The organism is uncultured Tateyamaria sp. (genome assembly GCF_947496075.1).
GTDB lineage: Bacteria > Pseudomonadota > Alphaproteobacteria > Rhodobacterales > Rhodobacteraceae > Tateyamaria.
This window is the reverse complement of record NZ_CANMBJ010000003.1, coordinates 1-57,671: the sequence shown is the minus strand read 5'-3', so window position 1 is coordinate 57,671 and position 57,671 is coordinate 1. Positions and strand designations below refer to the sequence as shown.

Annotated in this window: 51 protein-coding genes (1 of these 51 running past the window's edge); 15 read left to right on the top strand and 36 right to left on the bottom strand. The window is 57.7% G+C overall.

Annotated elements, in window-relative coordinates:
• The 4 genes in view from Q1A51_RS11210 to Q1A51_RS11195 are tightly spaced (each overlapping or abutting the next) and all read right to left on the bottom strand, a layout consistent with a single transcriptional unit that may run on beyond the window.
• On the bottom strand, positions 1–846 hold the start of the coding sequence (locus Q1A51_RS11210) for an ABC transporter permease (protein ID WP_299605182.1). The gene continues 1,356 nt to the left of window position 1, outside the view; 846 of the gene's 2,202 nt are visible here — the first part of the coding sequence; the start codon lies at positions 844–846; its stop codon lies beyond the left edge, outside the window.
• A complete protein-coding gene (locus Q1A51_RS11205) occupies positions 839–1,636 on the bottom strand; it encodes an ABC transporter ATP-binding protein (RefSeq protein WP_299605184.1) in 798 nt (265 codons plus the stop codon). The genes Q1A51_RS11210 and Q1A51_RS11205 overlap by 8 nt, the downstream gene beginning before the upstream one ends.
• On the bottom strand, positions 1,633–2,682 hold the full coding sequence (locus tag Q1A51_RS11200) for a branched-chain amino acid ABC transporter permease (RefSeq protein ID WP_299605187.1): 1,050 nt from the start codon (positions 2,680–2,682) through the stop codon (positions 1,633–1,635). Before Q1A51_RS11200 ends, Q1A51_RS11205 begins: the two co-directional genes overlap by 4 nt.
• The gene (locus Q1A51_RS11195) at positions 2,683–3,696 is read right to left on the bottom strand and encodes a branched-chain amino acid ABC transporter permease (protein WP_299210443.1); all 1,014 of its coding nucleotides are present in this window, start codon (positions 3,694–3,696) and stop codon (positions 2,683–2,685) included.
• Between the two features lie 478 nt (positions 3,697–4,174).
• On the opposite strand from Q1A51_RS11195, the gene Q1A51_RS11190 reads away from it, so the two are divergent.
• The gene (locus Q1A51_RS11190; RefSeq protein WP_299605191.1) at positions 4,175–4,618 is read left to right on the top strand and encodes a hypothetical protein; all 444 of its coding nucleotides are present in this window, start codon (positions 4,175–4,177) and stop codon (positions 4,616–4,618) included.
• 116 nt (positions 4,619–4,734) lie between these two features.
• Here the strand turns inward: Q1A51_RS11190 and Q1A51_RS11185 are convergent, their stop codons facing one another.
• The 5 genes from Q1A51_RS11185 to Q1A51_RS11165 form a co-directional block, all read right to left on the bottom strand.
• On the bottom strand, positions 4,735–5,565 hold the full coding sequence (locus tag Q1A51_RS11185) for an AraC family transcriptional regulator (protein WP_299605194.1): 831 nt from the start codon (positions 5,563–5,565) through the stop codon (positions 4,735–4,737).
• A 138-nt stretch (positions 5,566–5,703) separates the two neighbouring features.
• Positions 5,704–6,744, bottom strand: coding sequence for an iron-containing alcohol dehydrogenase (locus tag Q1A51_RS11180; protein WP_299605197.1), 1,041 nt, complete (start codon positions 6,742–6,744; stop codon positions 5,704–5,706).
• A 130-nt stretch (positions 6,745–6,874) separates the two neighbouring features.
• The gene (locus tag Q1A51_RS11175) at positions 6,875–8,137 is read right to left on the bottom strand and encodes an ABC transporter substrate-binding protein (protein ID WP_299605200.1); all 1,263 of its coding nucleotides are present in this window, start codon (positions 8,135–8,137) and stop codon (positions 6,875–6,877) included.
• Between the two features lie 1,168 nt (positions 8,138–9,305).
• Positions 9,306–10,181: a lysophospholipid acyltransferase family protein gene (locus tag Q1A51_RS11170; protein ID WP_299605202.1), complete on the bottom strand. Its 876-nt coding sequence runs from the start codon at positions 10,179–10,181 to the stop codon at positions 9,306–9,308.
• Positions 10,182–10,488: 307 nt separating this feature from the next.
• Positions 10,489–11,337 (bottom strand): LysR family transcriptional regulator, encoded by an 849-nt coding sequence (locus tag Q1A51_RS11165; protein ID WP_299605206.1) that lies wholly within the window; start codon positions 11,335–11,337, stop codon positions 10,489–10,491.
• Between the two features lie 122 nt (positions 11,338–11,459).
• Between Q1A51_RS11165 and Q1A51_RS11160 the strand changes: the two genes are divergently transcribed.
• From Q1A51_RS11160 to Q1A51_RS11150, 3 genes are read left to right on the top strand one after another with little or no spacing between them, the layout of a single operon-like run.
• On the top strand, positions 11,460–12,806 hold the full coding sequence (locus Q1A51_RS11160; RefSeq protein ID WP_299605209.1) for a hypothetical protein: 1,347 nt from the start codon (positions 11,460–11,462) through the stop codon (positions 12,804–12,806).
• Between the two features lie 56 nt (positions 12,807–12,862).
• On the top strand, positions 12,863–13,342 hold the full coding sequence (locus tag Q1A51_RS11155; RefSeq protein ID WP_299605212.1) for a hypothetical protein: 480 nt from the start codon (positions 12,863–12,865) through the stop codon (positions 13,340–13,342).
• A complete protein-coding gene (locus Q1A51_RS11150; RefSeq protein WP_299605215.1) occupies positions 13,330–13,764 on the top strand; it encodes a hypothetical protein in 435 nt (144 codons plus the stop codon). Before Q1A51_RS11155 ends, Q1A51_RS11150 begins: the two co-directional genes overlap by 13 nt.
• A 238-nt stretch (positions 13,765–14,002) precedes the next feature.
• On the opposite strand, the gene Q1A51_RS11145 is transcribed toward Q1A51_RS11150, so the two are convergent.
• From Q1A51_RS11145 to Q1A51_RS11135, 3 genes are all read right to left on the bottom strand, one after another.
• Positions 14,003–15,127, bottom strand: a complete 1,125-nt coding sequence (locus Q1A51_RS11145; RefSeq protein WP_299605218.1) for an MFS transporter — start codon at positions 15,125–15,127, stop codon at positions 14,003–14,005.
• 228 nt (positions 15,128–15,355) lie between these two features.
• Complete coding sequence (locus Q1A51_RS11140) at positions 15,356–15,550, bottom strand: tautomerase family protein (RefSeq protein ID WP_299671334.1); 195 nt, start codon at positions 15,548–15,550, stop codon at positions 15,356–15,358.
• A complete protein-coding gene (locus Q1A51_RS11135; protein WP_299605220.1) occupies positions 15,541–16,677 on the bottom strand; it encodes a hypothetical protein in 1,137 nt (378 codons plus the stop codon). Before Q1A51_RS11135 ends, Q1A51_RS11140 begins: the two co-directional genes overlap by 10 nt.
• Positions 16,678–16,697: 20 nt before the next feature.
• Here Q1A51_RS11135 and Q1A51_RS11130 point away from each other — a divergent pair, with 20 nt between their 5' ends.
• Both Q1A51_RS11130 and Q1A51_RS11125 read left to right on the top strand, forming a co-directional pair.
• A complete protein-coding gene (locus Q1A51_RS11130; RefSeq protein WP_299605223.1) occupies positions 16,698–17,276 on the top strand; it encodes a TetR/AcrR family transcriptional regulator in 579 nt (192 codons plus the stop codon).
• Between the two features lie 242 nt (positions 17,277–17,518).
• Positions 17,519–18,580 carry a nitronate monooxygenase gene (locus Q1A51_RS11125; protein ID WP_299605226.1) on the top strand — a complete coding sequence of 354 codons (1,062 nt, stop codon included), beginning with the start codon at positions 17,519–17,521 and terminating at the stop codon, positions 18,578–18,580.
• 80 nt (positions 18,581–18,660) lie between these two features.
• On the opposite strand, the gene Q1A51_RS11120 is transcribed toward Q1A51_RS11125, so the two are convergent.
• Positions 18,661–19,614 carry a bifunctional helix-turn-helix transcriptional regulator/GNAT family N-acetyltransferase gene (locus Q1A51_RS11120; RefSeq protein ID WP_299605229.1) on the bottom strand — a complete coding sequence of 318 codons (954 nt, stop codon included), beginning with the start codon at positions 19,612–19,614 and terminating at the stop codon, positions 18,661–18,663.
• Between the two features lie 59 nt (positions 19,615–19,673).
• Here Q1A51_RS11120 and Q1A51_RS11115 point away from each other — a divergent pair, with 59 nt between their 5' ends.
• Both Q1A51_RS11115 and Q1A51_RS11110 read left to right on the top strand, forming a co-directional pair.
• Positions 19,674–20,444, top strand: a complete 771-nt coding sequence (locus tag Q1A51_RS11115) for a glucose 1-dehydrogenase (protein ID WP_299605232.1) — start codon at positions 19,674–19,676, stop codon at positions 20,442–20,444.
• A gap of 169 nt (positions 20,445–20,613) precedes the next feature.
• A complete protein-coding gene (locus Q1A51_RS11110) occupies positions 20,614–21,357 on the top strand; it encodes a hypothetical protein (RefSeq protein WP_299605234.1) in 744 nt (247 codons plus the stop codon).
• 438 nt (positions 21,358–21,795) lie between these two features.
• Here the strand turns inward: Q1A51_RS11110 and Q1A51_RS11105 are convergent, their stop codons facing one another.
• The 5 genes from Q1A51_RS11105 to Q1A51_RS11085 form a co-directional block, all read right to left on the bottom strand.
• Complete coding sequence (locus tag Q1A51_RS11105; protein ID WP_299605236.1) at positions 21,796–22,179, bottom strand: RidA family protein; 384 nt, start codon at positions 22,177–22,179, stop codon at positions 21,796–21,798.
• A gap of 159 nt (positions 22,180–22,338) precedes the next feature.
• The gene (locus Q1A51_RS11100) at positions 22,339–23,856 is read right to left on the bottom strand and encodes a cytochrome c peroxidase (protein WP_299605239.1); all 1,518 of its coding nucleotides are present in this window, start codon (positions 23,854–23,856) and stop codon (positions 22,339–22,341) included.
• A gap of 48 nt (positions 23,857–23,904) precedes the next feature.
• Positions 23,905–24,516, bottom strand: a complete 612-nt coding sequence (locus Q1A51_RS11095) for an N-acetyltransferase (protein ID WP_299605241.1) — start codon at positions 24,514–24,516, stop codon at positions 23,905–23,907.
• 71 nt (positions 24,517–24,587) lie between these two features.
• On the bottom strand, positions 24,588–25,211 hold the full coding sequence (locus Q1A51_RS11090; RefSeq protein WP_299605243.1) for a hypothetical protein: 624 nt from the start codon (positions 25,209–25,211) through the stop codon (positions 24,588–24,590).
• Between the two features lie 86 nt (positions 25,212–25,297).
• Complete coding sequence (locus Q1A51_RS11085) at positions 25,298–26,242, bottom strand: homocysteine S-methyltransferase family protein (protein ID WP_299605245.1); 945 nt, start codon at positions 26,240–26,242, stop codon at positions 25,298–25,300.
• A 188-nt stretch (positions 26,243–26,430) separates the two neighbouring features.
• Here Q1A51_RS11085 and Q1A51_RS11080 point away from each other — a divergent pair, with 188 nt between their 5' ends.
• Positions 26,431–27,045 (top strand): TetR/AcrR family transcriptional regulator, encoded by a 615-nt coding sequence (locus Q1A51_RS11080; protein WP_299605248.1) that lies wholly within the window; start codon positions 26,431–26,433, stop codon positions 27,043–27,045.
• 418 nt (positions 27,046–27,463) lie between these two features.
• Here Q1A51_RS11080 and Q1A51_RS11075 read toward each other — a convergent pair whose 3' ends face one another.
• The 7 genes from Q1A51_RS11075 to urtA all read right to left on the bottom strand — a co-directional run bounded on the left by Q1A51_RS11075 (position 27,464) and on the right by urtA (position 34,017).
• Positions 27,464–27,793, bottom strand: coding sequence for a zinc ribbon domain-containing protein (locus Q1A51_RS11075; RefSeq protein WP_299605251.1), 330 nt, complete (start codon positions 27,791–27,793; stop codon positions 27,464–27,466).
• A gap of 100 nt (positions 27,794–27,893) precedes the next feature.
• Positions 27,894–29,123, bottom strand: a complete 1,230-nt coding sequence (gene fmdA, locus Q1A51_RS11070; RefSeq protein WP_299605253.1) for a formamidase — start codon at positions 29,121–29,123, stop codon at positions 27,894–27,896.
• Between the two features lie 22 nt (positions 29,124–29,145).
• Positions 29,146–29,835: an urea ABC transporter ATP-binding subunit UrtE gene (gene urtE, locus Q1A51_RS11065; RefSeq protein ID WP_299605256.1), complete on the bottom strand. Its 690-nt coding sequence runs from the start codon at positions 29,833–29,835 to the stop codon at positions 29,146–29,148.
• 11 nt (positions 29,836–29,846) lie between these two features.
• On the bottom strand, positions 29,847–30,587 hold the full coding sequence (gene urtD, locus Q1A51_RS11060) for an urea ABC transporter ATP-binding protein UrtD (protein ID WP_299605259.1): 741 nt from the start codon (positions 30,585–30,587) through the stop codon (positions 29,847–29,849).
• A 3-nt stretch (positions 30,588–30,590) separates the two neighbouring features.
• Complete coding sequence (gene urtC / locus Q1A51_RS11055) at positions 30,591–31,721, bottom strand: urea ABC transporter permease subunit UrtC (protein WP_299605261.1); 1,131 nt, start codon at positions 31,719–31,721, stop codon at positions 30,591–30,593.
• Between the two features lie 13 nt (positions 31,722–31,734).
• Positions 31,735–32,661: an urea ABC transporter permease subunit UrtB gene (gene urtB, locus Q1A51_RS11050; RefSeq protein WP_299605264.1), complete on the bottom strand. Its 927-nt coding sequence runs from the start codon at positions 32,659–32,661 to the stop codon at positions 31,735–31,737.
• Between the two features lie 84 nt (positions 32,662–32,745).
• Positions 32,746–34,017 (bottom strand): urea ABC transporter substrate-binding protein, encoded by a 1,272-nt coding sequence (gene urtA, locus Q1A51_RS11045; RefSeq protein WP_299605266.1) that lies wholly within the window; start codon positions 34,015–34,017, stop codon positions 32,746–32,748.
• Between the two features lie 219 nt (positions 34,018–34,236).
• Between urtA and Q1A51_RS11040 the strand changes: the two genes are divergently transcribed.
• Together Q1A51_RS11040 and Q1A51_RS11035 are read left to right on the top strand one after the other, a co-directional pair.
• A complete protein-coding gene (locus Q1A51_RS11040) occupies positions 34,237–37,566 on the top strand; it encodes an ATP-binding protein (RefSeq protein WP_299605268.1) in 3,330 nt (1,109 codons plus the stop codon).
• The gene (locus tag Q1A51_RS11035) at positions 37,553–38,458 is read left to right on the top strand and encodes a DNA-binding response regulator (RefSeq protein ID WP_299605269.1); all 906 of its coding nucleotides are present in this window, start codon (positions 37,553–37,555) and stop codon (positions 38,456–38,458) included. Before Q1A51_RS11040 ends, Q1A51_RS11035 begins: the two co-directional genes overlap by 14 nt.
• Positions 38,459–39,137: 679 nt before the next feature.
• On the opposite strand, the gene Q1A51_RS11030 is transcribed toward Q1A51_RS11035, so the two are convergent.
• The 3 genes from Q1A51_RS11030 to Q1A51_RS11020 all read right to left on the bottom strand — a co-directional run bounded on the left by Q1A51_RS11030 (position 39,138) and on the right by Q1A51_RS11020 (position 42,103).
• Positions 39,138–40,364 (bottom strand): ATP-binding protein, encoded by a 1,227-nt coding sequence (locus tag Q1A51_RS11030; protein WP_299605271.1) that lies wholly within the window; start codon positions 40,362–40,364, stop codon positions 39,138–39,140.
• Positions 40,365–40,529: 165 nt separating this feature from the next.
• Positions 40,530–41,144, bottom strand: a complete 615-nt coding sequence (locus tag Q1A51_RS11025; protein ID WP_299605273.1) for an SMC-Scp complex subunit ScpB — start codon at positions 41,142–41,144, stop codon at positions 40,530–40,532.
• Positions 41,141–42,103 (bottom strand): DUF1403 family protein, encoded by a 963-nt coding sequence (locus Q1A51_RS11020; RefSeq protein ID WP_299605275.1) that lies wholly within the window; start codon positions 42,101–42,103, stop codon positions 41,141–41,143. The genes Q1A51_RS11025 and Q1A51_RS11020 overlap by 4 nt, the downstream gene beginning before the upstream one ends.
• Positions 42,104–42,295: 192 nt before the next feature.
• Here Q1A51_RS11020 and Q1A51_RS11015 point away from each other — a divergent pair, with 192 nt between their 5' ends.
• Positions 42,296–43,291, top strand: coding sequence for a tyrosine-type recombinase/integrase (locus Q1A51_RS11015; RefSeq protein ID WP_299605278.1), 996 nt, complete (start codon positions 42,296–42,298; stop codon positions 43,289–43,291).
• A gap of 27 nt (positions 43,292–43,318) precedes the next feature.
• Here the strand turns inward: Q1A51_RS11015 and repB are convergent, their stop codons facing one another.
• The 8 genes from repB to Q1A51_RS10975 all read right to left on the bottom strand — a co-directional run bounded on the left by repB (position 43,319) and on the right by Q1A51_RS10975 (position 53,624).
• Complete coding sequence (gene repB, locus Q1A51_RS11010) at positions 43,319–44,302, bottom strand: plasmid partitioning protein RepB (RefSeq protein WP_299605280.1); 984 nt, start codon at positions 44,300–44,302, stop codon at positions 43,319–43,321.
• Positions 44,303–44,354: 52 nt separating this feature from the next.
• Positions 44,355–45,536: a plasmid partitioning protein RepA gene (gene repA, locus Q1A51_RS11005; protein WP_299605476.1), complete on the bottom strand. Its 1,182-nt coding sequence runs from the start codon at positions 45,534–45,536 to the stop codon at positions 44,355–44,357.
• A 268-nt stretch (positions 45,537–45,804) separates the two neighbouring features.
• Positions 45,805–46,980, bottom strand: a complete 1,176-nt coding sequence (locus Q1A51_RS11000; RefSeq protein ID WP_299605282.1) for an acetate/propionate family kinase — start codon at positions 46,978–46,980, stop codon at positions 45,805–45,807.
• On the bottom strand, positions 46,977–48,386 hold the full coding sequence (locus Q1A51_RS10995; RefSeq protein ID WP_299605284.1) for a bifunctional enoyl-CoA hydratase/phosphate acetyltransferase: 1,410 nt from the start codon (positions 48,384–48,386) through the stop codon (positions 46,977–46,979). Before Q1A51_RS10995 ends, Q1A51_RS11000 begins: the two co-directional genes overlap by 4 nt.
• On the bottom strand, positions 48,376–49,149 hold the full coding sequence (fabI, locus tag Q1A51_RS10990; protein ID WP_299605286.1) for an enoyl-ACP reductase FabI: 774 nt from the start codon (positions 49,147–49,149) through the stop codon (positions 48,376–48,378). Before fabI ends, Q1A51_RS10995 begins: the two co-directional genes overlap by 11 nt.
• A gap of 3 nt (positions 49,150–49,152) precedes the next feature.
• Complete coding sequence (locus Q1A51_RS10985; protein WP_299605288.1) at positions 49,153–50,868, bottom strand: alpha/beta fold hydrolase; 1,716 nt, start codon at positions 50,866–50,868, stop codon at positions 49,153–49,155.
• Positions 50,869–51,375: 507 nt separating this feature from the next.
• Positions 51,376–52,449 (bottom strand): replication initiator protein A, encoded by a 1,074-nt coding sequence (locus tag Q1A51_RS10980; protein WP_299206043.1) that lies wholly within the window; start codon positions 52,447–52,449, stop codon positions 51,376–51,378.
• A 140-nt stretch (positions 52,450–52,589) separates the two neighbouring features.
• A complete protein-coding gene (locus tag Q1A51_RS10975; protein WP_299605290.1) occupies positions 52,590–53,624 on the bottom strand; it encodes an AraC family transcriptional regulator in 1,035 nt (344 codons plus the stop codon).
• Positions 53,625–53,835: 211 nt separating this feature from the next.
• Here Q1A51_RS10975 and Q1A51_RS10970 point away from each other — a divergent pair, with 211 nt between their 5' ends.
• The 3 genes from Q1A51_RS10970 to Q1A51_RS10960 all read left to right on the top strand — a co-directional run.
• The gene (locus Q1A51_RS10970; RefSeq protein ID WP_299605292.1) at positions 53,836–54,948 is read left to right on the top strand and encodes a porin; all 1,113 of its coding nucleotides are present in this window, start codon (positions 53,836–53,838) and stop codon (positions 54,946–54,948) included.
• A 186-nt stretch (positions 54,949–55,134) separates the two neighbouring features.
• Positions 55,135–56,535: a YfcC family protein gene (locus Q1A51_RS10965; RefSeq protein ID WP_299605296.1), complete on the top strand. Its 1,401-nt coding sequence runs from the start codon at positions 55,135–55,137 to the stop codon at positions 56,533–56,535.
• 4 nt (positions 56,536–56,539) lie between these two features.
• Positions 56,540–57,671: amino acid permease (locus tag Q1A51_RS10960; RefSeq protein WP_299671330.1), on the top strand; the 1,132-nt coding region annotated here is incomplete at its 3' end.

The window sequence follows — 57,671 nt, the reverse complement described above, 5'->3', positions numbered from 1 at the left end:
CACGTTTGGGTTCGACATATAGATCTTGGTGGCGTGCGGCTTGGCAGGCGGCCCATCGACGGCGGCGCTTGCATGAGATGTCGGTTCGACCTCGGGTGTGTCGTCATGCGCATGACGGCCAACGCCCAAAAGCCTCTGTTGCAGATCGCGGTCGGCCGCGAGCTCGCGCGCAGGCACCATGCGGTTGATCTGCCCGTTGATCATGATCGCGACACGGTCAGCCACCGCACAGGCGACCCCGATATTCTGCTCGATCACAAGCACGTCCATCTCGCCCTCGTCGGCAAGTCGCAAAAGCATCTCTTCGACTTGGCTGACAATCACAGGGGCCAGACCCTCGGTCGGTTCGTCCATGATCAGCAGGCGCGGGTTCGACAAAAGCGCGCGCGCGATGGCGAGCATCTGTTGCTCACCACCAGACAGCTGAGCCCCGCCGTTGCGGCGCCGCTCGGCGAGACGGGGGAATGTCGTGTAGATACGCTCGCTGCTCCAGGCGCCGTTCTTTTGCTCGACCATCTTGAGGTGTTCATCCACCGTCAAAGAGCGCCAAAGCCGCCGACCCTGCGGCACGTAGCCAATGCCCATGCGCGCAATGTCGGCAGAGGTCAGGCCCAAAAGCGGCTGCCCCCATGCGCTGATCCCGCCCGAGGCGGCAGACACCAGACCCATGATCGTCTGGCAAAGCGTCGTCTTTCCCATGCCATTGCGGCCTACAACCGACAAAACGCCGGTTTCCAGCCGAAGATCGACGCCTTGCAGCGCGTGGGATGCGCCGTAGTAAACATTGAGCCCCCGCACTTCGAGGGCCGCCGGGGTGGCACGGTGCTGATTGCGACGCTCAGCCATGACCATCCCCCAGATACAGCTCCTGCACCTCTTGGTCGTTCTCGATTTCTTCGGGTGTGCCTTCCTTGAAGATCATGCCGTTGTGCATCATCGTCACGCTTTCCGCGACGCGCAGCGCGACGTCCATGTCATGCTCGATGATAATGTAACCGATATGACCCGGCAGACCGTTGAGGATCGACACCAGTTCCGCCCGTTCAGTTGGCGAAAGGCCTGCCGCGGGCTCATCAAAAAGAATGATCCGCGGGGCACCGGCAAGGGCGAGTGCAATCTCCAGCTGGCGTTGCTGCCCATAGCTCAGGTTGGCGACGGATGTGTCGCACCATGGCGCCAGGTGCACTGCCTCGATCAGTTCGTCAGCGCGGCCGAGTAACGTATCATTCTCGCGCGGGCGCAGAAACGAGAACCGCCCCCGCGACACGCCCCGGCAGGCCAGATAGACATTGTCGGCCACGGTCAGGCCGTTGAACAAAAGGCTGATCTGGTAGGTGCGGCGCAGGCCCCGGCGGATGCGTTCGTGGGCGGGAAACCGGGTCACGTCTTCTCCGAAAAGGCGGATGGTACCGCTTGTCGGCAAAAAGTCTCCGGTCACGCAGTTGAAGAGCGTCGTCTTGCCCGCACCATTTGACCCCAGCACCGCGCGGCGTTCGCCCGATCCCACCGTCAACGTGATATCCCGGATTGCAGCCAAAGCGCCGAACATCTTGGTGACGCCGCGCAGCTCAAGCGCATTGCCGGAACTGACCGACCCCAGACGTTCTGCCGCACCTGTCTGTTCCGTCAGGCTCATGGGTCTTCCCCCGTCAGAGGGTCCTGCCCGCGCGCGCGACGATTGCGCCACCGCTCCCACAAGCCAAGCACGCCGTCAGGTGAGAAAAAGACGATGGCGAGAAAGCCCAACCCGATCAACAGCTTGAAACGCTCGCCAGACAGGCCGAATGCCAGCAGGACATCGGGTGAAAACGTGCGCAGCAACACATAGATCAGCGCTCCGATAAACGGTCCAATCGGGCGTGTAATACCGCCGACGACCGCGATCACGAGAATATCAATCACCGCAGGAATACCCGCCGTCCCCGGCGCGATCTGCGCGTTCTGCCAGGCCAAAAGGATACCGCCAATCGCCGCGATCACACTGGCAAATGTGTAGGCCGCAACCCTGTGCGCGGTCACGTTGAACCCCAGCGCCGCCATCCGGCGCGGGTTGTCACGCACCCCTTGCAAGGACAGTCCAAACGGCGAGCGCGACACATAGACGACCACCAGGTAACAGATCGCGGCACACCCCAGCGTCAAGTAATAGAATGGCATCGGCGCGCGCCAGTCGACGCCGAACAAGGGCGGCGGCACGACCAGGTTAAACCCGGAATACCCGTTGAAAATCGTGTAGTTCTGCCGGGTGAAATAGAAAAACGCGGCCGCAATCGCGAGGGTGATCATAATCGTGTAGATGCCCTCGGTCCGCACGGCCAACGCGCCCACCAGCGTTCCGAACAGTGCCGCGATAGCAACGGCAATTGGCAGATAGAGCCACCATGGCAGTCCCATACTGATCTCGCCCATACCGGAATTGCCAAAGATCGCCACCATATACCCTGCCATCGCGGCGACGGACATCTGGATGAGACTGACCATGCCTCCATAGCCCGCAAGGAACATCAACGAGAGCGCGATCATCCCAAGGATGAAAGTCCAGCCCATGACCTGAAAAAGAACGAAGTCATTGGCCCAGGCGGGCATCGTCAAGAGAATGAGAACCAGGGCCCACCAGCCCGCAGGAATCTTTTCGAACCACATCGGCTGGACCGCCGCTTTTCTGGGTTCAGCGATGGACATCTAGCGCGTCTCTCCCAAAAGGCCCTGCGGACGGAACGCGAGCACGGCGGCCATGATCAGGAAGGTGAACACCACCGAATAGGTCGGCGCGTAGACGAGCCCCAACTGCTCGGACAGGCCGATGATCAGTGCTCCGATCGCCGCGCCGGGGATAGAGCCCATGCCGCCGACGATCACCACGACCAGACTGGCCAGCAGAAATCGCGTGTCCTCGCCCGGTGACAGCGATTGGAAGGTGCCGCCAACGATCCCGGCCATCCCCGCAAGGCCCGCACCAAAGGCAAACACGGCGAGGAACACGTATTGTATGCGCACGCCGGATGCTGCCAGCATTTCACGGTCATCGACACCTGCGCGCACCAGCATGCCCAGCTTTGTCTTGTTGAGCACCAGCCACATTGCAATGCCAATCACGATAGCCGCAAAGAGGATCGCCATACGCACAGCCGGGTAGCGAAGGTAAACCACCTCACCGGAGTCGCGGATCGACGACACAATGGGCAATGTCATCGGCCCCGACAGCCAATCCGGGGAATAAATTGTGTAGGATTGCCCACCCCAGGTCCACAGCAAGAGATCAGCGATCACCACCGACAGACCAATGGTCACCATCGTCTGGCGAAGCTCCTCGCCCTCCATACGGCGAAATACCTGATTTTGCAGAATAATCCCCACAATTGCAACGATGATGAACACCACCGGAAAAGCCAGCAGCCAAGACCCCGTCAGCTCGGACACTTCAAAGCCGAGATACCCCCCCAGCAGATAAAGCGAGCCGTGCGCAAGGTTCACGTTGCGCATCAGGCCGAAGATCAACGTAAAGCCCGAGGCCACCAGGAAATACAAAGCGCCCAATGTAATGCCGCCAAAGATAGCGTTCAGAAAAACGCGCTTGCGGCCCATAACTTCGACCATTTCTTCGGACCAGGTCGCAAAGATCAGCCACAGGAACACCGCCGCGACAAGCGCGATAATGATCGACCAGATGGGATGGCGCTGTAAAAACCCCTGCATACGACCCTGCTTGTCCCCCGTACATGTGGTGGCACGACGGTTTAGCGTAACGCTCAATCCGCGTAGGGCAGATACCCGAGCGTCTGATCCTTGTGCTTCGCGTTGCAAAAAACGCTTGGGCTTTGGAGGCAGAGGACGGGGGGCGGTTTGCAATTATGGGGACACTTTGCATGAACGGCGGCTTTGAGCCCAAATTACTTGATGTTGCGGAAGCAACGGATGTCAGCAATGCCTTTCGGAGTTTGCCGCGCCAATTTACAAACACGATGTCCTAAGCTCTTATGGCGTCATGTTGGCTAAACTACTTAACAGGCTTGCTAGACGTCGAAATGCCAAGCGCAATCCGCTTGCTTGTTTGGTATGCCCCCACGTTCTAGAAGACCCGAGGTCAATCAACTTTCTATGCCGGGTTCAGGACGGCTATGCCGCCAGCTGCAGTAAAACTTGCAAGGAGTTCGAGGCTGGAAGAGATCTTGGGATGATCCATCTCGGTCATTTGCTGTCTTTGGATGAAAAACTGACCGACATTGGCGGATTGCCTATCAACGTTGCGCTAGAGCGAGACGGCAACGAATGGATGCCAAACTATTTCTTTGAGGAGTATCAACCTGTTGAAGGTGATTTTGTTGCGTCGAGCGAAAGAGATCGCTTGCTTAGTATTAGGGATGGCGATTTGGTCTTTGCTTTTTCGTTAGGCAACAGTGAGTTGGTGACAGCGAGTTTGGATGACGGTTTCCAGATCATTCCTTTTTGGGAAAATGCCGATCAGAGTTCCGAGTTTCAATCACATCTGCTTGGCACTGAGAAACTTAAGCATTTGCCTTTTGCCCAACTCAAGTCTTGGGCCAAGCAAAACGGGATTCTTTTCCTGGGCCCAAACTTCTTGTGCGAGCACTTCGACTATGCATTGATCGCTAGGTGAGCAGGTTGAGACGAGAACAACTCGGTTTACGAGAACGGCCATTGGCGCAGCCGCAGCGAAAGGCAGAAAAGTCCCGCATACCGAACTTTCCGGATCCCCACGTAAGACATCGCCTTTCACGTCACGTGAACACTCCGCCGATAAGCTGACGGAGGAACAACACCATTGCTGATGAAAAATCGCGAGAAACTGGCTTGGCTGGAGAAGCCGAGGTCAAAGCCGATGTCCGCCACAGCGTTCTCGGAATTCGCCAGCTGTTCAATCGCACGCTCCATCCGCAAGGCATTGCAAAAGAGGTTTGGTGTCAACCCGACCTGCGCGCGAAACAGCTTGAAGAAATGCGGGCGGGACAAGCCCACTTCGCGTGCGACATTGTTCAACTTAAGTGGCGCACCGACATTGTCTTGCAGGTACTTCAAGGCCTTGCGAATGCGGAAATCCCGGCGCGGCAGGATCGGTCCTGTGAATTGCGCGCCGCGCGGTGTCCATTGCCAGGATTGATCAAACGCGGACTGCGTCAGATCACACAGCCGGTCTTCGATCAAGAGATCTTCGCGATCCCCGTCTAGCATCGCCTGCGCTGTGCCAAAGACAAGACGGGACAAATGTTCAGTCATCTCGACGCCATTACGGCCAAAGCAAAGCGAAGCTGACGCCCGCCGCGCGGCCTCCAGAAACCACGCCGGGCGTATGTAAAGGACCACGGCCAGAGTTGGCTCATATGCGTGCAGCGGTTTGTAGTAATGACCTTGCCATGGGCTGACGGCGACGGCCTGCCCTGCGGATAGCGGATAGGCGGTGTCATTCACCACAACTTCGCCCGGCGGTCCTTGCAAGTGAAAGATGAGATGTCCTTCGCGATGCCCGTGTGGCACCATCTTGCGATCCATTGAGTACAAGCAGACACGGCCAAAATGCCCATGGTACACGGCCAATGATTCACTCATTGTTTCCTCCCAATTTTTTGTTTTTATTATTTTTATTTTGCCCGGACGTCTTTGGTCTCGTTTGGCTTTTCTGACGTTAACCTATAAACTGGCAGACACAAAACGCCTCGGTCCATACGGAACCGCATAAGTTAGACGTCACAGCGCTGCACGCATTATTCTTTCGTAGTCCCGTTCGGTCACATGGCGCGGATTGGTACGGCTTGACGGGTCTGCTGCGGCAGTGCGGGCGGCGGTGGGCACAAGCGCTGCGTCAACGCCGATCTCGGAAAGCCGCAAAGGCAGTCCGACGCGATGGCCCAAACGGCTGAGCGCATCCGCCAAATCGGCACCTTCTGGCAATCCCAGGACTTCGCGCAAAACGGTGAACCTGTCCGAAACCGCCGGGGCGTTGAAAGCCAGAAACTCAGACACAAGCGCGCTGTGCAGAACACCATGGCGCGCGTCAAACACGCTTTCGAGACCATGAGCCGCAGCCTCGATCCCGCCAAAGCCCTTTTCACCAGCCAGCCCTGCATCCAAAGCCGCAATCAGCATTTCGCGCCGCGCGGCGATGTCAGTGCCGTCTTGCACAGCCTGCTCGAGGTTGACCACCGCACGCCGCAAACCATCAAGCGCTATGCCATCGGCAGGCGGGTTGAAGGTCGTGCTTAGATAGCTTTCGAGGCAGTGCACCAGCGCGTCCATCCCGGCCGCCGCCGTGGTCAATGGCCCCGCATCAAGCGTCAGCGTGGCATCACAAAGCACCGCGACTGGCAAATCTGCGCGCAGACTTGGCACGCCTTTGACGCTTTGACCCAGCGGACCCAGACCAACCGAGTTTGTGCGCGTGGGAATGGTGATCACAGGGACCTGTCGGCGCGACACGGTGCGCGCCAAATCCAATGCACGCAGGCCTCCAAAGGCGACAATGCCGTCGCTCTCGGCTTCCGCCAACAGCGCAATGACGCGGGCGCGATCTGCGGTGGTTTCGCTTGTATCGGGCAGGACAAACGTAGCCGGCGCGATGGTTGCAGGTATCGTATCCAGTAGCCTGTCAAGCGCGTCGGACTGTGTTGTGCTTTCGCTTGCGATCAACAGAGGCCGCGAAATCTGATGCCGTGTCATTTCAGATGGAAGAGCGTCTTCCAACGCACGATCCGCAAAATGGATGCGTGTGAGGTAGGTGATCAGAGACACGAGCCGTACCCCCATTGCGAACTGTCTCGAGCAAGATCAGAGCGAGCGTTGGTTTTTGGTCTGGTCTTTAAAAGGCGGGGCCAAAAACAGTCTTTGGCCCCGCAGTCGGGAGTTTTCTAAAACCGAGGTTTCAGCCGCCGCCCAAAGCGGCGCAATCCGGTGTATCGCGCGACGGAAGCCCCATCGCCGTAAACTCTTCAACCGTCATCCCAAGGGTCTGGTTGACGTCGTCTGTGCGCGACTTGAACTCGTTTTTGAGCCCGCCTTCACCGTCTTCGACCACTTCGTTGATAAAGACCGATCCCGTTGCCTGTCGGTTTTCGTTCAAGGTGACGGGACCCAGCGGTGTGTCCAGCGTCATGCTGGAAAGTGCCGCCTGAAAGGCTGCCTGACCATCGGACAGGTCGCCCTCAACCGCGTTCAGACCCTCAATCGCCGCAAGTGCGGCAACGTAATAACCAACGCCAAAGAGCGATGGCGACGGAAAGCGCTCGCCTTCCGGGAAGGCGTCCTGATAGGCAGCAACGTATTCCTGCCAAGCCGCATCGGGGTTGTCATCGGCCATTGGGCCGGATGTCGGTGTACCGATCAGCGCGTCTTTCGCGCGGCCACGCGACGTCAGAACCGTTTGATCCGCCATGATCGTACCGCCGATGAGGTTCGTTTCGGCCCCCGCCTGCGAATACTGATTGAGGAAGTTGATAGCGTCCGTGCCACCCACACCCAGATAAATCGCGTCCACGTCATCGGGCAGCGCTGCAATCACGCCACCAAAGTCGGAGGAGCCAAGCGGCACCCAGAACCGTTCAACAATCTCACCACCCGACCGGCAGAAATCGACGGCAAAACCAAGGAAGTTCGTGTAGCCAAAGGAATAGTCCGCCGCGACCGTCGCGACCTTGGTCCAGCCCTTTTCATTCACAACATACGATCCAAGACCTGCACCCCATTGCGCGCCATCAAGGTTGAAGCGAAAGAAGTTGTCCGCAGGATCCACCCAGGTCGTTTCCAGCGCGCCCGAGATGCCATTGATCACCGTATTGCCCGGAACCGTCTTGGCGTAATCCCGCATCGCAATGCCTTCAGAGCCGGAAAGTGGCCCAAGGATTATATCCACTCCATCCTGTTCTATCAGCTTGCGCGCCTGGCGCACGGTTGTGTCGGGCGTGGTATCCGTGGGTGCGACAACGGTTTCGATTTTCATGCCACCGGCCATGCCTCCTGCTTGCTGAATCGCAAGTTCGACATTGCGCACACCGTCCGCACCGCCTTCGGCAAATGCGCCTTCAAGTGCGACCAGAATGCCGATTTTCACCGTCCCATCCTGCGCCATGGCGGCTGCGGGCAACATAAACGCGAGCGCAGAAACCGAGGCGATCAACGATCTTTTCATGGTTTTCCTCCCAAATTTTGGCACAGGCTACAGCGTTGATTTAATTCCGCCCGGACGCCTGCAGATCAAAACGTGGCGGAGCGAAAAGGCTACGCGAATTTCGCCAAAATCCAGACCACACGGAGTGCGCCGACATATCCAATAGTCTCATTTTTTTTGTATCTGACATGTTGTCGGCATCACTCAAGCGGCGTTGCAAATTGAAAGACGAGAGGTCACAGATGAAAAAATGTAGCCTGGCGTAAAGGCTTCGATGAAGAATGGCCGCATAGCGCTATCGGGAACGTGGACTCGACAGCACCGACGAAACGGCCAGACGTATCCAGCCCGTATGTGTGATCAACGTGAGCAAAATCGGGCTCTGATTGGAGACACATCGGGTAGCGCAATCTCATCGCAAACGATGTCTCTTTGAACGATTTCCACTCTAAGCCCTACGTGTCCGGGTGGCAAAAAACAGAGTTGCCATTTGAGTCCAAGTCACTCAACCCGAAATCCTCTAGCGTGGCGGTATGAGTGTCGTTGCAGACATCATATCGGGGATCTACACCGTCTGGCGACATTGAAGAGCGCCTCGTTGATCAGGCTAACCGCTCAGCCGTTTTTGTCGTCCACCCCAACGGGCGGAGACACTGTTTTTCGATAGCTGATGGGGTTCTAACCGGCGGCACGTATAGCAAAGTCGCGCTTCGGCATCCGTTGACACTGCAACCGTTTGAGCTCGCCGCTAGGTTTTCCGACTCCTGCCTCGGCTTGTCTCCCTGCTTCTTCGCGATCTGCGCAGCGCATTGTGGCAGTTGCCAACGCCTGCGCTCCGCCGTCGTGCCCTCTACGCGCGACGACCGCGGAGGAGTGCAGCGATACATCGCAGATAGTTGGAGTAACCTAACCCGTTTCAGTACCTACCCAAACCTTTGTACAAACTAATGTAGATTTGGAAAAGAAAGCGGCCACTAGTTTAGGGCGCAGCATTCGTAAGTCTAAGCTCCTTGGTGCCATTGCAGCCACCGCGGAATCCCACGAACTAGATCTGATTTGCCAAGATAACGGCCCCGAGCGGACCTTCAGCTGGCTACCCGTCGCTGCAGCGCAACCTCACCAAACCGGTCATTGGTGGAAGGCGCAGCATCCTTCAAACTAGGACGATCGGCTAGCGAACTGCACTCCTTCAAACACCATCCCACCGTCTCAACATCCAGTACCACTGTTCCGGGTTCGCCATTATCCGCGCAGACAAACTGTCGTTGAAAGCACGCGTCATTTGGATGGTGTCGGTGTGGGGGATTGGGGCTTCGAACTCTACGCGAAATGCGTTCCCATCACCAATGCGGGTGCCAAATGCAGGGATCATGGGCAGATCGTATTTCAGTGCAAGATGGGCCGCCGAGAGAGATGTGAGAGCGTCATGCCCGAGAAACGGTATCCTTACACCTTCTGAATATTTTTCATCGAGCAAAATTGAAATAATGCCACCATTCCGCAAATGCCGCACAAGGGCTCTGGTTCCAACGCGGCCGGTCGCCAAGATCGGCTTCCCACCTGCCTCGATTCCAGCACGAATGCGACGCTCGTAGTGGCGGTTCTTGTGTGGCCGATACACAGCTCCGCTTTCGAGCCCATGTATTTTGATCACGGCGCGAATAGCTTCCCACTGTCCAAAATGGCCGGAAACAATGATCGCTCCCCTGCCAGCCCTTTGAGCCTCTTCGAGAACAGCCATGCCAGGACCGGAGACCCTGAACTTATGGTGTTGGGTTTGAAAATCAGCGTCATGATAAATCTCGAACAGCGTTCTGCCCATATGCCAGCCCATATCTTGGCCAAGCTTGGCGCGTGTACTGCGCTTCATATCGGGAAAGACCCGTTTGGCTTCGCGGTCAAATCGGCGCCTTGCTGGGGGGAACCAACGCATGACGGCTCTGAATGTCGTTCCCAATCCACCAGAACGAGAGTCAAACGAGCGCCACCTCACAGCGGTCAGCGCCGACCACAGTGGGAAGTATCTTGCGTGCTGTAGAACTGATTTCAACGATACGGAGAGCATTGTTCTCTATGACTGGTCCCAGCGGCAATACCAACCGAAAACAATAGAGCCTATGACCCCGGTCCGTCTAAGTTGCGGATTGTTTGTACGGCGATTCTCACCGATCCTGCGGCACTACAGTGCAAACAAGACGTCGTTACATCAGTCTTCAGTCCCTAACGGCCCATTGCAGACATTCAACAGCCACTTGCGATGCTGCGGTCGCAGTCCGCATTGCCGCCGTTCGCTGCAAATGCAAAATCTGAGTTGTCTCAGAATTGTTCATTCGCTTCTGTCTGTGTCGAGCGTCGGTCGGCAGTAGAGGTCGCTACTCAACCGCGCTCGCGGCTGACTTGATGAGGGTTTCAACCATTGGTCGTCTATCGAGCAGCCGGCGTGCGATGGAAGTATCCAGTGTCAAGCCCGTGTCGGTTGAGCTTAGACAATGCTCTGTTTTTTCAAACGGCGTCGGGTAGTCGGCTGTTGCCGCAAAAGGTCCGAAACCCGCGCGCGACAATATGATTGCGCCTAGCATGGTGTCGGCTTCGGCGGCTGGATACTCTCCATTTCCTTCGTTCGACTGCCGCGCAAGTGCACCCATAAGGACCGGGGCTTCCGCGCGCGGATACGCCACCATGGGTTTGCGCGACATGGGGTCTGGATCACCGTCGAACAGGGCCACAGGTGTAGACAGGAGATACGTCTCGGACAAGTCCGGCGCATGCAAGGGTGGGTGCAGGAACGCTACGTCGATCATTCCTTGTTCCAGCCGCTTCTCGAGGCCTGCGGTCGTGCCCTCATAGAGTTTTACCCGTGCATGGAGATGATGCTGTCGGAAGTTGACCAGCGTTGGGATCACGATCTGATACGCGGCAACCTGCGTCATGCCGATGCGGAGCGTCTGGCCGAGGCCGGCCTGGGCATTCCGTGCAGATTGTGCGGTTTCTTCGGCCGCCGTGATGACCCGCTCCGCGCCCTCGACAAACTGCTCGCCTGCGGGCGTCACACTGACACCGCCACGGTCTCTATCAAACAGGCGCACGCCAAGCTCTTCTTCGATCCGCCGAAGACGTGAGGAAAGCGCTGGTTGCGTCACGTTCAACCGACGGGCCGCACGGCCAAAATGCGCCTCTTCCGCAATGGCAATGACGCTTTCGTAGTCGGACAGACCAAACACTTTTGATAACTCCCGTTTATCAAACTTGTCGGATGGCAATATCGTAAGTTGAGATGATTGATCAATCTTATGTCGTGATCAGAGCAGATCAAGCGCATGCAACACCGACAAAGGAGATCAAGGTGAAGACCCTGCTTACGACACTCACTGTATCCACGGCCCTGGTGGCCCCCGCTTTCGCGCAAGAGGCCGGATCGCGGGATGCCCGTGGCCAGCTTGACTTCGAAGGCCGCTATCTCGTTTCGGTTCAGGATGCAGACATGCTGCCTTCGGCCTATGTCAACGGCATGCTTGGCCCCCGAGAGGGCAGCGACACCCTCGCGGTCATCCCGCTTGATGGTGATCCGCGCGATTGGGTGGCGGCAGAGGTTTTCGCGTCCAACTCCGTCGCTGGCCCGCCAAACGCCGTTGAGATCACACCCGACGGCCGCTTCGCATTCGTGGTCGAGACGTTCACTCCGCGTCCGGACAATAACGAAGCCCATCAGTTTGGTGATATGTCCATCGGCAGGACGTTGACGGTCATTAGCCTTGAAAATCCTGCGACACCCGAGATCATGCAAACCCTTGAGATTGGTGCCCGGCCCCTGTCTGCAAGTGTAAACGCAACGGGTGACATCCTGGCCGTCAGCTACTCCATAGAAGGCGGCGCTGGCGCAGAGACACCCATGCAGCTCTTTCGCATCGCGGACGATGGCAGCCTGAGCGATCCAGTTTCGCCGACGATCGCGGGTTATGCCATCGGCGAAGACAACATCATGGATATCGACTGGCATCCCACTGAAAACGTGATCGTCTGGATCAACCAGTTGGCCAATACGATGCAGTTTGCCCGTGTCGCCGATGACCTGAGCGTCATTCCGTTCGGCAACGTGGTCGACATTGATCGCGCACCTTACCGCGTGCTGTTCACGCCCGATGGCCGCCACGCTGTGACTAACGCGCTGTATTGGGGGCCGGACATCGCGGGAATCTGGATCGAGGCGCCGCGCGGTCAGCTTTTGACGGTGCAAATGAACGCGGAAGTTGCTGACGATGGATCAGCACGCCACGCACTGATTGACCGGGTGATGACAGGTGTCTCCCCCGAAGGTCTTGCCGTGTCGCCCGATGGTCGCTGGGTCGCCACAACCAATCTCGAACGCAGCTACCTGCCTTACGACGACGCGCGCATCACCTGGTATTCGTCGGTAACACTGGCCGCGCTTGATCAGGAGACTGGTGACCTGACCGAGATCGGCACCTTCAACTATGACGGTGTCCTGCCGGAAGCCGCAGTGTTCGACAACTCCAGCAACTACCTTGCGGTCGCGAACTTTGACCATTTCGATGATCGAACCGTGGGCTCCAGCATCGACTTCTGGCGCATCCAGACCGATCCGCTTGACCCCGGCAACACGCAGCTGGTCAAGACGGAACACTCTGTGCCAGTTGCCCGTGGCGCACACTCGATGGTGATTGCGCGCTAAACGTCACAGCACGCGCCTCCCGTCAGGGCGCGTGCCTGTTTTGAGGAGTTTCATTCATGCAATCCCGACGCCAAACCCTTGCCCTGCTGACAGGCTGCGCCGCCTTCACGTTGTTCGCGGCGCGTTCAGCACTCGCTCATCACGGCTTCACAGGACGCTACGATGACGCCCGTCCGATCTACGTCGAAGGTATCGTGCGTTCTGCCAGCTTTCGCCGTCCGCACCCCCTGATAGAATTGCAGGTTGATGACGATTTGCGCACACCAACCGAACTTCCCCAGGGCGAAGAATTCGCTGACGTCGTCGAGGTGCGCGAAGAAGACCGTGGCCGGATCATTGACGTCGAGTACCCGCCCGTCGGTTTGTTCTTCGGACTCGACGGGCGCATCGCGACGGGTGACCGCATCGCGACCATCGTGTTCCAGAATTGCCGCCCGCCGCATCAATTGCGCGGTCAATGGATCCGGTTGCCAGACGGAGAGGCCGTTGTGCGCGTTGGCCGCATGCAGACGGAAGAGGCCGGATGTTCGAGCTGACCCCGGCCCTGGCGGCGCTGGAGACTTCCCCGCTCGCAGACTGGGTGGGCGGGCCAATCTATCCCCTAATCTCGGCGCTACACATATTGGCCTTCGCCTTTGTGCTCGTGCCCGTCCTTGTGGCTGATGCGCGCATTCTCAAGATCGGTGCAGTCGACGATGAGGTCTCGCGCCTGTCTCACACCGCCTTGTTAGCCTTCGGTGGTGCGGCCCTCACCGGCTCTTTGCTTCTGTCGGTCCAGGCAACGCGCTACGCCGAAAACCCGGCGATCTACTGGAAGTTCGGGCTGCTGGCGTTAGCGGGAGCAAATGCCTTTCTGATCTACTGGCTTCAGAAGGCCCAAAAGGTCATCGCGGCTGTTTCGGCCTTGATTTGGTGCGGCGTACTCCTGTCCGGTCGATGGATCGCCTTTGTGGCTTAGGGCGGCTCCCACACCCAATGGCAATAGGACAATCAAATCGCGAGCCAATATGGACGATTTGTGTCAAGCGACGTCCGGTTCGGATGACGGCCCATAAGAGACATTCGCCACCCAATCCCGATGCTGCGGTCGCAGCACACATAGCCGTCATTCGCTGCATCCGCAAAATCTGGGGTGGTGCAGTATTACAGATCGCGGACAATCCGGGCTTTCGCTGCTACTGCACCAAGGGTGGTTTTCACCTCCGCCAAACCAGTATCAGCGCGCCGACAATACCGAGAACAGCCACGAGTGCGAACGTCATACCTGGTAGGATGTCGACGAGTGCGCCGTTTGCCGCAGGCCCAAACACTCCTCCGGCGGCATAAGCCAATGAAAACGCCGACGCGCCTGCGACCAGCATCGGTCCTTTGTGCTCCTGCCCGAGAATTGCCAACGCACTCGTGTAAATGCCAAAGAAGGCTGCGCCGCCGAGAGCGCCGAGAGGCCAGATCAGCATGCCCGTTGCAGGCAAAAATATGAGCACGCCGAAGATGACACCTGTCGCAGCGAGACAGCCAATAGCCACGTGCCAGCGATCCATTCGGTCAAGCAAAACTCCAAGGGCCGGTTGGGCCATGATCATGCCAAGATGCATCACAGCAATGAATGTCGCTGCAGCCGCCGTGGTTGCACCGCCCTCGACCATATGCAGCGGCGCGAGCGAGAGGACGGTCGCGTCCACGAAGCCAAATGCCAGCACGAGAAGTATCAACAACGGAGCAGCACGGGCAAATCGGGGCAAGTCCGCAAGCTCTAGCTTTTCCGGCTCAACTCTCGCCCTTCGGGACATGATGCCAAGCCCGAACGCCGCCAGCGAAATCAGGACTGCGCAGGCCGCGAAGGCCAGGCCATCCTCGGTGCCAAACAGGGGTATGGCAAGCGGACCAATCACGAAGCCCAAGGTCATGCCAGCGCTGTATACACCTGCCACACGACCCCGCACCTTGTCGGCACTTGCGGCGTTGAGCCAAGCCTCCCCAAAAACGTAGATGGCATTGACGCAAAATCCGAGTGCGAAACGCAGCGCAAACCAGACCGCCAAGCTGTCGGAGACGGCGAAGCCAATGAGCGTGAGGGCTGCGCCCGCGAGACCGGCAACGATGACCTGACCCGCCCGCAGATGCCGCGTCAGCGCTGGAACAACCAACACAGAGACCGCAAGACCCAACATGAACGCGGCGGCGTTCAGCCCGACGATGGTCTCCAACGCGCCGCGCTCAGCCAACAGCAATGAAATCAGCGGATAGGTCAAACCTTGAGCTATCGCGAAGACCGTAATCCCAATTGTTACCGTCAGCACAGACCACCAATCGGTGTCCATAAGAGGATGTTGAGAGTGCGCTGCGTTCATGGTCGGACGATCTCATGCAGTAAGTGGAGCGACAAGCAAGACTAATGCCGACATTCACGCATCCTGTAGAATTCGGCAAATTGGGCACTTTCCTGCCATTTGGCAGATGTCCGCTCCTGGCTTATTCTCCCGGAGATCGCGCTGCTAAGCGCAGCACCACCGAAGCCACCCGTTATGCGGTACCGTATCGACACTTGTTCATTCGGCGTCCAGCCCATCGAACTGTGCGCCGCCGTGGCAGAAACCTTGTGCAGGTGTCTCTCGAACCAATACGTAGATGTGTTCCCTTGGTGCATTGATCGTAGATTCCACCGCGTCCGTTATAGCCTTTGCCAACGACGCCTTCTGTACGGCGCTACGCCCCTCACGAATATCGCATTGAATTATTGGCATTTGCCCTCCCCTGTAACGAGTTTGTGGAACGCTCCGGCAGTGAGTTCCTCGCCAAGAACATAGAGCCCCGACAAGAAGGGATCGGCATCGAAGCCTTTCTCGACCTGCGGGCGAAGCCAGGCAGCCAACTTGTCAGCCAGATCGTAATCGCCAAGCTCTCGCGCGAGACAGAAGGCCCAGGAGCTTGCGAGCTGATTTGAAGAGAACTCAGACTTGTGATCTTCTGGCGATATCTCGATCCATGAGAGGCCGTCCTTTTCACTGATGTTTCCACGCCACCGGGTGAACCAGTCGCGCACACGCCCCGGTTCCACGCCGCTCATCGCGAAGAACGACCAGATGTCCGCACCAAGAGAGCTTTTATCCAAGATGGGGTGAGGGTCGTCAGACTTGGTCCCAAAATAGAAGAGCGGCCCTGTCGATGTGCCAGTGATCAAATGCTTGTCCACAGTCGAAAGCCAATCCTCATTTGCGGTCGCGTAGTCCGTCCCGAAGAGCCGATCATGCAGGGTGTTGTTGATCAACATATGCGCGTTGCACATGACCATTGATTGGTGATGGTAGCAGCTTACGCCACACGTCGGAGAGGCGGTCATTTGGTGATACAGGCTTTCCGAGAGTTCGGTGTATGTCGTGATTTGGCCATCCAACTCGATCCGGCCCGCTGGTGGAGAACCGAACGCATCGATGTAAAACCCGATGAAGGTCGCGAGACGCCCGGCATATGTCAGATTACGCTCTTTCAGCGGCCAGCTCGTTTCATTCAGCTCGTCATGCCAGTACCGCCATGTCCGTGGCTCGAGAAGTGCGCGATACATCAGGTCAAGCTGCGGACGCAGGGATGATGCAAGTTCGGGCTTCTTCTTCAAACGAATGAAGTGTCCGATCGCCGGATAGATAAAATGGTAGCGCGTCGCGAAGTTCGCCCTCTCGAAACGCGGCTTGCGCACAAGTGACCAGTCGACCTCCGCCCTGCCACAGCAATGATTGAGACGCTCAACGGCGATATCCTTGACTGTCTGTATTGCTGAGACCATCGAGTGATCCTCTCCCTGGAAAGTTGGCGCCGGTGCTATTTGAGCACCGAAGGCTTGACACCAGACTATCAGCCCAGGATATTCATTCAAACTGACTGGTTAGTATACCTATGGTGCAGAACAAGACATCGGCACGAGATCGGATCATCGTAGCGGCGGACAAGCTCTTCTACGGCGCGGGCATCCGTGCGACGAGTGTCGACACGATTGCTGAGGTGGCAGGGGTCACCAAGAACACGTTTTACTATCACTTCAAGAGCAAGGACGATTTGATAGATGCCTATTTGTCAGCTCGCGACGAACCAAATCTGGCGCGCTACCGCAATTGGTACGATGAGGCGGACGGTGACGTACCAGAGAAGGTTGCTGCGATCTTTTTGAACATTGCCAAAAGGGCGCGCCGTCCACAGTGGAAGGGCTGTGGCTTCCTCAGGACAGCGGCCGAATTCGTCAACACGCCGGGGCATCCTGCAATACAGACCGGCTCTGCACACAAGAAAAAGTTCGAAGTCTGGTTGGCGGAACGTTTTGAAGAGGCCGAACTGGACCATCCGGTCGATCTATCCCGTCATATCGCGCTACTCATCGACGGCGCGTTCTCAACAATGCTCATTCACCGTGACGTAAGTTATGCAGAGCACGCCGCAGAAGCGGCCAAGATCCTTGTGGCGTCTGCACGAAAAATTTGAGGTGTTCATTGCAGGCTAGGGCCTACGGTGCTTACCAAACTGTGAAGCAGCCTTTCGCTGCGGCTTGAACAATGGGCAAGTTGGGCTCTCTACGGTCCTAGGCAGCAACGTGTTGTGACTACAGCGGTTCATAGTGTGAATTCGCTGCTATCACACGATAGTTGGCTTGTGGAACGGATGAACTGATTGATGAATAACTCAAGTGAAGCGCTATAAGAAGTAAGCCATCACAGGAGCGTCCAATGCCATCCACTCCCCTAGGTCGCGCTGCAGCTTTCTGCGAGGCCTTTGACCTCCAACTCCCTATCCTTCTAGCGCCGATGGCTGGGGCATGCCCTGCCTCGCTATCGATCGCAGTTGCGAATGCAGGCGGGATGGGCGCATGCGGTTGTCTGCTCATGCAGCCAGAAGACATAACCAAATGGGCGCAACAGATGCGGGCCGGTTCAAACGGCGCATTTCAACTGAACGTCTGGATACCCGACCCTGATCCTATGCGCGATGCAGACCACGAAGCAAAGGTACGGGCATTCTTGGGTCAATGGGGCCCGGAAGTGCCTCCTGAAGACGCCGAAGCCTCCCTCGTGGATTTCGACGCCCAATGTGATGCGATGCTAGCGGCTGGTCCGCATGTCATCTCATCCATCATGGGTGTTTATCCCGCCCCATTCGTCGCACGCATGAAAGAACGCGGGGTACGATGGTTTGCAACCGTCACCTCTGTCACGGACGCCTTGGCGGCGGAAGCCGCAGGCGCGGATGTTATTGTCGCGCAGGGTATGGAAGCCGGAGGGCATCGCGGATCGTTCAGCGCCGAAGATGCGTCGCGTTCGATGGTCGGGCTATTGTCTCTGCTCCCTGCGGTTGTCGATGCTGTGAAGGTGCCCGTTGTGGCAACGGGCGGCATTGCTGATGCGCGTGGGATAGCCGCTGCGTTGCTTCTCGGTGCTTCAGCGGTGCAAATCGGAACAGGCTTGCTGCGCACGCCGGAAGCCGGAATTGCCCTTCCTTGGGCCGACGCCATCGGGGCCGCTTTGCCCGAAGATACAATCCCCACTCGGGCATTCTCTGGGCGATTGGGAAGGTCCATTCGCACCGCTTACACAGAGGCTGCGGAAAAGGGGCCGAGACCCGCACCTTATCCAATCCAGCGCAACATCACAAAAGCGATGCGAGCTAGTGCAACGGAGATTGACACTATGCAGGCCTGGGCAGGTCAGTCTGCCAGATTGTCACGCGCCGAACCAGCAACCGAACTGGTCGCCAGTCTGTGGAATGATGCGAAAGAACTTTTGCAATCGTGAACTGGGACCATGATCCCGTTCGCAACGTTGGCAGGCCTAAAAGCAGCCCAAAGTGTATTCGGTGCGAGCCTGTGGCTCGTTCAATCAAGTTGACCGATCCTGACAAACCTCTGCTCGATCACGTCTGCGCCCCATTGTCGGCCTGCCTTTTCTTCGGCCAGTTCGAAACCGACACGTTCATAAAGGGCGCGGGCGGTATCGAGGCCCTGAAAGGTCCAAAGATGCGTTTCCGAAAACCCTTGCGCATCGCAAAAGGCGATGGCCGCGTCGAGCAGCCTCTTGCCGATGCCGGTGCCGCGCAGCGTGACGTCCACGATGAACCACCGCAGATGGGCGATATCGCCCTCCAGATCCTGACCGTCAATCGCGATCGATGCGCTGATCCTGCCACCCGACGCCACATGCCAGATTCCGTTTGTCGGTGCATCAAGGCGTGTCATGAACTCCGCCAGTTCCGACGCCACCTTGGTCTCGAACGGCAGTCCAAACCCGACCAGCCCGCTGTAATAGTGCGCGTGCATTTCCACAACGCGCGCAAGCAATGTGGGGCGGTAGCCCTCGGCGATCTCCGGTTCATCAGGTGCCGTGTTGTCCGAACGCGAGCGCGCCAAAGCCTCGGCATACCCTTCCAGACCATCAATCAAGGTACGAACGGTTTCATCTGCAAGCGGCGCAATCGCCTGACCAACCCGCGTTTGGGCCGATTTCGCGATGGCCGCAAAGAGATCACGCCCCTTTGTCGTCAGGGTCAATCGCTTGATGCGAAAGTCGTTCTCGTCCTGCGTTTCGACAACGTCTCCGGTTTCGATAAGTTTTTTCAACAATCGGCTGACCGAAGACTTTTCAAGGCGCAAAAGGTCTGACAAATCCCGCGCCGTCGTCGCGCGGCCTTCCGCGATCTCGATCAGGGCATGAACCGCAGACGGGGACAGGTTGGTGCCCGCCAGGGTCTGCTCCATGAAACCGAGCTCCCGCACCAACCGGCGTGAAGCGGCGCGGATCCGTTCGATGTCGGTTGCGGTGCTGGCTTTCATACTGGCTTCCCATATGGTTGTATGATACAACTACCTCTGATCGATACGAGGACGCAAGCATGAACGACATCGCTGATCCTGCTGCGACCTTCGCTGGAAAGGTCGCCCTCGTCACAGGCGGCGCGACCGGGATCGGAGCGGCGGCATCGCGGGCCTTTGCGGCACGTGGCGCGCAGGTGATCATCGCAGCCCGACGCAGGGACAAGGCAGAGGCAACGATTGCTAAAATAGAGGCACAGGGTGGACGCGCCGCGTTCATTCAGACGGATCTGACCGATCCGACCCAGATCGAGGCCCTACACGAGAGCATACTGGACGAGTACGGGCAGTTGGACATTGCTTTCAACAACGCCGGGTATCAGGAAGCCAAGGCCCCCCTGGTCGACCAGACGGCGGACGTTTACGCACGTGTGTTCGACACCAATGTCCGGGCGGTCTTTCTGTCGCTGCGGCGCCAGATTCAGGCGATGAAAGGACGCGGGGGTGCGATCATTGTCAACGCGTCGGTTAGCGGGATGAAGAACCCCAATCCGGGCTTTTCGATCTATTCCGCGTCGAAGGCCGCTGTCATTTCACTGACCAAATCGGCGGCGATGGAAGCGGCCGAACAAGGTGTGCGTATCAATGTGATCGCGCCCGGACGGGTCGTGACGGACATGATGTTATCATCCAAGGTCATGGACATGAAAGCCGTCGCAGCAGGCCTGCCCATCCGTCGCATGGGAGAGCCGGAGGAAGTTGCCAACGCGGCTGTCTGGCTCGCCTCAGATGCGGCATCCTTCGTTGTTGGCCATGTTCTTGCCGTCGATGGCGGCTTCATGGCGACTTAGGATGACCAGACAGTCGCCGTTCAATACGCCAAGGACGGCAACGCGGGACTGTGCCGCCGTTCAGATAGCAGCGCCAATGTCTGTTCTTGCGGGACAAGAAGCACTTGCATGCACTCATTTGGCACCTCGAGACATTTTGCGGCGGTCCGGAACATGATATTATCGCGGTATGAAATCAGATGTCACACGACGATCAGTTGTTGCGCAGCTTGGCACACTAACCTCGCTGTTGAGTGTCAGTAGCAGCACATCGGCATTCGCAGGACCGGCTGGTCGCGAGATAGAACGCCTCATTTCAAAGATCGATGAGCTTTCAGGCGCCCTGCGAGGCACGGTGATCTCAGTGGAAGACTGGCGAGCGGGCATGGAGGAATTGCTATCCTCTGTCCCGGAGACAGACCTTATGGACGGGATAGACTTCGAGCGTCTCGCGGCACGGATCGGTTTTGCTGACCGTGGCGTATCGACAGCGCAGATCGATTTCGGTTTCGATGAGCACAGAACGATGCATTTCCTGCCAAAACTGTTCGCCGTTGACACCGGCAGATCCATCATACCACACGGGCATTCCAATATGGTTTCGGCCCATCTACCGCTAACAGGAGCATTCCGGCTTCGCCAATACGATCTGGTGTCACGCGACGAGCGTTCGCTAACTATCCAACCGACTGTGGATCGCATGATCCAATCTGGCGATTTGTCCTCTATCGGAGAAGATGACGACAATGTGCATTGGTTCATTGCTGAAGAGCCGTCTTACACATTCGATGTCATCGTCACCGGGCTCGACGACACTGCAGTACAGACGTACGAGATTTTCAATCTCGACATGGAAGCCGCGGAACCTAAAGGGAACGGATGGCTCAACGTGCCTCGCATTTCAGTGTCGGATGCCCTACGGAAGTACGGTTGATGCCAAAAAAGTGTTTGTATTAAGCGCAATCCGGTCATCGGAGACGGCGTAGCAATTACATACATACCCCAGTCATTATAGCCGTCGACGGCCCATTCCGGACATCCGACCCGCTCTCTCGATGCTGCGACGCGGCCCGTCAGAGCCGCCATTCGCTGCGGCTGCGAAATCCGAAACAAGCCGACTAACAGTACGCGGACTTTGCCGCCATACGTTTTCCAGGCTTCGCTCAAGCAGCATCAATTCGCGGGCGCGGCAAGTTTTGTGTTGCGCTGCAGTGGCTTTCGCCACCGCAGCCATTCAAAGTGGTTTTGGAAGTTCGATTTCAATCCGCTTCTTCGCTGGCAGGCCGCTTATGCCACGACCGTCTGCATCCACATTGTCAAGAAGCACTTATTGATGATGCGCAGTGCAATAGTAATGGCGGATGATTTTCGCCTACCCGGCTGCGGTAACGTCAATCTCGATCTTGTAATGCGGATGCCCTAACGCCGCGACGACGACCAAAGTCCAGGGAGGAAGGTATTTGCCAACGACCTCACGATGCACCTGAACGTAATCCGGAATATTCTCTTCCCCGACGATATAGCTTGTGACTTTAACGACATTCGCAACGCCGAAGGCCTTCTGTTCTAGAATGGCCAACACGTTTGCCCACGCGATCCGGGCCTGTTCTTCGATGCCTTCGGGACAGGTTCCGTCCGCCCTTTCGCCCAACTGGCCGGAAAGGGTCATCCAGTTAGCGCCCGCATCAATAAAGAAGCCATGTTTATAGTGGCTGGCGGGCGGCGCGATGTGCTCCGGGTTCACGGCTGTAATCATTGTCTTCGTCCTGTTCTGAGTTTTCGTGACCGTCAAAAGCGGACAGCACTCCGCTGAAATGAGGGTTCTGGTCAGGTGCGATAGAGCGTCGGGGGCGCTACGGCAAACAATGCCGATTTCCTTTCAAGAATTATCCCTATGTCCGTTGTATGGTCCTCTTCATTCTGTCTCAAAGACGTGTTGTTTTGACACCGCTGCTGCAGGTTGCGGAGGCAGTCCGGAGGGCAGATGGATGGGGATCATCTCGCTGCGATCGAGAGCAGATGGGTCGGTCAGAGTTTCTAGAAATGAGACAAGATCCCGGATCTCATCCTCGGTAAGCGCAATGGGTGTCAGGACGTTTGCTGTAGCGATGCGCTGGCGCAATTCGCTCGAGCGCATGACCCAACCGTCCCGTCGGTCGAAGGCTGCACGCCGACCGGCCTCTAGCGGCGCAAAGCTTAAGCCAGACCCCCGAGATTTTAGGCGTTGAAGATTTGCAAGAGGCGGCAACAACACCTCTGCTGGATCGAATGCGGTGAGGCTTGTTTGTGGATCAAGATGATGTCGCACCATGCCTTCCAAATTATCAAACGCACCGCTATGCCCCCAAGGACCGGTCAGTTCAACGTTACGCAGGGACGGCGTGCGGAATGCAAACAGGTCCGCAGGATCGCCTGTAACGCGGTAACGACCCTCGTCCTCAGTTCGACCCGGCAGGCCGGTCGTTCGCAAGTAGGTCATGTCGCCTCCATGCCCCTTACCTGGCCCAATCTGAGGCACCGCAATGGCATGAAATTGGTGATCCGTGAGAAGCGGTCCGCTATGGCAATCCGCACATTTGGCTTTGCCATAGAAGAGGTCGGCTCCATTTTGAGCGGCAGACGACAGGATCGACAATTCACCAGTGCGCAGCACCGAGTCGAATTGGCTTTGGTCTGACCGAAAGGCGACAGTTTGGAATGCGGCGAGCGCTTCCGCGATGTGGCTGTAGGTGACTTGGTCGGGAGATGTGATCTCCGGAAAAGCACACTGCATCATCTCAAAATAGCTTGTGTGCGCCACGACTCGCTGCGCCAACATATTCCAGATCGCAGATCGATCTTCGTGATGTGCAGCGTCCGCAATTGGGTTTTCCCCATATTGGCCTGCCATCTCAATTGGAGAAGTGACTGGGAAAAACGCTTGTGCCGTCAGCACACCAGATAGATTTTTGGGCAAATCCCGCCCGGCAGGATTGCGGATCGCAAGCGTTGTGTGAGAGCTATCCAATTCCTCGACTCGACCGTCGTGAAACATCGAGACATAGCTGCGCGCACCGATGTTCCAGAGCGGTTGCGCATTTCGTGGCACCCTGCCGGTCACAGGATCGGCGGTTGCGCGATCCGAACCCGAGCCCACCCCACCTTCACCGATACCTAGCGCCAATCCATCACCTGACCCCAAGGCGGGATCATGGCAAGTACCGCAGGAAATGTTTCCATTCCCAGACAGAACCGGATCAAAAAACAGGTTCCGTCCAAGTTCTACAAGCGACGGTGCAGGTGCTCCGTCGTAGAGGAAATCTGTGTCCTCAAGTGGCCGCGGAAGTGGAATACTCAGCTGGGTTTCCTCACCAGCTTCTGCTGCAAAGGCCGCTGCCAAGCCAGCAATGGACAACGTAGCCAGTACGGATACGGGTGACATTTTCGAGGCCATGGGAAATCTCCAAATTTGGGGACTAGTGCAGTTTGTTGAGCGCGATGCTCAAGATTTCGGGCGGTTCTTGAGCTTCTTGATGAGCAGCAGAACATCGCCTGTGTAATACGGCGGACACGGGTGCAAACGCACGGGTTCACGTGCCACAAGCTGATATCCAAGCCTCTCATAGAGCTGAACTGCTCCCTTGTTCTGGCTGTAGACCTGAATGCTCATTTCCCGGAAGCCGTTTGCCTGCGCCAACTCTTCTGCTGTCGTAAGAAGTTGCGAACCAATGCCGCGATTTTGCCCCTCGGCAAACACAGCCAGAGCATTCACAAACCAAGTATCGACCGACAGTTTTTCCAACGCGACAAATGGGGCAATTGGTGCAGGCAAATCGTCGGGATTTTCAGCGGGCGCTGCGGTAATCGCATAACTCAGAACCATGCCAATGGGATAGCCGTACCGATCTGCGACCAATGCATTTGTGTAAGAGAAGCCGCCCTGTGTGCGCTTGGCCCGCTCGATGCCGATTTCCAGCGGCGTTTGTCCTTCGACGCAAGCGCGTGCCCACAGCCAATTGGGGATGCCTTCACCCGCGAGGTTGATCAGCCTCGCCAGACTTTCTGCATCAGAGGCATCTGCCTGGCGGATCAGAGAAGTCGTTTGAATGTTCATTTTAAGGGTCCTTTCGAGGATAGCTGGGTGCGGTCGGGGTGAGAAACGGCCCCGACCGCAAGCGTCAGGCCTTAGATCGACGGGATGACACCGGCATCAAAGACCGGGCCGACAGGCACGCCGGAGTCCCATTCGAGATGGTCATCTTCATCGATGGGGTTATGGCCATAGTAAGAAGCGTCTTGGGCTTTTTCTTTGTCCATCGGGTGATCTTCAAACGTGTAGGTCGCGCTCAGACCCCAGAAATCGTTGAAGCCCAACGTGGTCTGGATCAGACCGCCATCAAATTCAGCGTATGGGCCGGTTGCGCCAGTCACGGGGCGCAGGTTGGCCTTGCCGATATCTGCGATTTCAGAGCCTTGCGTAATGATTGTTGCGCCGTCATCAAAGGCAAAGACTTGCCGACTGATGACCCACACACCTGTCGTCGCGTTCCCGCCTTCGCCTACAAAGTAGCCATCGCAAGTCCACGTGCCCAAAACCAGATCTGGGAAAGCGGGGTTGCCGTCTTCGAGAACGCCGACAATACCATCGGCAAGTGTGCCTTCGGGGTAAATGTAACCCTGGCTGACGAAAGCGTTGCCGTGCGCGGGCATCCCGTTTTCGTGGACGGGCGCTGCCGCCATATGGATCCGGGTATGATCTTCGGCCACGTCAAATGCAGTCGGGGCGTCCGCTTGTACTAAGCTGCTCATTGATAAGATCAGGGCAGAGGAAAAAATAAGTGTTTTCAGCATAGAAGTTGTCCTTTCAGGGAGAAGTTATTGGGAGTGGTTAGACATTAAGCTGCCGAGCGGGCGTGATCGTGCCCGGCAATGCAGCCCACATGCCGATGATCAGTGCCACAACAGCCACCAATCACACGGATGTTCGGGAGGAGCGCAATAAGCTCCGCGCTGAGTTGACCAAGCTCGACCGGATCACCGGCATCCAATACCTCGGCCTCGTCCAGCTCGGCATGGCTCATCCGCGAAGCATTGGAGCGAAGACCGCCAATGCGCAGCGTCCATGCCTCAGACGTGTCAATCACATCTCGGAAGTGATCCGGATGGGCACAGTTGATCATGTAGTAGATCGGGCCGCCGTTGGTTGCCGCATCGACCTCGGCAATGGCGTCGCCCAACGACTGACCGGACGGAAGACATCCATCAGTTTCCAAGGTGAAGGCAATCACGACTGGGATGTCGATTTCCTTGGCAGCCTGAACAATTCCGATGGCCTCACCGGCATGGGTCAGCGTCATTGCGCTGATCATATCCACGCCTGCCTTGCCCAGGGCATGGACTTGCGGGGCGTGGATAAGCAACGCGTCTTGAGGGGCGAGCATTGTATCGGGTGCGTAAGCATCGCCCGCTGGGCCGACCAGACCGTTGATCAGGATCGGAGAGCTCGAAGTTTCTTGTTGGTCACGGACGTCAGAGACAAAGGCAACGGCACGCTTGTTCGTCTCAATGACCTCCAAAAGGGTCTGTCCCAATGGACCGGCCCAAGCTGTTCCGGCGCGCCACGTTGGTGCGTCCAGAATAAAGCCACGATTGGATTGGCGCGCAATGCTGATGAAGCGCTCAAAGTACTCCGTTAGGTCGCGACGTCCCGGTTCGCAGTCGAGCAACACTGCTGCTGAGAAACAAGGAAGATCATATCCCTTTTCAAAGATCATGTATGTCTCAAGCCCTCCGTCGGAGAGAAAGAAACGTTTGGCATTGGTCAATTCTTGAATACGCATTGAGGTCTTCCTTTGCAGTTGATGCAAAAGGACTAGCCTGAGGCTGTATCGGGCCGATAGTTGCCGCGTGGTACGGTTGTCTGAAACTGTTTTTGCCCTTATTTTCAGCGGTAAAAGCAGCGCCATGATCGGCGTCGGGCCATGGAAAAGGGGTCAACTGGACTCGCAGTACAGTCGGGATGGGATCAATGGATCAAAAAGTTGATACACGCAGCCGAATCCTCAACATTGCGGAGGCGGCGGTTCTCGAAAAAGGGTTTGAGGCCACGTCAATCGAAGAGATCGTGGCCGGGGCCGAAATCTCACGTGGCGGGTTCTTTTATCATTTCAAAGACAAGAACGCATTGGCCCGGGCAATGCTGGAACGCTACATTGATGCCGAAAACACGCTCTATGATGATCTCTTTGCGCGCGCCCGCGAACTCAACGATGACCCACTTCATTGCATGCTCATAGGTTTGAAGCTTTTGGCCGAGATGCTTGAAGAGATGCCTACAGGGCATCCCGGCTGCGTAATTGCTTCAACAGCCTATCAGGATCGCTTGTTTGATGAGGGCGTGCGCGATCTGAACCGGCAGGCTATCCTTGGTTGGCGCAAGCGGTTCCGGGGGATGTTTGAGGAGATTGCGCAAGTCTATGAGCCCCGTGAGGCTGTCAACATGGACGCTCTCGGCGATATGGTGTCCGGCGTAGTAGAAGGCGGCTTGGTCCTGCAACGCGCCCTTCGCGAGCACAACAACGCCTCTGAGCAGATCATGCTGTTTCGTACGTATCTGAAACTGCTGTTTGCAGACAAAAAGTGACCTTACGCAATAGATAACACTCATCAATGCTGTCGAAGTTACAGCTATCTTCGTCCTTCCAACTAATCGGAAGCCGTTCTACCCGGGTGCAATTTGTAGGAATGTCCAGTCGCAACGCCGCAGTGCCACGCCTGTACTTGCGCGGGTGCTGAATTGTCCGTTCTGCGAGCGTGCGCCGCGAAGAATCTTTTGGTCTCTTATGGGCTCCTGGCGTTCATCGGATGCGGCGCAGAATCTGCTTAGTCTTGGCTTCGGGTGGCGATACGAGCGGCCCAAAGGAGACATCCAGCCGCGATCATTTCGCCGCGGAGCGGCATGACTAAACTGCGGTTCAACGCAGTCGTAAGAAGGGGCGGACACCGATATGTATCGTTCCACAACTACTTTATTTGATTCCCGATAGGTTGCGACCGGAGCTTCAGTGAGAAATCATCCAAGGCCGTTTCGTCGGAAAGCTTTTTGACCCATTCGGGTGGTGCAGCGTCTTGCTTGGCTTTTTCGTGGCCCCGCCGCAGCACCCGCAATTGGGTCCGTGACTGCTGCGCTTGGGACTATCGGCGGAGCGCTCATTGGTTTCATGCGCATGGCGCGCGGTGCTGGAGATGGCCGCAAGGCGCGGAACCGTCAGCAAGATACGTGGCGCCTTGGTGCCGCAGGCCGGGCAATCGCAGGGATCGGCAAACCGGCTCATCGGCATCATCTCTTCAAACACGCCGCAATCGGCACAATTATATTCATAGACGGGCATTTCTGCTCCTCTTTCTTGGTGGCAGATGGATCAGGCGCCCGGCCCCACTCTTCCCCGATTGCCGCTTCGGCGCGAGAAACAGGGCCGGACTGAGGTAGTTCTACAAGTCCGGGGCCAAAGGTATGTCGACAGAACCGTCGAGATAGGTACTTGGTCCGGTCGCATTGGGCATCATATCCCACTCAAAAATGTCATTGGGCAGCCAGAGCGTCGCACATGCATTTGGAATATCCACAACACCGGAGATGTGCCCTTGTACGGGTGCCGTTCCCAAAATCGCGTAAGCCTGTGCGCCCGAGTAGCCGAATTTCTTGAGATACTCGATCGCATTCAGGCAGGCCTGACGATAGGCCACGTGGACATCGAGGTAATGCTGCTCTCCGCTTTCATCGACCGAAATGCCTTCGAAAATGAGGTAGTCATCGTATTTGGGCGTAATTGGAGATGGCTTGAAGATGGGATTGCGGATCGCATATTTTGTCATCCCTTCCTTGATCAGCGTCACCTTGATGTGCAGCCAACCTGCCATCTCGATTGCGCCACAGAAGGTGATCTCCCCGTCGCCCTGGCTGAAATGCAGGTCGCCCATCGAGAGACCGCCGCCGTCAACATATACAGGGAAGTAACACACCGCACCGCGGCTCAGGTCTTTGATGTCGCAGTTACCGCCATGCTCGCGGGGAGGCACGGTGCGCGCTGCCTCAGCAGCAGCGGCGTCACGTTCTTCGCCCTTCATGGCGCCCATATGCGCGCTTTGCGTGTTGGGCAAGGCGGCCAGTGGTGGGACACGCTCCGGGTCGGTGTTCACCAACTTGGTCTCCCGCGTGTTCCACATATCGAGCATTTTGCGATCTGGCAGACATCCGATCAGCCCGGGATGAATAAGCCCTGCATATTTCACGCCGGGCACGTGGCGCGACTTGGTGAACATGCCGTCGATGTCCCAGATGGATTTCTGTGCCTCTGGGAAATGCTCGGTCAGGAAGCCGCCGCCATTTTTTTTGGAAAAGAAGCCGTTAAAGCCCCAAAGCATGTCTTCCTTGGCACCAATATCAAGGATTTCGACGACCATCAGGTCACCCGGCTCCGCACCTTTCACCCCGATTGGGCCCGACAGGTAGTGCACCTGCTCCAACTCCACATCGCGCACGTCAGACGCGTCATCATCGTTTTTGATCTGCCCGCCGGTCCAGTCATAGGTCTCGATCTTGAAATCGTCGCCGGGCTCGACCCAGACATTAATCGGGATGTCGGGGTGCCACCGGTTGTGGATGTTCTTGTTGGTGTGGGGGCTCTCGGACAAGTCCACCGAGATCAATGTGTCAGCCATATCTGGCTCCTCCTTGAGTTGGTTATACGGATAGGAATTTTGTGACTTTGGCCTCGTCGACGCTGTCGCGCGGGCTGTCATGAACGAAGCGGCCGTTTTCGATCACCATGACCCGGTCCGCCACGTCCAGCGCGAAGCTAAGCACTTGCTCTGAGACAATGATGCTCAAACCCTTTTGGTCGCGGATTTTGCGCAAGGTGCGAGCCATTTCCCGAATGATCGACGGCTGAATGCCTTCTGTCGGCTCATCGAGCAAAAGAACCTTCGGGTTTGATGCCAGCGCGCGGGCGATGGCCAACTGTTGTTGTTGTCCACCTGACAGGTTGCCGCCGCGCCGGTTCTTCATTTCCAACAGCACAGGGAACAGCTCATAGATATCATCAGGCACGGTTTTCTGCCCGGTGACCGTCAGGCCGGTCTCGACATTCTCTTTCACCGTCATTGCCGAGAAAATCATCCGGCCCTGCGGCACATAGGCGATCCCGTTGGCGACACGTTGGTGGGATTTGAGACCCGTCAAAGCGGTATCACCAACCCGGACCTCTCCGCCACGCTCGGGCATGATGCCCATGAGCGTTTTCATCAGCGTTGTTTTTCCCATACCGTTGCGGCCCAATATAGCGACAATCTCGCCGGGCTTCACATCAAGATCGAGGCCATGAAGCACCTCGCTTTCGCCGTAAGAGGCACGCAGGGATTGAACATTCAGCATAGCGGCTCTCCTTAGTGGCCCAGATAGACTTCGACGACTTTGGGATCGTTCTGCACCCGCTCCATTGAGCCTTCGCTGAGCGTTTTGCCTTGATGCAAAACAGTGACGCGGGTGGCGATATCGGCCACAAAGCCCATGTCATGTTCAATCACGATGACGGAGCGGTCCTGGATGATGCGGTTCAGAAGCTCCGCCGTTTTCTTGCGTTCGGCCACCGACATACCGGCGACCGGCTCGTCCAGCATCAACAATTCCGGGTCCTGGATCAGCAGCATCCCGATCTCCAACCATTGCTTTTGGCCATGGCTGAGGAAGGCGGCTTTCTCATCAAGCTGATCTTCAAGGAAGATCGTCTCTGCAATCTCGCGAATGCGGGTTTGCACAGGGTCGTCACGCCGGAACATCAGCGCACCAAAGACACTGTGGCCCTTGGGATAGCTCAGCTCCAGGTTTTCGGAGACGGTAAGGTCCTCATAGACGCTGGGGGTTTGGAACTTTCGCCCAACGCCCGCATGCACGATCTGGTCCTCGCGCATGGACAGAAGTTCTTTGTTTTTGAACTTCACGCTGCCGCCTGTGGCTTTGGTGCGTCCACAGATCAGGTCCAGCACCGTGGTTTTGCCTGCGCCATTGGGGCCAATGATGACATGGCAGGCGTTTTTCTCGACATAAAGGTTGAGCGAGTCGACCGCCTTGAATCCATCGAAGGAAACGGTGAGGTCCTCGACCTCAATTATCATTTGCTCGGACATAGGTTACTCCGCTGGTGCGCGTTCGGCGACGGGTTTTAGGGTGTCAGTCCCGGGGCGTTGGAACCGCTTCATCAGGCGCGGCTCGATCTTTTCGGACCACAGCCCGGCCAAGCCGTTCGGGAAGAACATCACCACCGCGATGAACAGCCCGCCCAGGCCAAGGAGCCAAAGCTCGGGGAAGGCCTCGGAGAACGAGGTTTTGGCCCAGTTGACCAGGAGCGCGCCGTAAACGGCGCCAAGGATCGACAAACGCCCCCCGACAGCGCAAAAGATCACCATCTCAATCGACGGAACGATCCCCACGAGCGTCGGCGACATGAAGCCCACCTGCAGCGTGAACATGGCCCCGCCAATCCCTGCAAAGGCGGCGCCGAGGCAGAAAATGAAGATCTTGAAATTGGCCACGTTATAGCCTGAGAAGCGTACGCGATCCTCCTGATCACGCATCGCAATCAGCAACCGCCCCAGCTTGGACTTACGTACATATTGCGCGATCAGCAGCACCGCGAAAAGTAGCACACCGTTGACGAAGTAAAGCGTTGTCTTGGCCTCATCGGTGCGAATGTCCCAGCCCAGCAAGGTCCGCAGGTCGGTGATCCCGTTCACGCCGCCTGTGTAGCCTTGCTGCCCAATGATCAGGATCGTCAGGATCGCGGCAAAGGCTTGCGTAATGATGGCGAAATAGACCCCGCCAACGCGGCGCGTGAACATTGCAAAGCCGATGATGAAGGCGAAGAGCACTGGCACTGCAACAACCGCCAAAAGTGCCAGCGGCAAGCTGTAGAAGGGTTGCCACCAAACCGGCAGCTCAGTCAGCTGGTTCCAATCCATGAAATCGGGGATACCCGGGGTGGACTGGATTGCGGTGTTTTCGGGCGTCGAGGCTTCGAGCTTGAGAAACATCGCCATGCAGTAGCCACCGAGCCCGAAAAAGACGCCTTGGCCGAGGCTCAGGATGCCCCCTGCGCCCCAACACAGCGCCAGCCCGACCGCTACGAAGGCGTAAGTGAGGTATTTGCCAAAGAGATTGAGACGGAAGCTATCGAGCATGGCCGGCAGCAGAAGGAAAATCACCGCAGCCAAGATCAGAAAGCCGATCAGCTCTTTACGGGACATGAAAGAAGAACGTGTCATCTGAGCCGGCCTCTTACTTACGCAGTTTCATGGCAAACAGGCCTTGCGGGCGGATCATCAGGATGCCGACTACGACGAGCAGCGTCAGAACCTTCGCCATCGAGCCGGACAGGAAGAACTCCATGATCGACTGCGCTTGAGAGATCGAGAAAGCCGAGGCAATCGTGCCCAGAAGCGAAGCGGCACCGCCGAAGACAACCACTAGGAATGTGTCGACGATATAGAGCTGCCCAGCCGTGGGCCCTGTGGAGCCAATCATCGTGAAGGCGGAGCCCGCGACGCCAGCGACGCCGCAACCGATGCCGAATGTCAGCCGGTCGGTCCATTCGGTGTTGATGCCCACCGCCCCGGCCATCACCCGGTTCTGGTTGATTGCACGCACCTGCTTGCCCCAGTTGGATCGGAACATCAGGTAGTAGATGCCCAGCGAGATACAAACTGCCAGCACCATCACGAAGATGCCGTTGATGGGGATTTCGACCAGGTCCGTAAGTGGCAGCGACCCCATCATCCAATCAGGGATGGAGACTCCCACCTCCCGCGCGCCAAAGACGCTGCGATAGACCTGCTGCAAAATCAGGCTAAGGCCCCAAGTCGCCAGAAGCGTATCAAGCGGGCGTTTGTAAAGATGCCGGATCATCGCCCATTCGACCAGCAGCCCAAGAGCACCTGAGACAATGAAGGCAAGAAACATCGCGATAAAGAAGTAAATGCTGAAAAGCGCCGGTACGTAGTCGGCAAAGAAATTCGACAGAAGATAGGTCACATATGCGCCGAGGATCATGAACTCCCCATGGGCCATGTTAATGACGCCCATCTGGCCAAAAATAATTGCCAGACCAAGCGCCATCAGCACGAAGACAGAGAAAAGGATCAGGCCAGCAAAGCCTTGCATTGCGAAGATCGCACCAAGCTCTGGCCAAGAATAATCGGCAAACATAACGGACAGCTCCTAAAGGGCAAAAGGTGATGGATGTGAGATAGGACGACCCGACTTGGCACCGGGTCGTCCATCAGCAGGGGCTTATTGGTAGCCTTCCGGGAACGGATCCGGCTCAACCAGCTCTGCGGTTTCGAACACAACCTCATATTGGCCATCCGCCTGCGCGCGTCCGACGCGGGTCTTCGACCACAGGTGGTGGTTTTCATGCACTTTCACATAGCCCTCAGGCGCAGTTGTCATCTCGATGCCAGGTGACGCCTCGCGCACCTTGTCCACGTCAAAGCTACCGGCTTTTTCAACAGCCGCTTTCCACAGCCATGGGCCAAGATATGCAGCTTGTGTCACATCGCCGATCACGATGTCATCGCCCCACATCTTCTTGAATTCTTCCACAAATTTGAGGTTGTTCTCATTCTCAAGCGACTGGAAGTACTTCATGCAGGCATATGCGCCTTCGATGTTCTCGCCGCCAATGCCGCGGATTTCGTCCTCGGTTACGGAAATAGTCAGAACGATGGGCTTCTCTGCTGCCGGATCAATCCCCGCTGCGATCAGCTGCTTGTAGAAGGCCACGTTCGAGCCGCCCACGACAATCGCGTAGATCACGTCAGGCTTGCGCAAACGGATCTTGTTGATGACGGAATTAAACTGCGTATGGCCGAGGGGGTAGTATTCCTCGCCCACGACCTTGCAGCCTTCCATGAAGTTTTCGATATGCTTGCGGGCGATCTTGTTGGAGGTGCGCGGCCAGATGTAGTCGGACCCCAGTAGATAAAAGCTCTTCGCGCCCTTGGTCTGGTTGACCCAGTCAAGGCCCGCGATGATCTGCTGTGTGGCCTCTTGGCCGGTGTAGATGACGTTGGGGCTCTCTTCGAGGCCTTCATAGAAGGTCGGGTAATACAGGAAGCCGTTATGCTGCTCGAAGACGGGAAGGACGGCCTTGCGGCTGGCGGAGGTCCAGCAGCCCATAACGGACGCGACCTTGTCGTTGACCAGCAATTTGCGGGCTTTCTCAGCAAATGTCGGCCAGTCAGATGCGCCATCTTCTTGAATATACTCAATCTTGCGGCCCAGGATGCCGCCTTGTGCGTTGATTTGGTCAATCGCGAGTTTCTCAGCCTGAACAGAACCCGTCTCTGAAATCGCCATCGTGCCCGTGACAGAGTGCAAAATACCGATGGTCACGGTGTCGTCGGTAACAGCCAGGCCCGTCGTGTTGATCTCAGCCGTTGGGAAATCAGCCGCTTTGAGGTTTTTGGGCAAGAACAAAGCCGCGCTGAGCGCTGTGCCCCCGGCTAGAACCTCACGCCGGCTTAACCCTGTGGATCTCTTCTTTGGTGTCTCGTCTGACATATCGCCTCCTTCGCAAAGCGCTTAAAGAATGGGCGATTCTGGCTCGCCCCCTACGAATGAGCATCCGGGCGATCATGGCGACGCTGTATACGTCAATTGACGTATATGCCTGCGCGTTTTGCGCAGTAGGGTTGTGGCCACGCTGAATGGGGGCATTTGGGGCGCAAGAACCGGCACGGTCCGAACTTGCGAAATGCGCTCGCATATAAGGACACCACAATGGTTAGGGCGCTCGGGGCGACGCGCGAGAAGCGGACTTATAACCGCTGGGTCGCCAATGAAACGATGGAGGACTTCGCCCTGCGCTTCACCGCGCGGCGCGCGCGCCGTTGGGGCTATGGTCGGGTCGCAAACACCGCTATCGGGTCAATCTCTTTCCTGGCTCTCGAAGCCATCGGCGCAGCGATCACGCTGACCTATGGGTTCGATATCGCCATTGTTGCCATTATGGTTGTGGGCGCTTTGCTGTTTATGACGGGCTTGCCGATCTCTTACTATGCCGCGCGCTACGGCCTCGATATCGACTTGATGACGCGCGGGGCGGGCTTTGGCTATATCGGCTCAACGCTGACCTCTCTGATCTACGCTTCTTTCACCTTCATATTCTTCGCACTGGAGGCAGCGATCCTAGCTTTGGCGCTGGAATTCACCCTCGGGGTGCCGCTTTTCTTTGGCTATGTGGCAAGCTCTCTGGTGGTGATCCCGCTTGTGATCAACGGGTTTTCAAAGATCTCGACCTTTCAAACCTGGACCCAGCCGCTTTGGGTCCTTCTGCATATTCTGCCTTTCGTTTTTCTGGCCTTCGCAGGCTATGATATCGACAATTGGACATCGTTTTCCGGGCCAGAGCAAGCCTCCGACGCGTCTCGGCTTTTGATGTTTGGCGCGGCCTCGGGCGTGGTTTTTTCGCTCGTCGCGCAAATCGGGGAGCAGGTGGATTTCCTGCGGTTTCTGAAGGAACCCAAGACGACGTCAGAAAAACGCAAATGGTGGCTTGCCCTGCTTGCTGCGGGGCCCGGCTGGTCGATCCTGGGTGTGCTGAAGATGGTTGCGGGCTCCTACCTCGTCACGCTCGCCATTCGGGAGGGTGTGCCGAGTGAGGACGCCTCCGACCCGACCCGCATGTACCATGTGGCTTTTGATCAGCTGATCAATTCGCCCTACCTGGTTCTCGCGCTGACAGGTCTCTTCGTGATCCTGTCGCAGCTCAAGATTAACGTCACCAACGCCTATGCGGGATCAATCGCTTGGTCGAATTTCTTCTCGCGGCTGACCCACTCTCACCCGGGCCGTGTGGTCTGGCTGGTCTTCAACGTCTGCATCGCGTTAATGCTGATGGAGCTGGGCGTCTTCACCGGGTTAGAGCATGTGTTGGGCGTCTATTCCCATGTCGCCGTTGCTTGGATTGGCGCGCTGGTTTCCGATCTGGTTATCAACAAACCGCTAGCCCTTAGCCCTAAAGGTATCGAGTTCCGGCGCGCACATCTTTACGACATCAACCCAGTTGGCATTGGCTCTATGCTTGCTGCCTGCCTTTTGGCCTTCTTGTCCTACGGCGGTGTTTTTGGCCCGATGTTGCAGGCTTTTTCCTCTTTCGTGGCGCTTGGATCAGCATTTGTGCTTGCGCCAATTCTTGCGTGGGCCACGCGCGGCAAATACTACATCGCGCGGCCCAGCGAAGACCTAATCCCCGAATTGCACTCCTGCACCGTGTGCGAATTCCGGTTCGATGCTGAGGACATGGCAAATTGCCCGTTCCATGCGGGCCCGATTTGCTCGCTCTGCTGCACGTTGGAGACCGCATGCCATGATGTGTGCAAGCCGCATGCAAGGTTCGACTACGTCCTCAAGAACTGGTTATTTTCCTATCTTCCGACCCAAGTTGCGCGCGCGCTTATGACGCGACACGCGCATTTCGTAATTGCAACGATTGTGATCTCATTGACCTTCGGCGCTGTGCTCGGCCTCGTGCGCAACTTTGCAAATGCCCCCAATTTCGACGGTGTTCTGACAGTAATCTTTGGTACGGTCAGTATCGTCATAGGTATTTCTGTTTGGATGTACCTACTCAGCGGTGAAAGCCGCCGAAATGCGACGGCGGAAGCAGAGCGCCAGACTGAGCGCCTGCTAAAAGAAATCCGCGCCCATGAGCGCACCGACCGCGCTTTGCAACAAGCAAAGGACAAAGCTGAGGCGGCAAATCTAGCCAAGACGCGCTACATGTCAGGTCTCAGCCATGAGCTGCGCACGCCTTTAAATGCGATCTACGGCTTCGCGCAGCTCCTCGAAAAAGACGCGGATCTGGAAAATTGGCGTCCCCCACTGACCAGCATCCGCCGCTCCAGTGAGCATCTTGCCGGGCTGATCGACGGTCTGCTTGATATCGCCCGGATCGAAGCCGGACGGCTGGAGATTATGCGTGACCAGATCAATCTGCGGGTCTTGCTGACACAGGTGGCCTCGATCTTCGAGGAGGAGGCGCACAAAAAGAGCATCAATTTCGAACTGCGCGCCGAAGGGCTTCTGCCAGCTTTCGTCCGCTCTGACGAAAAACGCCTGCGCCAGATCATCATCAACCTGCTTTCAAACGCGATCCGCTACACTGAGGAAGGCGCCGTGACATTCAAGCTGACCTATCGCAACGAGGTCGCGATCATCGAGGTCGCCGACAGCGGTATCGGCATCGCGCCTGAGCATATTGATCGCATCTGGCGCCCCTTTGAACGGGGGGAACGTCGTGACATCCAAGGCTCCGGACTTGGTCTGACAATTACCAAGCTGCTGGTTGAAATATTGGGGGGCGAAATCGAGGTTGAAAGCGCTGTCGGCGTCGGTAGCACCTTCCGTGTCCGCCTGATGCTGCCTTCCGTTACGCCAAGCGTATTCGACCCCGATACTATGGGCCCCGAAAGCAATGCCCTGCCTATTAACGGCTATGAGGGCCCGCGCAAAACCATTCTGGTGGTCGATGACGATTTCAACCACCTTGCGCTGGCTGAAAATTTTCTAACCAAATACGGCTTCGTCGTCCTCTGCGCTTCCTCTGTTGATATGGCGGAAACGATGTTGGGGGACGCGGTCCCAAACGTCCTGCTGCTCGATATAGATATGCCAGGTCGCGATGGTTGGAGCTTCGCGCGCGACCTACGTGCGGGTCGCCACCAAAACACCCCCATCATCATGATCTCTGGCCACGCCAATGAGGAAGGTCTGCACCGCACCGAAATCGGTCTGCATGACGCGTTTTTCGCCAAACCCTACAATCTGGACGAACTTCTTTTGCAAATTGCCGAGCTGCTCAAAGTCAAGCTGATCATGGACAAAAACCAGGCGGCTCCCGTCCTCAGGAGCCTCACTGAAAACGAGCGCAAGACTCTGCTTGATGCCGCAGAGATCGGCCATGCGAGCGCGCTTCGTGCAGCCCTTGATGATCTGCGAGTAGCAGGCGTCGGGCCGGTGTCGCTGATGCGCGCGCTCGATGCCTGTTTGGAACAATTCGACATGGAGGGCCTCGCCCGCCTGCTTGAGGATCACCATGAAGACGCTTGAAACAGGGGACAAAAGCATCGCGCTCGTCGTCGACGACAACCCGGATTCTCTGGGGATGGTCTCAAGCGCGCTAGAGGCGCAAGGCATGACCGTATTGGTCGCGCGCGACGGACATTCGGCCATCAAGCTAACCCACCGGGTGCAGCCAGATGTCATCCTGATGGATGCGCTTATGCCCGATATCGACGGGTTCGAGACTTGCCGCAGGCTCAAATCCGGGCCCAACCCGACCCTGGCTCCAATCATATTCATGACTGGGCTTTGCGATCAGGAACATGTGGTCAAAGGCCTGCAAGCGGGCGGCGTGGATTACATCACCAAACCCGTGGTGATTGAGGAAATGATCGCGCGCCTCAGCACCCATGTCGTTAACTCCCGTATGCTTCAAAGCGCACGGGAGGCAATTGACGCCTTTGAACGACCGGTCCTCGCCTTCGACGAGGATGCAGAATTTGTCTGGGGCTCCAAGAGCGCACTGGAATTGTTGGAAAGCAGCGACTTCAACCCTAGTGCCCCAGGTTTTTTACTTTGGCTTCTCAACTGTGTCGCGCGGCCCGTGTCAGAGATCAGCCCGCATACAGGCGACGGTGTCGTCGCTCACTTCATGGGGCTTTCTGCCACGCGGGAGATATTGATCAAACTCGTTGTAGAAGATGGCCCCACCCGCGGTGATCTTTTGCAGAGCGCCTTCAACCTCACGGCGCGCGAGGCTGAGGTATTGTACTGGCTCACACTCGGCAAAACCAATCGCGACATCAGTGCCATCCTCGCGCTAAGCGCGCGGACGGTGAACAAACATCTTGAGCAGGTATTCCAGAAAATGGGCGTCGACAACCGCACATCCGCCGCAGTTCTTGCCGACCGCCTGCTCCACACGCGCGCGTCGCTTTAGAGCACGTCAAAACCAATTGTCGACCAACTTAAGCATCCGAACAGTCAATATATGAACCCAGTGTTGTTCGCCTAGGACGGGCCAAAAAGACTAGCCGTTTATGTGTTGGTTTAAATTGACGGCAGGTCGATCGAAAGGCTTTCTTTTCACAAAACAACACTGATTGTCTCAAGGCTCTTCGGGCGAGCACTTGCTTCTGGAGAGGAGCTTATAAGCCAAAAAGACCAACTCCAGCCCAGTCCGTCAACGCCCATGCGACCTTCCGACCGCGCGTCGACTCTTTCGCCAATGTCCGCATACGCAGGTGCTGTCCTTAAAATTCGCTAGCGCAGCGAAGGTCCGCTTTCCGCCGTTTATAAAGTTCCTCTCACACGCACAGCGAATGTCGGCAATCTGCCCGACTGAAACCGAAGCGCCTGTCGCCCGAAGGCGGGAATCGAGCTATGGTGGCTCAGGAACACGGTTGGGATTTCTGCGTCAGTTAGATGTCAACGTCCACTTCTATCACAAGGTGAGACTCGCTACAGCATTTGTCGGTTACGCGCGGCTCACCTTGGCTATGCTTTCAAACGCTGCAAGGTTCTGTAACTAGTGCTGCATCAGAATCGCGATGGGTGCCGTACGTTGTCGGAATACGCACAATCCGTCATATTTTCGATGCATCTGGCGCTGACAATCCTCATGGTGAACTCCACAAGCATGAAAGCGGTGCGGCGAATAAATTCTCTCCAAATGGAACGACCTGGTCGTGATCGTAGAGCACCATACCTTGGACAAACTTCTTCCCGCATGCTTCTGCAAGTTTGCGCATGCCAGAAAAATCACTCGCCGAAACGGTAGCAGAGGCCTTCACCTCGATTCCGACGACCTCGCCGCGGCGGTTCTCCAATACGATGTCGACTTCGTTCTTGTCCTTGTCCCGGAAGTGCGAGAACGTGCACCTCTGTTCGCTCCAGGTCGCGATCTTCCGCAGTTCGCTGAACACGAACGTCTCCAGGATCGCACCAAAACTCGTTTTGTCCTTGCGGACCACTTCGGGTGAAACATCCCGCATCGCTGCGAGAAGACCCGCATCGTAAAAATGTAGTTTGGGTGACTTGGTCAGACGTTTCAGTCGATTTGTGAACCAGGGCTGCAGGGTATGAACAAGGTAGAGACTCTCGAAGACACTCACATACTTCTGTGTGGTGACATGATTAAGGTCGAGGCCGGCACCGATACCCGTGTAGTTGACCAACTGCCCCGAGTGCTCGGCCAGCACCGACATTAGTTTTGGCATGATAGCGAGTTTTTCGATCTGTGCGACGTCACGGACGTCCCGCTGAACGATCGCATCAAGATAGCCGTGATACCAATCCTGCTTCCGGGACCATCTCGTCCGACCGAGCGCTTCTGGATACCCGCCGGAAAGGACGTTTTCAACGAGCTCATCACCGACGATCATATGCTCGGCTGTCGGTTTCTCCCGAGCAAAGGCTCGATCAATGAACTCTGATTTCGTACCCAGAATTTCCGCCTGTGAGAGGGGCAGTAACCGAACGACCTCCATGCGACCGGCAAGGGAATCCGCCACTTTTGGAATGGTCATGAGGTTGGCCGAACCCGTTAGGAGGAACCGCCCCGGAGTCTGGTCGTCATCGACAAGGTTTTTGATGGCGAGCAGAAGGTCGGGCGCGCGTTGGATCTCATCGATCACGGCGCGGTCCAATCCGCGGACAAACCCCACCGGATCATCGATCGCTGACCGCAAAACGTTGGCATCGTCCAATGTCAGAAAGGGCGTCTTGTCCGACGCAATGTCGGTTGCAAGCGTCGTCTTGCCGGACTGACGTGGCCCCGAGATGAGAACCACGCGGGTGTCGGACAGCGCCTCTTCTACTCTGGCCTTGGTAAATCTTGGGTACATTGCCGCGCGACTCCTCTCGACCGATTGAAAGTACGCACCCGACCAATTGAAAGTCAATATCCGACCAATTGAAAGTGAGATACTGTCTAATCGGCGCTCGAACCTCTGACTGATTGAAAGTCAAAGCTCGACCAATTGAAAACACACCAGCCCTGAACGCAGAATTTAGACGTCTTCAACTTCACCGCCAACACTGAGATCAAGATCAGGCAAATCTCTCAGAGTCTCTAGATCAAACGTCGCCAAGAACGTCTCAGTCGTCACAAATGTATGTGGCGCGCCGGGGCGCGGTGCGCGCGGGCCGCTCGCGATCAGATCCTTATAGCGCAGCCGGGCCAGCAGATCGCGACTGACCTCTTTGCCGAAGATGTCCTTGAGCCCCGCCCGATCGATCGGCTGGTGATAGGCGATGGCGCAGAGCACCCCCATCTCCATTTCGCTGAAGGCCAAGGACTGGTCGCCCAAATCGGCGGCGGCATTGATCGCCTCGGCGAAATGCGTCTTGGTGCGGAACATCCAGCCGCCCGCAACCTGCGCCAGTTCATAGGGGCGACCGGCCAGCTCGGCCTGGATGTCATCGATCAGCATCTCGACCGAAACGTTCCCCACCACGCGTGCCAGGTCCTCGCGCCCGACAGGCGTCGCGCTCGCGAACAGAACCGCCTCGATCCGCCCCATCCATTCGCGCCAGCGCAGCTCCTGCGGCAGATCCTCGAGGTCCCGGTCAAAGATGGCGCCGCGCTCGTCCACCGGTTTCCGCTTCTTGGTTGCAGTTGTCATGGCGCGATCCCGTAGAGGCGGAAGGTCGGGCGTCCGGTCAGCTCTCGCGCAACTCCCATTTCCACCAGCCGATCACAAAACCGCCGCGCAGCACGGTCCGTCATGGGAATGTCGGTGCCCTGGATCAGGGGCGACAACATAGTTGACGGCGCAACCGCATCCTCAGACAGGAACAGCGCGACCGCGGCGTCCGATCCTTTGGCGCGTAGCTTTGGGGCAACCACTTGAAGCGCCGCCCCGCGCTGTGCCAGGTCTCGTGCCAGTCGGATCGCCTCTTCAGTGGACTGCAAAAGACGCTGCTGCACCGCGAGGTCAGCCCCCTGCCCGTCCCCGACGAGATCGCGCAATACTGCTTTGGTGAGGTTCAGGGCAGAGACGGGAAGGATCATCGGCCAATTCAGGCAACGCGCTAACACGATATCCGACAACAGACATGCTGCCCGCTCGGCCCGGTCGTCCACCGCCAAAACCGCGCGCACTACCGCAACACATCCCGCTAGTGGCCCATGGGTCCGACTATGGGCCACAGCCGATTGCAGCCAAACATCGACGTCCATCTCAAATTCGGACCCAACAAACCCTTTGAGCACCACTTGCCAATCGCGTCCGGTCAGTCGCATCCGCGCTGCCTCGCGCCAGAATGCCAGGAGATCGCCGTCCGGTCCCCGCGCCTCACCGGGCGGCGCCAGATGGAACGCATCGCGGATATCACCCTCTCGCGCCATCCGCCCCTGTAGTTTCGAGGTGGCGGCGGCCGCTTTCAACGCAACACAATTGGCAAGCAGTTTCACCGGCACGCCATAACGCGGATCGCTCACCAGCGCGTCCAGCACCATGAGCGCTGCCCCGGATCGAAAAGCCACAGTTTCAAGGGTTTCCGCACGCAGGGAGGTGACCCAACCCGGGAGTTTAGGTAGAGTGTTCAAGTCGTCATCGATAGCTGCGGGTTGGTAGGTCATGCCACAAGACTATCTAGCAACGGCGCTTTTGGCTACCAGATAGTGTATAAACCGCCCCACCTTGAAGCTCGTCTTTATGTCCAATAAGGTTGTCTTATCGGACATATCTGGGCTGCATTCTAAAATATGAGCGAACCATCTGAAACCCACCGCCCGAAACCCCGGAAATCAAGCGCGGCATCCACAGATGCAATGACCGTCGACGAACCCAGCGGAACGAAACCCACAGACAACGATACCCTCGCCCTGCCCTCGCATACCGGGGGCCTCGCCGGGTCCGGTGCCCTTGATCGAATTGTCGACACAGCGCGCGCCTACGCCCAGGCCTCCACCGCCGAAAATACCAACAAGGCCTATGCCGCCGATTGGAAACACTTTGCCCGCTGGTGCCGGTTGAAAGGCACCGAACCCCTGCCCCCCTCGCCGGAAATGATCGGGCTTTATCTGACGGACCTCGCCGCGCCCCAGAGAAAGACCCCTGCCCTGTCGGTGTCGACGATCGACCGCCGCCTCTCCGGCCTGGCTTGGAACTATGCACAACGCGGCTTCACCCTTGATCGCAAGGACCGGCACATCGCCGCCATCCTGGCCGGGATCAAACGCACACACGCTCGCCCTCCGGTCCAGAAGGAAGCCATCCTGCCCGGCGACATCCGCGCCATGGTGGCCACCCTGCCCCACGATCTGCGCGGGCTCAGGGACCGCGCCATCCTACTCATCGGATATGCCGGCGGCTTGCGCCGAAGCGAAATCATGAGCCTGGATGTCGGCAAGGATGACACTCTGGATTCCGGTGGCTGGATCGAAATCCTGGATGATGGCGCGGTGTTGACGCTCAACGCCAAGACCGGCTGGCGCGAGGTTGAGATTGGGCGAGGCTCAAGCGAACAGACTTGCCCGGTACATACATTGGAACAGTGGCTCCACTTCTCAAAAATCGACTTCGGGCCGATCTTCGTGCGCACCTCTCGCGACGGGAAACGCGCCCTCGACACACGGCTCAACGACAAGCACGTGGCGCGGCTGATCAAGGCGACTGTTCTCAAAAGCGGCATCCGCGCAGAGCTGCCCAAGGCCGAACGCCTCGCCCTGTTCTCCGGTCATTCCCTGCGTGCAGGCCACGCCTCCGCCAAAGTGACCCGCCGCGACCGGTTCCGCGTCAACCTCACAAAAGCCGCAGGGTTATGACGGCCCGGCACAATAAAACCACGGCAGTCACGGGTCCGGCTTCTTGAGGAAATCCGCATAAAGCTGATCAAGGTTTTCGGACAGATATTCGCCAAACGCCGTGGAATCGTTGGACGTCAGCGAGATGTTGTAGGCCCGCCCTACACGTCCAATCACACCCTTGATCCGACCCTCGCCAGCGGTCCAGGTCCGCTTGGGCGGTGCGGCCTTGGCCCGTCGGCGTTTGGGCCCTTTCCCCGCTTCCTCGACCTTGCTGTGCATGATCTCGAACTTCGTGTCGCTGTCGAGCTGGTCAAACCCTTCGGTCTTGAGGATGCGGTACGCAATGCCCTGGTTGGCCTCGTCGGCCATCAGCTTCTTGAACCCCTCCCACCGGTCCCGCCCGATCTGCTTGGCAGGTCCAATGGCAGTCACAATCTTCTCGGGCACAGTCTGGGCCACGGACAGCATCCGCGACAACAAAGTTCCGTCAACGGTCAGCGCCCGCTGAATGACATCCTTTCCCTGCCCCAGATCGAACAGGTTCCGCGCAAACAGCGCCTTCTCGATAAAGGACAGGTCCGCCCGCGCCGTGTTCTCCTGACCCTGCGCCAGCACATGAGCTTCGTCGTCCATCTCCTTAACCACGGCACGCACGGCTCGGCCAAGGTCGCGGGCGACACGCACACGGCGGTGTCCAAAGACCACCATGTAGCGATCCGCCACATCCGGATGCGGCCGCAACAGCACAGGCGTGTCCTGACCACTGGCCTTGATCGAGGCCTTGAGGTCGTCATAGGCCTCATCATCGCCGGTCAGACGGTCATTGACGAAGGATACATCGATCAGATCGGGATCGATCTCGACAATGGTTTCGCCTTCCATCAACCGCTTGGAATGCTCGGCCAGACTGTCAATCGACACCTTCATCGACTTCGACGCCCCGCGCATGGCATAGCTTGACCGCCCTGCCCCACTTGGCGTGTCGGTCGGCTGCCCAATCACGGATTTCAACAGGTCTTTTCTGGCCATGTCATCCTCCTCTTCGCGCGCTCAAAAATCCAATCTGCACGGCTGTCAAAACTCATGGCACATCGCGGCCCCAGGCCTGGTGCACAAGGCCCGCAATCTCGTCATTCACCGCATTCAGCGACCCCATCGCTCGGTCATAGGTGGACCGCACGAACTGCGCCCGTTCGACCTCGTAAAGCGTCTGCTTGGTGATGCCCGCATCGGAAATGGCAGTGGACTTTACCATCTGCGCTTCCAGCATCTGTTCCGGAAACATGGCCTGAAGAAAACCGACCATCTGTTTCTGCGGTCCATCGGTCGGCTCGAACCGCGTCACCAGATAGCGGAACCATTTCAGCCGCATCTCCGCCCCCGCCTCGCGGATGGTTTGCAGGATGCCGCCCAGCATCAACAGGAACTGGCTCATCGACATCACGTCCAGCATCTGGGGATGCACCGTGATCAGCACGGAACTCGACGCTGTGAGGGCCGTCAGGGTCAGATAGCCAAGCTGCGGCGGGCAGTCGATGACCACGATGTCATACTGGTCCTCAACCTCCTCCAACGCCTTCGAGATGCGGGTAAAGAACGCACGCCCCTCGGACGGGTCGCGGCTGGTAAGCGCGACAGGCGTGTCGTACTCGTATTCCTGCAGGTCCAGGCTGGCCGGAACGATATCAAGGTTCGGGAAGTTCGTGGGCCGGATCACCGTGCTGATCGGCTGGCGTTCATCGTCATAGCGCAACGTCTCGTAAAGCGACGAAACAGAGTCTAACTCAGGCTGAATCCCATGCAAGGCGGTCAACGACGCCTGCGGGTCAAGATCAATGGCCAGCACCCGATGCCCCTTGAGCGCAAGGTGCTGCGCGAGGTGCGCGGCCGTGGTCGTCTTGCCGCTGCCCCCCTTGAAGTTCACGACCGAGATGACGTGCAATTCCTCACCCTCGGCCCGGTGCGGCAAGTACTGCCGCTTGCCGGGCCGGCCATGCGCATCCAGATAGGCACGCAATTCCAGCATCTGTTCAGCCGAATATGACCGCCGCCCTGACGGCGATGTCTCGGGTTCCGGGCCTTTGCCCTCAAGGTGCAGCTTCTTGATCGTGGACTGCGTGACACCCAAGAAATAGGCCACCTCGGCCAGCGAAAACTGCCGCAGGCCTTTCTGGGCGTTCGGGGGGTACTGTTCCTGACGCAGGATGTTCAGCCTGTCAGAAATCAACTCTCCTTGCCGAAGGATGATTTCATCAAAGGACATATCGCCCATAACAGGCTCTAATTGGGGATTTCCCATGCTGCCGCCTCGTGTAATATCGCTTTTTGCGCGATTTCTACCGTTAAACTGTGCTTAACGCGGAACGGACTTATCCACAACGATTTTCTCAACGTGCAGTCGTACAAAGGGCGGCATTGGCAAAGGCTTGCCAAGTGGTACTTTTCCGTTATCTCTTTGTTATATATCGTCTTTTCTGATTTGCACGGCTGTCAAAACTTATCTGCGTAGCCTTGCCACCGCCCCTACCCCCTCATGATGCGCGCCGCACACGCTCAGATAGCTCAACATTGACAGCCCGCGCGATGATCCGTTCCTCATCCGTCGGGATGACCATGACCCGCGTTGCACCGCTGTTGATATCGCGCGCATTCTGTTGGTTAAGGATAGGATCGATGGAGATCCCGAGATACTCCAACCCCTCGACCATGCGCTGCCGGATCAGGGCCGCATTCTCCCCGATCCCCCCACAGAACACCAAGGCGTCAATCCCACCCAGCACGGCTGTCAAAGCCCCGATCTCGCGCCGGGCGCGGAACACGTAATAGTCAATCGCCTGCCCTGCTTCCGGTCGGTCTGACGCCAGCAGATCACGCATATCGCTCGTCTCAGCCGACAGCCCAAGCAGACCACTTTGCTGGTACAGCATCTTCATCACATCGTCTGGCGCAATGCCCCTCTGCTGGATCAGATACAGCACCACGCCCGGATCGATCTGCCCGCAGCGGGTGCCCATCGGTAGGCCATCGAGTGCAGAAAACCCCATGGTCGAGCCGACGCTTTTCCCCCCGCGCACAGCACACATGGAGGCCCCGTTTCCAAGATGGGCAATCACCATCCGTTTCTTGTGCAACTCCGGTTCGTCCCGGGCAATGACGCCGGTGATGTAATCATAGCTCAGCCCATGAAACCCGTACCGCCGCACCCCTTCGTCATAAAAGTTGCGGGGCAGCGCGAAAGTGTCGTTGACCCACGGGTGGCCGCGGTGAAAGGCGGTGTCAAAACACCCAACTTGCACCGCGTCTGGAAAGGCAGCCCGGGCCGCCTCAACACCGGCAAGATTGTGGGGTTGATGCAGCGGAGCGAGGGGACAGAACTCGGCCAGGGCAGTCAGAACATCCGGGGTCAGAACCATGGGTTCGGCAAACTGTGGGCCCCCATGCACGATGCGATGTCCGATGCCAGAAATGACAAGGCCCGCCATGTACGGCTTCAACGTCTCGATGACGTGTCGAAGGGCGGCGGCGTGCGTCGGGGCGCTGAGGGTTTGGGTGGTTTTCTCCCCTGCCCGTTCCAGCACCAGCCGGGCATCCGCGCCCAGCCCGTCCACCTGTCCGGTCAGCAGCATCTCGGGTTCAGCGGCGTCTCGGTACAACCCGAATTTCAGCGAGGACGACCCGGTATTGAGGGTCAGAATGGCAGTGTTCATCGGTCAATCGCCTCGCTGAACAGCGATGCAATCGCGGCGGAGGCGACACGGGTTCGGCGATCGTCGGCGCGGCTGGTCAGGATGATCGGAACCTGCGCGCCCAGCACGATGCCAGCGGCTTCGGCACCCGCCAGATACATGAGCTGTTTGGCGATCATGTTGCCCGCCTCAAGATCGGGAGCAACGAGGATATCGGCCTGACCTGCGACGGCAGAGGTGATGCCTTTGGTCGCCACTGCCCGCATCGAAATCGCGTTGTCAAAAGCCAGCGGGCCGTCCAGCACACCGCCCTTGATCTGACCCCGGTCTGCCATCTTGCACAGGGCACCGGCCTCGACCGTCGATTGCAGCCGCGGGGTGATGGTTTCCACGGCAGAGAGCAGGGCGACTTTGGGCGCGTCGATCCCAATGGCATGGGCCAGGTCTATCGCGTTCTGGACGATGTCTGCCTTGGTCTGCAGGTCGGGGGCGATGTTGATCGCGGCATCGGTGATCAGCAACGGCTTGGGGTAGGTGGGCACGTCCATCACATAGACATGGCTCATCCGACGTTCGCTGCGCAGGCCGGTGGCCTTGGACACGACGGCGGACATGATTTCATCCGTGTGCAGCGCGCCTTTCATCAGGGCGCGGGCACGACCCTCACGAACCAGCGCCACGGCCCGTTCGGCAGAGGCGTGGCTGTGCGGGGTGTCGATGATTTCGAGCGCGCTGATGTCCAGTTCTGCTTTCTCTGCCACCGACCGGATGCGTGCCTCTGGGCCAACGAGAAGAGGAAGGATCAGACCCAGATCGAAGGTTTGCAAAGCGGCGTCCAGAGAGGTCGCATCGCAGGGGTGCACGACGGCCGTGGGTAGGGCAGGGTGCTTGCCCGCGGCCTCCAGCAGACGGTCATGCCCCGCTCCGCGCCGATGCATGACCAAGTCCGGCATGACAACGCGCGGGCGCCTGATCTTGTGGGTGGGTGCGAGGACGACGGCTTGCCCGGTGATGACGGGTTTTCCATCGCCGTTGGTGCAGATGCAATCCAGTGTCAGGCGCTTTTTTTCGGGGTCCTTTGCCGTGACTGTGACACGCACTGTCACGGTGTCGCCGATCCCAACCGGTTTGAGGAATTTCAGGGTCTGATCAAGGTAAATCGTGCCCGGTCCGGGCAATTGCGTGCCCAACACGTTCGAGATCAGAGCACCGCCCCACATGCCGTGAGCAATGACCTTGTGAAAGGCTTCTTCCTGGGCGAATTCCTGATCCACATGGGCGGGGTTCACATCGCCCGACACCACGGCAAAGGCATCGATATCCTGTGCGGTGAGGGTGCGGACCAAATCGGCGCTGTCGCCCACAACAATTTCATCGAAGGGACGGTTTTCGATGTAGCCCATACTGGGGGTGATGTCAGACGACATGGTGGCCTCCGTCGATATAGGCGGTGTTTCCGGTGACCGAGCGGGCAAAGTCCGAGACGAGGCAGGCAGCCATCGCGCCAACCTCTTCGATGGTGGTCAGTTGGTTCAGTGGTGCGCGTGTTTTCGCATCGTCAATCAGCGCGTCGAAATGATCGATGCCAGAGGCCGCACGGGTTTGCAGCGGGCCGGGGGACATGGCGTTGACGCGGATACGCTTGGTCCCCAACTCAACCGCAAGATAGCGGGTGGTTGCCTCGAGCGCGGCCTTGACCGGGCCCATGATGTTGTAGTTGTCCACGACCTTTTCAGCACCGTGATAGGACACCGTCAGGATCGTGCCGCCATCGGTCATCAGGGGTTCTGCCCGTTTGGCCAGCCGGATCAGAGAATGGACCGAAATGTCCATAGCCAGCCCGAACCCTTCCTTTGAGCAGTCGACGACCCGCCCGTGCAGGTCATCTCGGGGACAGAAGGCAATCGAATGGACAAGGAAATCGAGCCGGCCCCAGCGCGTCTGAATGGCGTCGAACACAGCATCCATCTGATCATCATCCGTGACGTCCAGCGGCATGAAGATATCTGCATCGACGGCTTGTGCGACGGGTTCTACGAATTTGCGGGATTTTTCGGTCTGATATGTCAGCGCCAGATCGGCTTGTGAGGCGCGAAAGGCCCTGGCACAGCCTGCAGCAATTGACTCTTCGTTGGCGACACCAACAACAAGTCCCTTCTTACCGGCCAGAAAGTCGGTGTTGGGCAGCATATCTTACTCCATTTTGACATAGGTTCCCGGCGCATCCGCCAACGCATTCTTGATTTTTGGAGGTTTGACCATTTTGCCGGACCGGTCGGACAACCATGCCGTCCAGGCGGGCCACCAGCTGCCTTGGTGCAGCTCGGCCACGTCGCACCAATCCTCGGGGCTCAGGGTGTTTTCATCGTCGCGGATGGTGTGGAGGCGGAAGTGGCGGCGAGGGTGGCCAGGTTTGGAAACGACCCCGGCATTGTGGCCGCCATTGGTCAGGGCAAAGGTGACGTCCGCATGGCCCAGATCGTGGATCTTGAAGACAGATTTCCACGGAGCGATATGGTCGGTTTCCGTGCCGACACCGAAGATCGGGACACGGATGTCGCGCAGCGAAACCGCACGTCCGTCCACGTGGTACCGTCCGGCAGCGAGGTCGTTGTTCAGGAACATCTGGCGCAGGTATTCGGAGTGCATCCGCGCAGGCATCCGGGTGCTGTCGGCGTTCCACGACATGAGGTCATTCATCGGCGGTTCGCCTTCGCCCAGCAGGTATTTGCGGACCATCTGCGACCAGATCAGATCGTTTGATCGCAGCATCTGGAAGGCGCTCATCATCTGGTCGGCTTCGAGGTAGCCCTGTTCGGCCATGACATCCTCGAGGAAGGACACCTTGCTTTCGTTGATGAACAGCATCAGTTCACCGGCCTCGCTGAAATCCGTTTGTGCGGCGAGCAGGGTGAGGCTGGCTAGCCGCGTGTCCTTGTCCCGGGCCATGCTGGCCGCAGCGACTGAGAGAAGCGTGCCGCCAAGGCAATAGCCGGTTCCGTGTACCTGTTGGGCGCCAGTTGCGTCTGTGATGTAATCAAGCGCTGCCATGGGCCCCTGATGGAGGTAATCGAGCATGCCGAGGTTTGCGTCTTCGGCGCCCGGATTGCGCCATGAGATTGCGAATACGGTGAACCCCTGTTCGGTCAGGTAGCGGATCATCGAGTTGTCCGGGCTGAGGTCGAGGATGTAGTATTTCATGATCCAGGCGGGCACGATCAGAACCGGTTCCTGATGTACCGTGTCGGTGCGCGGGGCGTATTGGATCAGCTCCATCAGGCGGTTGCGATAGACGACTTTGCCTTTGGTCACGGCAACGTCGCGTCCAACCACTTTCGTGGGTCGTTTGCGATCACCTTTCAGCCCTTTTTGCATGTCGGCAAAGGCGTGCGCTGCGCCGTCAATGAGGTTTTGCCCGCCTGTTTCAACGGTGCGTGCGATGGCTTCGGGGTTGGTGGCCAGAAAGTTGCTGGGTGACATGGCGTCCAGCATCTGGCGCATCATGAAGGTCATTTTTGCGTCATTTGCCGGGTTCAATCCCGGGACGTTCGATGTGGCCGCATCAAAGAAGTTTTCGGTCAGCAGGAACGCCTGCGCCCAAGCGGCGAAAGGCGGTTTGGTCCAGCCGGGGTCGGTGAACCGGCGGTCGCCTTTCTTGGGCTGGGCAGGCCAGTTCTCTGGTTCTGCTGGGCATCCATTGGCAATGAAGCTGAGCCAGTTTGTCCAATTGTCTCGCGCCTTGTTGGCGAGGGTCAGTCGCTTGTCCGGTGATGTCGCGAGATGCAGCGCCCAGTCGTTCCACATGTTGATCGTTGAAACGGGGGAGGTGCCGCGCGTCATTGTTGCGATGAGTTTGCGAAAGGTGTGGTCTGTGGAGGGTTCGGATGGTTGGTTGTTGAAGTCTTTCATCTTGCACACCTGCGGTTGTCGATCCTGCTCGCAGGTAAGAATGGCTGACCCACATCACAAGCATGCGACTGTCCAACCCGTAAGCGGGAATGTGCCGGTGGGTTTGTATGCCTGTTTGACGTTCAGGCGGGGTGGGAGGTGCACAAGAATTTATCGTTTTCCTGTGAATGTCGGGCCTTGAGGTAACCCATTAGGGTGCATCAGGGCGCTATCGGTACATCAGGAACACCTGAGTTTGCTTCAGGGCCGCTATTTCTAAGCAAAAAAGACGTTTATGGCAGAGGCTGACGGTGCCTGCTTGCTGGGTGTTTGGTTATTTCTGTTAGAAATCTGGTTAAGTTTGTTACGATGTTAGGGCATTGGAAAGACTCAGGGAATTCAGGTCCTTGAGGATTGTTAGCGTTCCTGATGTACCGAACATGTGTTCCCGATATACCGAACTAGCGTTCCTAATGTACCGAGTCGTGTGTTCCTGATGTACCGATAGAATGTTCCCGATGTACCGAGTCACCAGATCGGGTTGGCTTCGATGTACTTTTTTGCAAAGGCACGGAACGCTGCATTGGCGTTTTTGACCGGTTCGTCCTTTTTTTCCGCCCATTCGCGCCATGCGTTGAGGATATATTGGATGTCATATTCCGGGTTTGCGTGTTTGACTTCGGTCAGGACGGAGTGGGCGACGTCGAGGTTCAGCGCATTCGGTACATCGGGAACAGTCAGATCGTCGAATTTCGGCTGGAATCGCACAAGCGCCTGTTTTCCCTTGGTCTTGAACGGGGTGGAGACGGAGGAGGGGTCCACGATCTCGACATGGTAGTCGGGGATGGTGCCGGCCTCACAAATCTCGTTGATGCGGAACTTGAATTTCCGCTCGGTGTCGATGGAGCCGCATTTCTCGGCCAGGCGTTTGATGCCGATGTACCATTCGGGCTGGCGGCCCACGTGCTTGCGGGCCAGTTCGTAGAGGCGGCGCTCCAACCCTTTGGACAGGCGGAAGTAATCGCGGTTGATGGTCAGAACGCGGCGATCCTTGACGATGGCGTTGAACATCCAGCGGTTCATCGTGACTTCGACGGCGCCCATGACTTTTTGCCCACGGCGGTTCGTGCGTTCGATCACGCGCCAGTCTTCGATCCAGCCGAAACCGCGGCGTTCGCGTTCGTCGCCTGCGGTGATGTTGGTCAGGATGTTGGTGGAGCGGAGCCGGTCGAGCGCGTCGAGGAAAAGCTCGTAGGCGCGTTTTCCGGAGCTGCGGCCTGTGACCTTGAGGAAATCATAGGCGGAGAAGGTGATTGTGCGGTCTTGGATTGTGTTGGACGTGTCCGCGTCGAAGCGGCCGTTTTCGATCCGTTCATTTACCAATGATGTCAGGTAGATAAGGATGTCCTTGTCCCAGATCGTGGCGATCCCCTTGTGGCCCGGCTGGATCTCGATCTTGACCGTGCCATCGTCGAAAACGAAGGGCGTCATGCGCGGGCGCTTTTGCAGGGAGAAGAAGGGAAATTCCATCAGCGCACGCTCGTCTTTGACGGGCGCATCGGCGAGTTGGTCCAAGAAGAGGTCTACTTGTTTGTCTGACACGTCCGTTCCCGATGTACCGAATCTCGCGTGTTCCCGTTATACCGAGTTTTGTGTTCCCGATGTACCGATATTTTCAAGATGTTGCGGTAGCGGTGGATTTTGGCACAAGTCGCGTTTGAGCGCGTCGCCAAAAGGCGCGCTTAGTTTGATCCAACAGGTGTTTTTTGGGGCCGCACCTGACCGGGCGACCTGCCGAACCTTTTGGTGAAGGCCCGTGTGAAACTGGCGGGTTCCGCATAGCCGACACGCCACGACACCGTGTCCACATGCAGACCGGAGATCTCAAGGAGGTGATGGGCCCGCGACAGTCTTGCGTCGAGGTACAGCTCGCGGAAGCTGGTCTTTTCCTCGGACAACCGCCGACGCAAAGTGCGTTCCGTTGTGGCAAGCATCCCGGCGACCGTCTGGATGTTCAGGTCGTCTTCGATGTTGTCGAGGATCGTGTGTCTGACCTTTTGCGACCAGAGGTCCGGTTGCGCGTTCTGCTGTTCCAACAGGATCTGGCACTGGTCGACACAGTACTGGAACGTGGCCGGATCCGATTTTGGCAAAGGTTGGTCAAACAATGCGGAGGAAAAGGACAGGGCAAAGCCGGGACTTGCCCCTTTGACCGTCACGCCGATTGCGCTGGCGATATCCTGAACATAACGCGCATCGGTATAGGGCGTTTCCACAACCATGTCGTTGAAATTGGGCGCGTCCAACATTTCGCGAATGAAGTCCAAACTGATGACCGACTGGGCCTCGATCGCGAAGGTGTGGGCCTCAGGAGGCAGTTCTGTCATGTCCAGTTTGATAAGCACCCGATCACCACCGTCTTCCACCGTGTAGGTGGTCAGGCCGGTTGAGAGTTGCATGTAGTCGAGAGAGAGTTGGGCCGAGACCCGTAAAGTGGGCGCGGTAAGCAGGGCAAACCCGTAGACCCCGTAGGCAAAGGGGTGCAGCTTGCGGCCCGCCCTGGCACCCAGTCCGATGTCGTGCGGGGCGAGGCGAACGATGTTCCTGATCGTCTGAACCTCTTGCAGCCAAGTGACCTGGCTGTCTGTGCCGGTGAGATCCTGGCGCTGCAATCCGGTGTTTTTCAACACCTCTGCCGGATCAATGCCCATGTCCTGCGCAACGTCGCACACCGCCCGGATGCCTGTCGCAGTGCGCATGTTGGACAGCTTTCTCATATCCGGCAGGTATGTATTTGGCCGGAATTATCAAGCATCTGTCCGAAGATGCCATTTCTTCCATGTATAGTCTCTATATCATTGGAAAAGAATGATTTTTTGTGCGTCTCCTTCACATGTTGGGAGTGTTGCCCTGCGGGCAATGCTTTTGTTTTGGCCCGCGTGCGCGGGGTGAAAACGGGTCGCGCAGCGGACAAACACGAGGGTTCAAATGAAAACGGCACTTATCCCAACCGCCGCCGGGTTGACCGCGTTGGCGACGCCTGTTTTGGCAGATTTGGAATACAACTTGGGGTCCGGTGCGACCTTGACCTTTTATGGTCAACTGAACCCCGCCATCATCTCGGTCGATGATGGGCGGGACAGCGAAACCAACCTGCTGGACAATGATCTGTCGAACAGCCGGATTGGCCTGCGGTATTCAACGCCCTTCGGAAACAACACGTTCCAATTCCGGCTGGAGACGGGTCTTGGGCTGCCGAACTCATCCGAGGTGAGCCAAAGCGGATCGGATTACAGCCGCTTTACCCGCGATGACATCCGCCATTTCGACTTTTCGCTGGAGGGTGCCTGGGGCCAGGTTTCGCTGGGTCAGGGCAGCATGGCGGCCGATGGTGTCGCCGAGAATGACCTGTCCTATGTGGGCACTGCGCTGTATTCCTTTACCGCCGATGCCAACCCGAGCTTTCTGTTCCGGGATGGGTTTGACGTGCTGAGTGGCCCGGCCATCGGGGATACGACGGACAACTTCGATGGGTCGCGCCGTGGGCGCATCCGCTACGATTCACCCGATTTCTCGGGCTTCTCGTTCAGTGCGGCAGCGGGGGAGAACATCCTCGATCAGGAGGATGAGAACGAATATTACGACGTGGCCGTTTTCTATAATGCATCGATTGGCGGTGGTGCAGAGATGTCGGCCGGTCTGGCGTACCAGGAGCGCAACGGGACCGACAGTGATCGTTCTGACATTGTGGCGTCTGCGTCGGTTCTGCTGCAAAGCGGGCTGGGCTTTACCGCGGCCATTGGTGACCGCGATGACGATGCCAGCGGGGCCAGCGACCCGCGATACTACTATGCCAAGGTGAGTTACGAGGCCGATTGGTTGCCCATGGGTAAGACCGGCATCGGGCTGCACTACTGGGATGGTTCCGATTTCAACGTCGATGGGTCGGATTCGGATGTCTGGGGGATCGGTGTGGTGCAGGAGGTCAAAAGGCTGAACACCGATCTGTACCTGACCTACCAGGAATACGATTATTCAGACAGTACGGGTGATTTCCAAGACAACTCGACCATCGTTTTGGGTGCGTTGTGGAAGTTCTAACGCGCTGAAAACGCGGGATTGTGGGCGGTGTCCTGTCGCGCCGCCCGCGGTTTTTCGCCGTCCATCGCACAATAGGAAACACCGTTGACGCATATCAACGCGGCCCTGTTTTGGCTGCCTAGGCTGGGGTCAGCGTTCCAATCCGTCTTTGAAGGTCTGCCATAACTCCGGGGAAGTCATCGCGCCATGAAGCTGAAGTTTCCGACTGCCTACACCATCCTTTTTGCCCTGATTGCCCTTGTTGCGATTGCAACGTGGTTTGTGCCTGCCGGTGAGTATGAGCGTGTCGCCAATGAGGCGCTGGGGCGGGATGTGCCGGTGCCGGGAACCTATGAGACCGTGGAGCCGAACCCGCAGGGGATCATTGATGTGTTTCTTGCGCCCATCGCCGGGTTTTATGACCCCGGCAGCTATGAGGCGCAGGCGATTGACGTGTCGCTGTTTGTTCTTGTGATTGGCGGGTTCCTGGCTGTTGTGACCAAGACTGGTGCCATTGATGCCGGGATTGGGACCGCCATGCGCCGCCTGAAGGGCCGCGAGAAGTGGATGATCCCGATCATGATGGCGCTGTTTGCCGCCGGGGGCACGATCTATGGCATGGCGGAGGAGTCGCTGGCCTTTTATGCCCTGATCATCCCGGTGATGATCGCTGCTGGATACGATGCGCTGACCGGTGTGGCCATCATCATGTTGGGCGCCGGTGTCGGCACGCTTGGGTCCACCATCAACCCCTTTGCCACCGTTATTGCATCGGACGCGGCGGGTGTGCCGTTCACCGACGGCATCAATCTGCGGCTGGCGCTGTTGGGGGCCTGTTGGCTGGCCTGCGTGGGGTACGTCATGCGTTACGCCGCGCGGGTGCGTGCAGAGCCCGGGCGATCTGTCGTTGCTGATCTAGAAGAAACAAACAAAGCGCATTTCCTGAAAGCCTCGATCGGTGACGAGATTGAGTTCACGGGCCGTCACAAGATCATCCTGGTCGTTTTTGCCGCAAGTTTTGGTGTGATGATCTGGGGTGTGTCCGCGGGTGGCTGGTGGATGGCCGAGATGTCGGCGCTGTTTCTGGTCGCTGCGTTGATCATTGGTGTGATCGACTGGATGGGGGAGGAGACGTTTGTCACCACCTTTGTCGATGGCGCCCGCGACCTGTTGGGCGTGGCGCTGATCATCGGGATCGCGCGCGGCATCGTTGTGGTCATGGATGCGGGCAACATGACCGACACCGTCCTGTTCTGGGCCGAAGGGGCCGTGGAGGGGCTGGGCGAGGTTGCGTTCATCAACACCATGTTCGGCTTGCAGGCAGGCCTGTCCTTTCTGGTGCCGTCGTCGTCAGGGTTGGCGGTGTTGACCATGCCGATCATGGCACCGCTTGGCGATTTTTCGGGCGTCGAACGGTCACTGGTCGTGACGGCCTACCAATCGGCGAGCGGGCTGGTGAACCTGATCACCCCGACCTCTGCCGTGGTGATGGGCGGGCTTGCGCTGGGGCGGGTGCCCTATGACCGCTGGATTCGGTTCATGGTGCCACTGCTGATCCTGCTGAGTGCGATCATCATGGTAGGTCTTAGCATCGCGACCATGGGCTGAACCTGTGACCGAAGCGCCGCATATCGCTGCCCAAGGGGCGGGGAGGGGGGCTGGTCTGGGTCTGGTTGCCTGCACGGCGCTAGTCGTGGGCAACATGATCGGGTCGGGTATCTTTCTGTTGCCGTCTGCGTTGGCAGCGTATGGTTCCATTTCACTGGCGGGGTGGCTGGTCACGGCGGTGGGGGCGCTGGTGCTGGCGCTGATCTTTGGGCGGTTGGCGCGGATCGCGCCGCGCACGGGTGGACCATACGCTTACGCACGGGATGGGTTTGGTGACTTTGCCGGGTTCCTCGTGGCGTGGGGGTACTGGATCGCGCTGTGGTCCGGCAATGCCGCCATTGCCGTGGCCTTTGCTGGCTATCTTGGCTTTCTGTTGCCGGACATCGGGGCGAGCCCGCTTGCCAGCGTGGCAGCGGCGCTTGGGGCGATCTGGCTGCTGACATGGCTGAACATCCGGGGCGTGCGGGAGGCGGGCATTGTCCAGATCCTGACCACGGGCATGAAGCTGTTTCCGCTTCTGGCGCTGATTGTGCTGGGCGTGGCGTACATTGATCCGGGCAACTTCACGCCGGTGAACACCAGTGAGGTTGGCGCGCTGTCGGCCATTTCGGCCTGTGCAGCCCTAACGCTGTGGGCGTTTCTGGGGCTTGAATCCGCGACCGTGCCTGCGGGTGATGTGGCGGACCCCGAACGAACCATTCCGTTGGCAACTATCGTCGGCACGGCCCTCACTGCCCTTGTTTATATCGGTGTCACCGTCGTGGCCCTGGGCGTCATCCCATCCGCCGAATTGGTGGGGTCGAACGCGCCGCTTGCCTTGGTGGCCGGGGCGATCTGGGGTGCGGGTGGAGCGATGTTCATTGCTTTGGGCGCGTGCGTGTCGACCTTTGGCACGTTGAACGGATTTACCCTGCTGACCGGGCAGGTTCCGTTGGGTGCGGCGCAGGATGGCGTATTCCCCAAAGCCTTTGCCCGTCTTAGCACCACCGGCACGCCGGCCTTTGGTCTGGTTGTCTCGAACGTGCTGGCCAGCGGTCTGATCCTGATGAGTTTCAGCGAAAATCTTGCCGAGCAGTTCGAGTTCATTGTCCTGCTGGCGACCCTGTCGACGTTGTTTCCCTACCTCCTTTGCGCGC

What these genes read in the sequence shown, in the direction of transcription:
- Q1A51_RS11205 (WP_299605184.1), bottom strand. Translation starts at nt 1,636, where the DNA reads ATGAGCCTGACGGAACAGACAGGTGCGGCAGAACGTCTGGGGTCGGTC.
- Q1A51_RS11200 (WP_299605187.1), bottom strand. Translation starts at nt 2,682, where the DNA reads ATGTCCATCGCTGAACCCAGAAAAGCGGCGGTCCAGCCGATGTGGTTC.
- Q1A51_RS11195 (WP_299210443.1), bottom strand. Translation starts at nt 3,696, where the DNA reads ATGCAGGGGTTTTTACAGCGCCATCCCATCTGGTCGATCATTATCGCG.
- Q1A51_RS11190 (WP_299605191.1), top strand. Translation starts at nt 4,175, where the DNA reads ATGATCCATCTCGGTCATTTGCTGTCTTTGGATGAAAAACTGACCGAC.
- Q1A51_RS11185 (WP_299605194.1), bottom strand. Translation starts at nt 5,565, where the DNA reads ATGAGTGAATCATTGGCCGTGTACCATGGGCATTTTGGCCGTGTCTGC.
- Q1A51_RS11175 (WP_299605200.1), bottom strand. Translation starts at nt 8,137, where the DNA reads ATGAAAAGATCGTTGATCGCCTCGGTTTCTGCGCTCGCGTTTATGTTG.
- Q1A51_RS11170 (WP_299605202.1), bottom strand. Translation starts at nt 10,181, where the DNA reads ATGCTCTCCGTATCGTTGAAATCAGTTCTACAGCACGCAAGATACTTC.
- Q1A51_RS11155 (WP_299605212.1), top strand. Translation starts at nt 12,863, where the DNA reads ATGCAATCCCGACGCCAAACCCTTGCCCTGCTGACAGGCTGCGCCGCC.
- Q1A51_RS11150 (WP_299605215.1), top strand. Translation starts at nt 13,330, where the DNA reads ATGTTCGAGCTGACCCCGGCCCTGGCGGCGCTGGAGACTTCCCCGCTC.
- Q1A51_RS11145 (WP_299605218.1), bottom strand. Translation starts at nt 15,127, where the DNA reads ATGGACACCGATTGGTGGTCTGTGCTGACGGTAACAATTGGGATTACG.
- Q1A51_RS11140 (WP_299671334.1), bottom strand. Translation starts at nt 15,550, where the DNA reads ATGCCAATAATTCAATGCGATATTCGTGAGGGGCGTAGCGCCGTACAG.
- Q1A51_RS11130 (WP_299605223.1), top strand. Translation starts at nt 16,698, where the DNA reads ATGGTGCAGAACAAGACATCGGCACGAGATCGGATCATCGTAGCGGCG.
- Q1A51_RS11125 (WP_299605226.1), top strand. Translation starts at nt 17,519, where the DNA reads ATGCCATCCACTCCCCTAGGTCGCGCTGCAGCTTTCTGCGAGGCCTTT.
- Q1A51_RS11120 (WP_299605229.1), bottom strand. Translation starts at nt 19,614, where the DNA reads ATGAAAGCCAGCACCGCAACCGACATCGAACGGATCCGCGCCGCTTCA.
- Q1A51_RS11115 (WP_299605232.1), top strand. Translation starts at nt 19,674, where the DNA reads ATGAACGACATCGCTGATCCTGCTGCGACCTTCGCTGGAAAGGTCGCC.
- Q1A51_RS11110 (WP_299605234.1), top strand. Translation starts at nt 20,614, where the DNA reads ATGAAATCAGATGTCACACGACGATCAGTTGTTGCGCAGCTTGGCACA.
- Q1A51_RS11105 (WP_299605236.1), bottom strand. Translation starts at nt 22,179, where the DNA reads ATGATTACAGCCGTGAACCCGGAGCACATCGCGCCGCCCGCCAGCCAC.
- Q1A51_RS11100 (WP_299605239.1), bottom strand. Translation starts at nt 23,856, where the DNA reads ATGGCCTCGAAAATGTCACCCGTATCCGTACTGGCTACGTTGTCCATT.
- Q1A51_RS11095 (WP_299605241.1), bottom strand. Translation starts at nt 24,516, where the DNA reads ATGAACATTCAAACGACTTCTCTGATCCGCCAGGCAGATGCCTCTGAT.
- Q1A51_RS11090 (WP_299605243.1), bottom strand. Translation starts at nt 25,211, where the DNA reads ATGAGCAGCTTAGTACAAGCGGACGCCCCGACTGCATTTGACGTGGCC.
- Q1A51_RS11085 (WP_299605245.1), bottom strand. Translation starts at nt 26,242, where the DNA reads ATGCGTATTCAAGAATTGACCAATGCCAAACGTTTCTTTCTCTCCGAC.
- Q1A51_RS11080 (WP_299605248.1), top strand. Translation starts at nt 26,431, where the DNA reads ATGGATCAAAAAGTTGATACACGCAGCCGAATCCTCAACATTGCGGAG.
- Q1A51_RS11075 (WP_299605251.1), bottom strand. Translation starts at nt 27,793, where the DNA reads ATGCCCGTCTATGAATATAATTGTGCCGATTGCGGCGTGTTTGAAGAG.
- fmdA (WP_299605253.1), bottom strand. Translation starts at nt 29,123, where the DNA reads ATGGCTGACACATTGATCTCGGTGGACTTGTCCGAGAGCCCCCACACC.
- urtE (WP_299605256.1), bottom strand. Translation starts at nt 29,835, where the DNA reads ATGCTGAATGTTCAATCCCTGCGTGCCTCTTACGGCGAAAGCGAGGTG.
- urtD (WP_299605259.1), bottom strand. Translation starts at nt 30,587, where the DNA reads ATGTCCGAGCAAATGATAATTGAGGTCGAGGACCTCACCGTTTCCTTC.
- urtC (WP_299605261.1), bottom strand. Translation starts at nt 31,721, where the DNA reads ATGACACGTTCTTCTTTCATGTCCCGTAAAGAGCTGATCGGCTTTCTG.
- urtB (WP_299605264.1), bottom strand. Translation starts at nt 32,661, where the DNA reads ATGTTTGCCGATTATTCTTGGCCAGAGCTTGGTGCGATCTTCGCAATG.
- urtA (WP_299605266.1), bottom strand. Translation starts at nt 34,017, where the DNA reads ATGTCAGACGAGACACCAAAGAAGAGATCCACAGGGTTAAGCCGGCGT.
- Q1A51_RS11040 (WP_299605268.1), top strand. Translation starts at nt 34,237, where the DNA reads ATGGTTAGGGCGCTCGGGGCGACGCGCGAGAAGCGGACTTATAACCGC.
- Q1A51_RS11035 (WP_299605269.1), top strand. Translation starts at nt 37,553, where the DNA reads ATGAAGACGCTTGAAACAGGGGACAAAAGCATCGCGCTCGTCGTCGAC.
- Q1A51_RS11030 (WP_299605271.1), bottom strand. Translation starts at nt 40,364, where the DNA reads ATGTACCCAAGATTTACCAAGGCCAGAGTAGAAGAGGCGCTGTCCGAC.
- Q1A51_RS11025 (WP_299605273.1), bottom strand. Translation starts at nt 41,144, where the DNA reads ATGACAACTGCAACCAAGAAGCGGAAACCGGTGGACGAGCGCGGCGCC.
- Q1A51_RS11020 (WP_299605275.1), bottom strand. Translation starts at nt 42,103, where the DNA reads ATGACCTACCAACCCGCAGCTATCGATGACGACTTGAACACTCTACCT.
- Q1A51_RS11015 (WP_299605278.1), top strand. Translation starts at nt 42,296, where the DNA reads ATGACCGTCGACGAACCCAGCGGAACGAAACCCACAGACAACGATACC.
- repB (WP_299605280.1), bottom strand. Translation starts at nt 44,302, where the DNA reads ATGGCCAGAAAAGACCTGTTGAAATCCGTGATTGGGCAGCCGACCGAC.
- repA (WP_299605476.1), bottom strand. Translation starts at nt 45,536, where the DNA reads ATGTCCTTTGATGAAATCATCCTTCGGCAAGGAGAGTTGATTTCTGAC.
- Q1A51_RS11000 (WP_299605282.1), bottom strand. Translation starts at nt 46,980, where the DNA reads ATGAACACTGCCATTCTGACCCTCAATACCGGGTCGTCCTCGCTGAAA.
- Q1A51_RS10995 (WP_299605284.1), bottom strand. Translation starts at nt 48,386, where the DNA reads ATGTCGTCTGACATCACCCCCAGTATGGGCTACATCGAAAACCGTCCC.
- fabI (WP_299605286.1), bottom strand. Translation starts at nt 49,149, where the DNA reads ATGCTGCCCAACACCGACTTTCTGGCCGGTAAGAAGGGACTTGTTGTT.
- Q1A51_RS10985 (WP_299605288.1), bottom strand. Translation starts at nt 50,868, where the DNA reads ATGAAAGACTTCAACAACCAACCATCCGAACCCTCCACAGACCACACC.
- Q1A51_RS10975 (WP_299605290.1), bottom strand. Translation starts at nt 53,624, where the DNA reads ATGAGAAAGCTGTCCAACATGCGCACTGCGACAGGCATCCGGGCGGTG.
- Q1A51_RS10970 (WP_299605292.1), top strand. Translation starts at nt 53,836, where the DNA reads ATGAAAACGGCACTTATCCCAACCGCCGCCGGGTTGACCGCGTTGGCG.
- Q1A51_RS10965 (WP_299605296.1), top strand. Translation starts at nt 55,135, where the DNA reads ATGAAGCTGAAGTTTCCGACTGCCTACACCATCCTTTTTGCCCTGATT.